The organism is Natronorubrum sediminis (genome assembly GCF_900108095.1).
Taxonomy (GTDB): Archaea; Halobacteriota; Halobacteria; order Halobacteriales; family Natrialbaceae; genus Natronorubrum; species Natronorubrum sediminis.
In genome coordinates this window covers 393786-451456 of the sequence record NZ_FNWL01000002.1, presented here as the reverse complement: position 1 = coordinate 451456, position 57671 = coordinate 393786, and the positions used below count along the sequence as shown (strand labels likewise).

The window sequence follows — 57671 nt, the reverse complement described above, 5'->3', positions numbered from 1 at the left end:
CGGGTTCGCCGGGGATGTGACAGACGGTGTAGGAGTACACCGTCCCGACGCCGTTACTCGCCTCGAACGGCGGATCGGTGGCCCCACAGCCCGTACAGACCGCACGCGGGTAGAGCTGTGCAGTTGCACACTCCTCACAGCGCTGGTACAGCAACTCGCCCTCGAGCGTGGCTTCCCAGAACGCCTCGTTCGCACCGCTCGGGACTGGGACCGGCCCTTCCCACGACTCCCGGCGATCCTCGACGACGGGGGATTCGGACCCGCTCATGCTTCCCTCCGGAGGACGACGGTGCTACTCGAGGAGAGGATGCCGCCGGTGCCGTGTGCGACGGCGACCTCCGCTCCGTCGACCTGTCGATCACCCGTGTAGTCGCCCCGAAGTTGGCGGACGGCTTCGATGAGCACGAACACCCCGAAGTGACCCGGATGGCAGTACGAAAGCCCGCCACCCTGGGTGTTCATCGGCAACTCGCCTCCCGGAGCTGTGGTTCCGCCCTCGACGAACGACCCGCCTTCTCCCTTCTCGCAGAAACCGAGGTCCTCGAGCGTCACGAGGGCGGTGTAGGTGAACGAATCGTAGAGTTGGGCGACGTCTACGTCGTCGGGGGTGATTCCGGCCTGTTCGAACGCCTTCGGTCCCGTGACGGCCGCGCCAGTGGTCGTCATGTCGGGCATCTCGCTGATGTCCTGTCGGTGCGTGCTCGTCGAGGCGACGCCGGAGACGGCGATTTCGGGGACCCCGAGTTCTCGAGCTTTCTCCTCGGAAACCAACACGACCGCGCCACCGCCGTCGGAGACGAGACAGCAGTCGAGGAGGTTGAACGGCTCCGCGATCTGGCGCGACTCGAGGACGTCGTCGACCGTGATCGAGTCCTGATGTTCGGCTTTCGGGTTCATCGACGCCCACTCGCGCGTGGCGACGGCGATTTCGGCCAGTTGCTCCTCTGTCGTCCCGTACTCGTGCATGTGCCGACGGGCGGCCATCGCGTACGCCCCGGGCGGGCGAAAGAGTCCCGTCGGTCGAACGAATCCGTCGACGGGGTGCGTAATCTCGAGCGACTGATCCCGGCCGGGCCCGGTCTTGCGCGTCGAGCCGTAGGCGATCACGACCACGTCCGCTCTCCCGCGAGCCATCGCGTCGCCGATGTGACCACAGAAGCTCTCGAACGACGAGCCGCCGATTTCGGTGCCCTCGAGCACGGACGGCTCCTCGAGGTCGAGGTACTCAGAGAGGACCAGCGCGGGCATGTAGTCGTTCCCGCCGGCGACGGCGACGCCGTCGACGTCCTCGAGTGCTAGCCCGGCGTCCTCGAGTGCGCGAACGGTCGCGATGCCCGCGTTGTCGAGCCAGTTTCGGTCGGGTGTTTCGCCGAGGTCGCTCTCGGCGACGCCGGCGACGATCGGTTCAGCCACAGTCGTGCCTCCTGACAGCGAGTGCAGTCATGGACGGCGTTTTTCTGACGGTCGCCAAATAGATTGTGGTGGTGTACCACGATGGCCGGTAACAACGGACATTGACGCGACGAAGCGACGGAGCCACAGTCGGCCGTTTCGACCAGTCAGTTGCGTGTGTGCGAGGCGTTGTCTGCTTGAATCAACGAAGGTTGTTCGGCGGAAAAGATTATGTAAATGGATACTGTTACCACAAACCGTACTATGTCCGAGCCAGATCCCGAAGAGATCCGATCACAGCTCGTCGACGCGTTCGACGGTGCAGACTACCCCGTCTCGAACCCGATGGAGTTCCTCCCGGCGTTGCCCAACGGCCCGGCAACGACGTTCGAGTCGGGTGACTTCTCGATGTCGATTATGGAACTCCAGAACGCGTCCGACGGCGGCGACTCCGATCGATACCCCTACCACGGCCCCGAGGAAGTCGCCGACGACATCGTCGACGGCCTTCAAAACGCCGGCGAACTCCCGAGTTGACCACTCGAGTGGCTGGAGAGTGTGTCGGTTCTCGTGTCGCGTTTTGTTCGTCCCCATCTCGTGAGAAGTTTTAACATAATCTGTGGAGATAGTCGAGTTGCTGCCAAGAGTGAATACACGATGATGCTCAGCGACGAACAACGGATGGTTCGAGACTCGATTCGGGAGTTCATGGACGAAGAGATCGCACCGGATTTGCCAGAGGCCGATCGCGACCCCCTCTCGAAAGCCGACGCGATCGACTACATGCAAAAGATGGCCGAAATAGACGTGGGGCCGTACGCCGAGGAACGCTTCGACGACCCGCTGACGAGTACCATCGTCAGCGAGGAGGTGTCTCGCGTGTGGCCGAGCCTGCAGGTGACGATGGGGATGTCGCTACCGGTGACGATGTTCGAGATCTTCTCCGAGCGAACGCGCGAAGCCTACGCCGAGGAGTGGGAGACCGACCGACTCGTCGGCTGTTTCGCGATCACGGAACCGGCGGGCGGGTCGGATACCAAGGTGCCGAACACGACCGCGACCAAAGACGGCGACGAGTACGTCATCACCGGCGAGAAAACGTGGGTGTCGAACGCCCCGATCGCCGATATCGCGCTCGTCGTCGCCTGGGACGACGAACACGACCAACGGGACATGTTCCTCGTCGACCAGAAGACCGCCGGCTTCGAGACCAGACCGCTCGAGAAACTCGGCTGGAAGGGCTCACCGACGGGCCAACTCTTCTTCGACGAGTGTCGCATTCCACAGGAGAACAAACTCTCTCGAGCGGTGATGGAGGCGATGAGCGACGGTCGAATGGATCCGAGCGAGTCGTCGTTCGCGACGGGCGGTGGTGCCGGCGGAAACCCCTTGAACACGATGTTCGCCTCGATGCGAAACGGAATGGCCGCCATCTCCGTGGGCATCATGCAAGCCGCCTACGAGGCCGCACTCGAGTACGCCACCGATCGGGAAGTCTTCGAGAAACCTATCGGCCAACACCAACTCGTCCAGGAGAAACTCTACAACATCCGTGCCGGCCTCGAGACGGGGCGACTCCTGACGCGTCACACCGCCCAGATGATCGACGCTGGGGACCCGGACGCCCGGATGCTCTCCTCGCTCTCGAAGGGCTGGGTCTGTGAGAAATCGGTCGACGTAACCGACGACGCCATGCAAATCTACGGTGGCAACGGCCTCTCGACGGAGTACCCCCTCGAGCGCTACTACCGGGATGCGCGGACGATGACCATCCCGGACGGCACCACCGAAATTCAGAAACTGGTCGTCGGCTACGAACTGACCGACATGCAGGCGTACACCTGAATCCCTACCCACGAGACACTGCGTGTGAGAGTCGAGAGTCAGATTCGTCGAGAACGCGTTCACTCGCCGTTAACGCCATCGACCGCACCATTTACGAGCGTAACGTTGAATCACATTGAATGTGAACACCATTCACGTTAGTATCAACCGTGATAACCAACCACTAGATTTACGGCACTCGGATCGAATATTCTTGCCATGGATACGTGGGTGAATATAGTCAGACGGCCGACTATTGGATTGGGATCTAGCCGACACGGAAGACGAGACGCTCGACTCGAGTGGCTGTCTCGACGGACATCGGTTCCTCGACGACAGAAAATGCGAAGCCGACCGCCGTTGGAGGGCATCGTTGGCGTGAACGTCACGGGAAGTACCATGGAGTGTGTTGATACCCATGTCTAACGCAGAGTTCAAGATTATCGACGAGAAGATCGGTCTCTTCGGGGGCACGTTACTCCTCGTCGGCAACGTTATCGCGATGACGGCGTTCCTCTTACCGGCTCACTTGATCGCTGACGACGGCCTCGGACCGGAGGTCGCCATCGCCATGATGCTCGTCATCCTACCGGTGACCTTTAGCATCCTCAGCACGCTCCAAATCGGTGGTGCGATGCCCGCGGCAGGTGGGAGTTACGTCTACGGCTCGAGGCTGATCAGTCCGTTCTTCGGGTTCTTACTCCCGTGGATTGTCATCCCCTCGATCTGGCTCGGCCAACTGTACCTCGCGTTTGGGTTCGCCGAGTTCATGCGCTTTTTCCCGACGTTCGATTGGATTCCGATGTGGGCACTGATGTACGCCGTCATGATTCCGTTCATCATCCTGAACATCCTGGGGATCCGGATCGTGACGCAGGTTCAGATCGTCCTCGTCTCGATCATCATCGGCGGAATGTTGCTCTTCATCGTGCCGGGATCACTCTACATCGACACCGCGAACTACACGGGCATGTTCGAATCCGGAACGGGTGCGTTCTTCCTCGCGATCGTCTCGTTATCGATCGCGATGCACGGGTTCAATCTCGCGACCGACTTAGGTGAGGAACTCGAGGATCCGGTGAAGAACATTCCCAGGGTGTTGGGACTCAGCGCCGTGATCTCGATCGGGCTCATGGTGCTCCTCGTCGTCGTCGCCGTCGGCGTCGTTCCGCTCGACTTCTACATCGAGAATCGAGACGCGGGCGTCGCGTACGCGGCCTTCGAGTTCCTGCCGACCGGCGGTGCCTACTTCGTCGCCTTCGCCGCCGTCGTCGGGGCGTTTACCTCGCTCAACACGCTCTATACCGCGTACTCGAGACAGCTCATGCGAGCGGCTCGAGACGAGGCAATTCCGCTGTACTTCGCGAAACTCCACCCGAAGTACCAGACGCCACACCGAGCGATCTTGTTGCTCGCCGTCCCGGCGCTGCTTATGGTGCCGCCGATTAGCTCGACGACGCCCGTCATCATGGCGGCAATTCTCTCGATCACGTCGATGATTGGTGCGATCATCAGCGCGGTCGCGCTGTGGAACCTGCCGAAGCGCTTCGAGCGTCGCTACGAGTACTCGATCTACAAACTGCCACGACCAGTGCTGAAAGTCGTCGCCATCATGAGTGCGCTCGTGTCGTCGATCTTCCTGGCCGGCGTCTCGCTCGAACTCGGCTGGATCCTCGCGATTATCTTCGGCTGGATTATCCTCGCGTACCCGGCCTACCGATACCGGGTTCGCTCGCTGCAAGAGAAAAAAGACGTCGACCTCGTCAAACGGATGAAATCGCTGCACGATTACGAAGAACAGCGAGCCGAAGAGGGCTCTCGCGCCTCGGAGTCCGAGACCGAGGCAGAGACTGAAACGCCAGAGACGCAATCGAACACCTCATCGACCGCCGAAGACTGATGGACGCCACGGCACGCGAACGAACCGACTCCGCACTCGACCCGGCGCTCGAGCGTGGCCACGATCCGGCCTCGACACGCCTCCCGGTGGCCGATACAGGTGAGCAATAGTGCTCGATTCGATTCCCACCAAACGAGTGCCCGACCCCGACCTCGAGTCGGCGTCGCCATCGTTGCTCAAACGCCGAGCGATCGCGACGGGAATCGACCTCGCCGTGTGCTACTTCGTTATCGAGACGGCGATACTGGCCGTATTGTTGGTCGCGTTCACGGACGCCTTCCTCGCACTCGGAAACGGTGCGTTCCTCTTGAGCCTCGTCGGGCTCGTCCCGATCTACCTCGGCTATACGTTTTGCTTCGAGTGGCGCTACGGCCGAACGCCGGGCAAAAAGCGAATGGGGCTCCTCGTCGTCAGCGAAGACGGCGCTCACCTGTCCGTACACGACGCAGCAATTCGAAACGTCCTGCGATACGTCGACTGGCTCCCCGTCGGCTACGTTCTCGGCTGGTTCGTCGTTCGTCGCTCCCCGACCGGTCGTAGATTGGGTGATCGTCTCGCTGGCACGCTCGTCGTCCGACCGGTTACGACCGCGGAGTCGCTCTACGATCGCGACGCGCACGCACGAGCCGCTTCCGGCTCGAGCGAGCGTCAGTAGTTCGCTTGCTCTTGGACGTCATCGTATCGTGCTTCGTACTCGCCGACCGCCCACTCGTAGGCCTCTTCGGGATCTTCGTCGTCGACGAGCACTCGGTTGGTTAGCTCAGCAGGGATGTCGAACGTCCCGACGTGGAGCGTCTCCGGATTCGACGGCAGTTCCGGGCTCTCAAGTTCGGGAACGATCTCGTCCATGATGAACTCGTTTTTCTCGAGGAACGCGCCGTCTTCGACCTGGAAGATATCCGCCTCCTGGTACTCGTCTTCCTCGATGATCTCCTCGTAGGGCGGGATGAATCGCATCGGTTCCATCAGGGACACCTCGACGTGATTGTCTGCCCCGTACATGTACCGTTTGAACTCCTCGGCGGTCTCTGGGTTGCTCGAGCCGTCGATGATCGGCGTCCCATTGACGAGCACCCACCCTCGCGTTACCGGGTCGGCACCGTCTCGCGTCGGTATCAGTGCTTGCTCGGTCGCGAGCGCGAGGTCCTCCGCGCCCGCCTCGTACGCTGGACCACAGAGCCACGCGTTGTTCATGAAACACTGGCCGTATCTGCCGCCGATCCAGTCCTCGATGGTGTCTTCCCAGCCGATCGCCGACGCGTCCGGTGAGTACTCCGATAGCTCGAGCAAGACGTCTAACACCGGCATCACGTGTTCCTCGTCGAACCACAACTCGATCTCGCCGTCGCCGTTTTCCTGCCAGACGTCGCCGCCGGAGTTGTACAGCCAATTCGCGAAGTCCGAGCCGGATTTCCCGACTGGCTCTCCCGGGAGGCCGAAGCCGCGCATCTCTTCGAACTCGTCCGACTCGTCGATGGCCTGGGCGTTGTCGACGAGGTCGTCCCATGTCTCGGGCACCTCGAGATCCAGCGCCTCGTAGACGTCAGCTCGGTAGTTGAGACAGCCACCCACGTAGACGCCGTGGGGAATCGAGTGCGTCTCCTCGTCACGGTCGCCGGTCATCGGCTGGAGCGTGTACTTGAACAGTGCGTCACCCCACTCCTCCTCGAGGTCGTCGACCACGTCGTCGACCTGCCTGGTCAGCCCCTGGTTGATCAGGTCGCCGAACTCGGAGGTCGTTCCGTGGTAGAACTCGGGTGCGTCACCGGATTGCAACAGCGTCGCGAGTCGTTGTTCACCCGACCCGTGTAAGCCCGTGTACTCGATGTTGACCGGGACGTCCGAGTCTTCCTCGAATCCCGGGATGAGTTCTTCCTCCCAGTACGTTTCCCACTCGCCGCCAGTCAGATCGGTGAGGATGTGTAGTTCGTCGTCGTCTCCGCCGCCGAGACACCCCGCGAAGAGGCCGGCCGCCCCAACGCCAAGACCTGACAGTACCTGTCGCCTGTGTATACCACTACCTGGCATAGACCATGCTTGTTGTTAACAATCATTATAAAGATATCGTCTGTATTCACCGCGTTCGCCGACGAACGACGGAAAATCGAGCAGTGGTAATTACTCGATCCGAAGCCCGCTCTTCGGATCGAACGCCTTCATCGCGTTCGTGTCGAACTCGAGGCCGTATTGTTGCCCGTTGCCGCGGAACTTCGGCGGCGTCACGACGGTGAGCCGGCCGAGTGGCGTGTCGAAGAGGCTGTGGGTCTGATCGCCGAGCGTCTCGTCGAAGACGTGTTCGCCGGTGAGTCCGTCGTCGGGCTCCGAGGAAACCGAGATATCCTGTGGTCGAATACCGATTCGAATATTTCCGTCTTCGTACTGGGCCAACGCCTCCGAGGTGGCGATCTGATAGGCCGTATCCCCGATCGACAGATCCATCGTTCCGTTCTGTCGAGAGAGATCGGCGTCGAAGAACTCCATGTTCGGTCGGCCGATGAACTCCCCGACGAACGACGACTGTGGCTCGTCGTAGACCTCCCTCGGCGTCCCGACCTGCTCGAGTTCGCCGTCGTTCATCACGGCGATACGGTCGGACATCGTCATCGCCTCCTCCTGATCGTGGGTGACGTACATCGTCGGACAGCCGACCTTCTCGGTTACTTCGGCGAACAGCGGCCGCAATTCGTGTTTGAGCTTCGCGTCGAGGTCGCTCATCGGCTCGTCGAACAGGAACATCGCGGGCTCCCTGACGATGGAGCGCCCCAGCGCGACGCGCTGTTGTTGTCCCCCGGAGAGTTCGCTCGGGTGTTTCTCGAGTTGATCTTCGATCTGTAGCATCTCCGCAGCATCGCGAACCCGTTCGCTGCGCTGTTCCTTGCTCTGGCCCTCGAGTTTCAACGGATAGCCGATGTTCTCTTCGACCGTCATGTGTGGGTACAACGCAATATCTTGGAACAACAACGCGATTCCCCGCTGCTGGACGGGGTAGTCGGTAACGTCGTGTTCGCCGAACATGACCGTTCCTGAGGTCGTGCTCTCGAGGCCGGCGACGCAGCGTAGCGTCGTCGTCTTCCCACAGCCCGATGGGCCGACGAGAGTGATGAATTCGCCGTCCTCGATGGTGAGGCTAAAGTCGTCGACGGCGACGAGCGATCCGAATCGTTTCGTGAGGTTCTGAATGGTGATTGCTGCCATGGTTTTGGTGTGTTAGTGTGGTTGTGTCGATTGTGTCGTGTGATTGTCTGTTCAAACGCTGCTCAGAGTGCGCGAATCTTGAAGCCCTTCAGCAGGTACGACTGGAGGAAGAACGCGAACAGGAGTGCGGGCAGTGAGACGAGGAGGCTCACGGCCATGAACTCCGGCCAGCCGGTTTCCCACGAGGAGTGGAACAGTCGGAAGATCCCCGGCGGGAACGTCGTCGCCGAATCGTCGGGCATGAGGATGTACGCGAACGTGAAGTCGCCCCAGGCGATCGCGAACGCGAAGACCGAGTTGGCGATCATCGCCGGTTTCGTCTGCGGAACGATCACGTCGAGGAAGCCACGCCACCTCGGCGCGCCGGCGACCCACGCGGATTCCTCCATCGAGGCTGGGATGGTCTGGATGTATTTCCACATCAACCAGACGGCGAACGGCATCGACATCGCACTCAGTGCCAGGATGAGGCCGACGTACCTGTTGAGTAGTCCGAGCGTATCCCAGATGAGGTACAGCGGAATCGCGAGGACGATCGGACTGAACATGTAGCCGACCAGCAAGAATCGCGCCGTCTTGACCTTGTGTTTGTAGTTGAACCGGGCGAGGCCGTACCCCGCGATCAGGGAGACGACGATGACGGTCACGACGACACCGATCGTGACGATGACGCTGTTCAAGAGGTAGCGTCCGACCGTCGGGTTGAAGATCACGTCGAACTGCTGGACCGTGAAGATGTCCGGCGTGGGGAAAAACGTGATCCCCTCTTGGAGCCCGAGACGGGTCTTGAACGCGTTCTGGGCCATCCAATAAATCGGAAAGCCCAGAATCACGAAGAGGACGGTCATGCTGCCGTAGAGCCCGGTTCGGTAGATGAGGCTTCGGTAGGTGTGTGAGAGCCGGAACGAGCGGCCGAACGTCGGTTCGTCCGGCGTGTCGTCTCCGCCGGTCTGGGTACTCATGTTTGGACCTCCTGGCTCGGATTCATGTGTTTCAAGTAGAGGATCCCGCTCACGAGCAAGAACAGGAACATAACGATGGCGACGGCGTTGCCCATCCCGTACGCGCCGAGTTCGAACGTCTCCCTGTAGGCGAGAATCGGCATCGTCGTCGTCGCACTGCCCGGTCCGCCCTGGGTCAACTGGTAGATGATGTCGTACTTGTTGAACATGAACACCGCGCGCAGGAAGATCACGACCAAAATCGCCCCGTAGAGTCGAGGCAGCGTGATGTCGCGGAACATCTCCCAGGTCGTCGCCCCACAGACCTTCGCGGCCTCGTAGAACCGGTCTGGAATAGACTGCAGTTGTGCGAGCGTGAACAGCGTCACGAACGCCGAGAACTTCCAGCTACTGATGATGATGACCGCCGTCATCGAGAGGCTCGTGTTCCCAAGCAAGTAGTCGTCCCAGAGACCGAGTTGCGTCCCCGCCGCGTGGAGCACCCCGTCGTAGGGATCCAGCATGAACAAAAACACCATGGTGACGATAATCGTCGGGATCAGATACGACGTGAATACGAGCGTGCTCAGCAACCGACTGCCACGCGAGATCTTGTTCAAGACGAGTGCCATCCAGACGCCCACGATCAACTGGATCACCGTCGAACCGACCATGAACACGAATCCACGCCACATCGATCCCCAGAACCGATCGATCTGGAAGACCTCGATGTAATTGTCGAGCCCGACGAACTCCCACTGTGGATTCAAAAGCGGCAGGTTGTGCAACGATGCGACGAACGCGAAGCCGATCGGTATCAGTGCGACGAGCGTGTAGAGGACCAACACTGGCAGGATCGTCAACCAGCCCCAGAAGTCCTCCGAGGTAATTTCGAACCCGCCGATCGAAATCCCGTCGTCGTAAAAACGACGTGACTGGTCGACAGGCTCCATGTCGGTTGCCATGCCAACACTATACACAAGGTAATTGTTAACATTTTCGCCGAATCACATCTGTCTCGAGTTTTGTTCGCGCGCTGGAATCTGAGTCTATTGTGCTGGTCGTTGCAACAGCTACCACAGATAGCAGGCGCAAAAACGAGTACCGAGTCGAGACACCGTGTCAGATCCGGCTACGGCGTCGGCTTTACCGTCGCGTACGACCGCACGCCGTCTCGAGTAACGTGTTCGACGCGGCCGCGGCGCTCTAACGTCCCGAGTGCGCCGAGCGTGTCGAGGAGTTGGGCGGGATAGCGAACCTCCCCCATTCGGTGGCGCGTGATCTCCATCGGCGTGGCCGGCCCCACGGTCACGATCGCTTCGTGGGTCTCGGCCGTGAGCGACTCGAGTTCGTTACGCGTGAACTCGATCGTCTGATCGAAATCCGTGAACACGGGCCCGTGGCCGGGGAAGACGCTGTCGAACGAGTACGGTTCGAGCCGATCCAACGCGTCGTGGAACGCGTCGATCGCCTCGTAGGCGCCGTGGTCGATACCGACGTGGATCGCGCCGGAACGAAACGGCTCGATGAGCGCGTCGCCGCTGAACAGGATCCGCTGGTCACCGATCGTCGTCGCGAGACTCGCGTGATGGAGTTGATGTCCAGGCGTGTGAATCGCCTCGAACTGGAGACCCCCGACGGTAAACGCCTCGCCGAACTCGAAGCCGACTGCCGCCGTCGGGGCGAGGAGTCGACGATTTCGCCGTAACGAGTCTCGAGCGCGTTCGATCTCGCGTTCGATCGCCTCACCGCGGTAGCCGGCGGATTGTCCGATCTCACTGACGCCCGCGGCCAACTCGTCGCCATCGCGCTCGAGTCGCTCGAGGACGGGTTGGGGCGCGTAGATGGTCGCACCGGCCTCACGGAGCAGCGGCACCTGTCCGATATGGTCGCTGTGTGGATGCGTGACGATGACGGCTTCGACGTCAGAGGGGTCGTAGCCCTTCGTGTCGAGGGTCTCGCGGATCGTCTCGCTCGCTCGGTCGCTCGGATCACCCGCGTCGATCACGATTGGCGCGTCTGCCTCTATCAGGTACGCGGCGGCGTGTTTGGGCGGCCACTCGATGTCGAACTCGAGTCGGGTGATGGAGGCGACCGACGGCTCGGTCTGTTTGGTCGGCTTGGACATCGCTCAGATGAGTTCTCGAGCGATCGTGCGCTTTTGGATCTCGTCGGTTCCTTCGAAGATACGGAAGACACGAGCCGAGCGGTAGTTGCGTTCGATCGGGAGTTCCTTCATGAAGCCGGCACCACCGTGGATCTGCATCGCGATGTCGGCGGCGTCGTTGGCGAGTTGGGCTCCGCGAAGCTTCGCCATAGACTCCTCTTTGCGTGCGCGCTCGCCCTCGTCCATCTTCCAGGCGGCGTAGCGATAGAGCTGTCTGACCTGCTCGATGTCAGTCGCGAGTTCGGCGAGTTGGAAGGAGACGCCCTGTCGGTGTCCGATCGGTTTGTCGAAGGTCTCTCGCTCGCGGGCGTATTCGACGGACATGTCGAGGAGGAACTGCGCCGTGCCGACGGAGCCAGCGGCGATGTTAATTCGACCGCCGCCGATCCAGTCCATCGCCGACTGGAAGCCACGGTCGACCTCGCCGAGCACTTTGTCTTCGCCGACGCGACAGTCGTTGAAGTACAGTTCCGAGTGCGTTCCCGGGGTCATTCCCATCGCGCGGTGGATCGTGCCGACTTCGAAGCCGGGGTTGTCCGCGTCGACGAGGAAGCACGTAATGCCGCCGAGATCCCCATCTTCGCCGCTCGTTCGCGCGAAGACCATGACGAAGTCCGCGTACGGGCCGTTCGTGATGTAGCACTTTTGGCCGCTGATCACCCACTCGTCACCGTCTTTCTCAGCGGTCGTATCCATGTAGTGGGCGTCGCTGCCGTGGCCCGGCTCGGTGAGTGCGAAACAGGTCGTGATCTCGCCGTCCATCAGTGGCTTCAGGTACTCTTCGCGCTGGTCTTCGTCGCAGGCGAGGAGAATGGGCGTCGGTCCGCCCGCACCGCCGAAGATCGCACTGTGAAAGCCCGGCGGTCGGTTCGACATGTGCTCGCCGACGATCGCTCGAGTGAGGATATCGACGTCACCGCCACCCGCTTCCTCGGGCATTGTCATCCCGTAGAACCCAGCCTCGACCGATTTCTCCCGGATGGTTTCGACGATCTCTCGATATTCGGGTACCTGTCGATGATTCTCGTCGACGATGTGTTTCTCGTAATCCGGGCCGAGGAACTCCTCGTACTCGCTCTCGAGTGGGGAGACTTCCTGTTCGATGAAATCGTCGAGCGCTTGGGTAATCTGCACTGCCTCGGACGGTTCGCTAAAGTCCATATCCTATATGACAGAACCGACTACATAAGTGTTATCGTGGCTCACAGGCCGTCGTCACGCCAATTGGAGCCCGCTTTCGGGGTGTTTTGTGATTACGCTGTTCGACAGAACAGAACAATTATACTGCTCTCTCTGGAACTATTGGTATGACAATCCAGGGCACGGACGAGGTGGATCGGGTTCAAGCGGTCGTCAAGACGCTCGACATCCTCGAGGCACTCTGGCAGGCCGAAGGCGCGGGTGTTACCGAACTGACCGAGCGAACGGGGCTCCCCAAAAGCACGGTACACGCTCACTTGACGACACTCTCTTCGAAAGGGTACGTCGTTCAGGAAGGAACCGACTACCGTCTGAGCCTTCGATTCCTCTCGTTTGGCGAGCACGTCAAACACGCCGAACCACTCCACGCTGCGTCCGAAACCCCTCTCGAAGACCTCGCCGAGTGGACCGGTGAACGAGTGCTGTGTTCGACTGTACAAAACGGATTGGGGACGGTCATCCGCGCGTGTGATGGCGAACGGTCCGTTTCCTCGAGTATCACCGTCGGGACGCCGACGTACCTCCACTGTTCTGCGGGTGGAAAGGCGATGCTCGCCCACTTCGAGTCCCACCGTGTGAGTCGGATCGTCGAGGGGTGGGGCCTCCCCGCGTTCACCGAAGAGACCATCACGGACCGGGAGACCCTGGAAGCCGAACTCGAGACGATTCGTGAGGCCGGCATCGCGTACAGCCACGGCGAGTACTTGCCCGGTATTAGCGCCGTCGGTGCCCCGGTACTCTCGAACGAGGGGGAAGTCCACGGCGCGGTTACGGTCGCCGGCCCACAACACCGCCTCGAGAACGAGTGGGAACACGACGAACTGCACAACCAACTGCTCTCGGCGGCGAACACCGTCGAAGTCAACCTCTTGTTCTCGGAGTGAACCACCCAACGGCGAGAGCGCGCGAGTGTTCGGTTGGGTTGAACGGCTCATCGAACGCGCGAGAATAGAATTTGATCGAGCACGGCGGCCTATTGACGGTATTGGTCGAAATACTCCCGTTCGGCTGATACGAACACAGGACCCATTACAAATATAGGCCTGTAATTGTCTCGACGGTCTATCGGCACCCGCGTCAGTCGATAGTCTTACTGTGTCGACCGCCGAACCAGCGCGGATTGCAACCGACCGAGTATACCGAAATTTCCGCCCGTAACCACAACGTTTGTATCGGCGGCTTCTGTCTCGGTTGGTATGGGCGAGGACGCGAGCGGGCGACGACGAACGAAAGTCGAACGCATCATCGACGAGTACGGACTCGAGGAGTGGGGCGCTCGCCTCGAGGCGGAGTGGATCGGTGACGGAACGGAGCGAACGAGTCTGCGCGACCTGGCCGACCTGTTCAACCGGGCCGTTCTCAGGGCTGCTCTCATCGATGCGGGCGAATCCGTCACCGACGCCGACGTCGGTCACCTCTACGAGACGCTGACGGACGACAGCGTCCCTCGATCCGACACCGTCCGAAAGCGCCGTGACCTCGAACGGTCCGGAATCGACGTCGAGGCGCTCCAGTCACACTTCGTCACGCATCAGGCGGTCCACACCTACCTGACGTCCGTCCGCGACGCTGCCCTCCCCGACGAAGACCCGACCGACCGCCTCGAGCGAAAGCAGACCACGATCGAACGCCTCTCCGGCCGGACGCAGGTCGTCACGGACGCCACACTCGAAGAACTGGTGACCGCAGACCGGCTCACGGACCGCAGCTATGAGGTGTTCGTCAACGTCCGCGTCGTCTGTGAGAACTGCGGCTCAGACTATCCGATCGTCGACTTACTCGAGCGAGGCGGCTGCGATTGCGAGCAGGCGAGTAGCACCTGACCGGCACGAAACAGCCGCAATCGATGATGGCGATAATTCGACATCACTCGCCAGTCGATACTATTTTTTACTCCGACAGACAACGGACCCGTGTGTCACCACCTGAGTCAGTTACGTCGTCGATCACTGTTTCCGCCGAGCGCATCGGCGGGATCGATTCCACCGAAGTTACGCTGGAGCCCGGTGTAAACGTTCTGACTGGCCGGAACGCGACTAATCGAACGTCGTTTCTCCAGTCGATCATGGCCGCAATCGGTAGCGACCGCCCGTCGCTGAAAGGCGACGCTGAGTCGGGCCACGTCGAATTAGCTCTCGACGGCGAAACCTACACTCGCACGCTCGAGCGCCACGACGGTGCCGTCCGATTCGACGGCGATCCGTACCTCGAGGACCCCGAACTCGCCGATCTCTTCGCGTTCTTGCTCGAGTCCAACGAGGCTCGACAAACCGTTCGACGGGGCGACGACCTTCGTGAGTTGATCATGCGGCCGATCGACACGGACGAGATCGAAGCCGAAATATCGCGACTGGAGTCCAGAAAGCGAGAGATCGACGACCAACTCGCCGACCTCGACGATCTCAAGTCCGAACGGCCGGCTCTCGAGACGCGACGGCAGGCGATCGAAGACGACATCGAAGCCAAAACTGAGCGACTCGAGGAACTCGAATCGGAACTCGAGTCGTTCGACCTCGACATCGACGCGAGCCGAGAGCAACGCGCAGACATCGAGGAGACTGTCGCCGACCTCCAAGACGCACAGTCGACGCTCGACTCGATCGAGTACGAACTCGAGACCGAGCGCGAGAGCAAGGCCGAACTCGAGGCCGAACGCGAGGAGATCGACGACGAACTCGAGGCCGTCGACGACGATCTCGATTCACCGGAGCACCTCGAGGGCCGCGTTCAGGAGCTTCGAAACCGAAAACGCGCACTCGATACGACGCTGAACGAACTCCAGAGCGTCATCCGGTTCAACGAGGACCGACTCGATGAAGATGGACTCGACCTCGAGATCGAGCCAAACAGCGACGCCGGTGCAGGCTCCGATACAGACGGTGACGTCACCGACCAACTCCTCGAAGAGTCGAGCGACGTCGTCTGTTGGACCTGCGGATCGTCGGTCGAACGCGACCGCATCGAAACCACCGTCGAAAAGCTTCGATCGCTTCATCAGAGCAAACTCGGCGAGCGAAACGACCTCCAATCGCAGATCGACGAACTCTCGACGCGCCAGCGCGAACTTCGCGAGCGCCGAGAGAACCACCGAGAACTCGAGGACCGACGCTCCGCCGTCGAGGAGGAACTCGAGCGCCGCGAGTCGCGGATCGACGACCTCGAAACCCAACAGGCCGAACAGCGCGAGCGCGTCGAGGAACTCGAGGAGGAAGCGGAGACGCTCGAGACGGCAGATTACGGCGAAGTTATCGAAACCCACCGTGAGAGCACCCAACTCGAGATGGAAATCGAGTCCCTCGAATCGGAGTACGACGACGTCCACTCCCAGATCGACGAGATCGAAACGAAACTCGAGGAGCGAGCGGAATTCGAGGCCGAACGTGAGGATATCGACGACGAACTGACCGACCTTCGAACCCGCGTCGGCCGCCTCGAAGAAAACGCCGTCGACGCGTTCAACGAGCACATGGACTCGATTCTCTCGATCCTCGAGTACGGAAACATCGAGCGTATCTGGATCGAACGACGAGAGCGCTCGGTTCGCGAGGGTCGTCGAAAAGTAACGAAGACCGCCTTCGACCTCCACGTCGTCCGCGCGGCCGACGACGGGACGACCTACGAGGATCGCATCGATCACCTCTCGGAGAGCGAACGCGAGGTGACCGGATTGATCTTCGCCCTCGCGGGCTTCCTCGTCCACGAGGTCCACGAGGCCGTCCCAACTGTGCTCTTGGACTCACTCGAGGCGATCGATTCCGATCGCATCGCCGATCTCGTTGCGTACTTCGAAGATTACGCCGACTGTCTCGTCGTTGCTCTCCTTCACGAGGACGCACAGGCCCTCCCCGACTCACACACGTACGTCACCGAGATCTGAACGCGGCCTCGACTGTTGTCTGGCCTTCCCGTTCGTACACCAGCATCGAAGCGTACTTCGACGGATCGTCTCGAGGCCATTCACCGATTCACTAACTTATGATGGATTCATTATGTTTCTGAGGAAGAACCGTTCTCCTGATATGTGGTGTAAGGTCAGATAGAAATTACCCCTATATTGTGGTACGAGAGGTGTACAAGTTATAGATTTATTTGTGAAGTTTGGGTAGTAACCACACATTACCGCAGATTCTCGCCCAGTTTTGTAAACTTTCGGAATCCTCGTAAGTGGTCGTCAGCCATTAGCTATTACGCTCCATACATGGCAGAATTCAACTACAGTTGAGAAGGAGAGAAGTTAGTACTAGACTGACAAGGTGAGTAGCAAACGACTGTCGCCTTGTCGTGAGACTCACGACCGGAGTCTGTTCTCGAACAATGCTGGCAGGACAATTCATGGTTGTGCCGACCCAAGCACTACGTGGGATGGGAGTAGTGACACGGCTTCGAGTACTCGTACAAAACGAGGGTGAGCTCTACGAGTGTCGAAACTGCGGGACGAAATTCGACGCCGAGCCAGAGGCGTGCCCAGCGTGTGACTCGAGCGAAATCGCTCACTACGTGTTTTGATACGGTCCGTCGACGCGATAAATCACCGTTGGAGTCCGTTCGTTCTCGAGCGACCGTTCTTGTAGGTCGGTCACGAACGAGTGGATATGACGAGCGACGATCGATACAAACTCTACGGCGTCTACCTCTCGCCGTCGACCGTTGAGTCTCTCGCGCAAGCGCTCTACGACGACGCGGGCGTCGTCGACCTCGAGACGTACTTCGAGGAGAGTCAGGACGCCGTCCCCGTCGGCGATCCGGGTGCTGATGCGACCGACGAACTCCTTCAGGCCGTTCTCGAATCGTTCGCACCGTTGTACGATCGCGCGGCGTTCGACGCGGCACGCACCGTCGATCCGAACGCGTTTTCACTCGTTCACCTCGCGGCGAAACCCCGCCGCATTTCCGAGTTACGCGAGCGCTTTCAGGCCGCGGCGACGATCCAAGAGAGTGATCTTCGAACGGTGCAGACGGCAATCCTCGCCGCACACCTCGAGACCGATCCGAGCGAGTAGCCGTTCGGTCAATCCTCACCGGGGTTTCGGCGTTCGATCATCCCCAGACCGATCCAGGAGATGACGACGTCTCCATCTTGGGTTCGGCCCTCGAGGAAACTGTCCACGTAACCGCGTTTTGGGTCACTTTCGGAGACGCGTTTGTCGATAACTTCCGAGCGGATCGAGAGGGTGTCTCCCGGCCGCACTGGCTGTTTCCAGCGAAGTTCGTCGACACCCCGGGCACCCATCCCCGCTCGCTCCTGAAGCGGCCCGTCGACGAGCATCCGCATGCACATCGATGCCGTGTGCCATCCTGATGCGACCAGTTCGCCGAACGCGGACTCTTTCGCTGCCTCCTCGTCCGTGTGAAACACCTGTGGATCGTATCGCTCGGCGAAGTCGACGATCTCTTCTTTCGTAACGTGATACTCACCGAACTCGGTAGTGTCGCCAACCTCGATATCTTCGTAGTATTGCATCGCTCGCTACTGTGTTCGACACGACAATGAGCGTATGGGAAGGCGAAGCCGCTTGCAGACGATCACTCGAGCGCGACGATCGTCACCCAGTGGTCGGGATACGCGGCTTCGTGGTCGTTCGCGTCGCTGTTCGCCTCGATCCAATCGGCACACTCTCGCTCGAGGTGACAGCTATCGCAGTGCAGTTCGTATGCCATACGGGAACGTACGACAGTAACGACTGTAAGCGTTCGTTGTCCCGAAACGTGAGTTTCACACTGGCAATCACCGCGACGATATCGAATTTCCGAGGCGTCCTCACTCTCCGTCGAGCACACCCGCTCGCTCGAGTTCGTCTCGAACGATGGCGCGGATCTCGGCTTCGCTCCGAGTCGTTTCGGTCCGTGCCGTGGCAACCTCCTCGTTCAACGCTGCAAGGCGGTCGAAGACGTCCTCGAGTTGGTCGTAGGCGCTCTCGTGGTCCGTCTCGAACTGTTCGGGAGACAGCGTTGGCGTCTCCGGAGTCGCCTCACGGTCGACGGCGATTGGCGTCAGTCGTCGACTACGGGTTACGTTCTCGACGCTCTCGACGTTCTTCGCCAGGTGGGTCCCGAGGTGTTCCTGCGCGTAATTCGGGCCGTGAATCAACGCGATTGTCTCCGGGTCGACCGTCCGTGCGAACTCGAGTAGGCCGTGTTGGGCGGCGTGGCCGCTGAGGCCGCCGACGAGAGACACCCACTCCGCTGGAATCGTCGCTCTGGCCACCAGTTCACTCGAGTTCTCGGCGGAGACCCAGGAGACGTTCTCGGCGCTCGGCCACTCGGTTCCGAACGGATCCGCGTCGGCGGTGAACTGGACCGCTTCGCTACCGGCATCGACCTGGTTCTGGATGGTTCTCCCCGTCGTCCGCGTTGCCTGATAGCCGGTGAGCACGATCGTCGCCGAGTGGAATCTGGCCGCGATCTCGAGGAGGTATCTCGGCGAGTTGCCGCCGGTGAGCATCCCCGAGGGGGCGACGATGATCGGAACGTTTCCGCCAGCAGTTGGGTCAGCGTCCTCGAGAATCGCCCGTCGGTCCGCATCACTTTGAGGAAATTCGGTGTGTGGCGGAGAGAACGGCGTCGTATCCCCACTCTCCGTCGCGCGATTCGCGATCGACTCGTCTACGTAGTCGGTGTTTCTCACGTACTCGTGGTAGATTTCGGTGGCCTCCTCCGCCATGCCGTCGACGACGAGTCGCACGTCGTCGCGCAGGTCGCCCGCCAGCGTGTGCAACCGATCGGCGAACAGTAACTGAAGCGTCTGGGCCCGGCCGACGGCGAACGTCGGAATGAGGACCGGTTCGTGGTTGTTCAGCGCGCGCTCGACCGTTTCGTAGATCGTCGACTGCGCGTCTCGGAAGGCTGTATGGCTATGTGTCGCGCCGTAGGTCGACTCGAGCAACAATAGATCGGCCTGTGGCGGCGGCGCAAGATCCGGCAGGTGACTCGCCCTGTCGCCGATGTCACCCGAAAAAACGACGCGATAGCCACCGGTCTGAAGGGCGAGCCACGCCGAACCGAGGAGGTGAGCAGCGTTTCCGAACTGGAAGACGATCGGATCTTGCACGACGGAATCGGCGACGGCCTCGAGCGTTCCACCGCCGTAGTCGACGGCTTCGAACCGGTCGAATATTTCGTCGAGATCCCGGCGCGTGAACTCCTGATTCCGCTTCGTACGGGCGGTCTCACGTCTGTGGATTTTGAGTGAGTCCTCGAGAAGCGTCGTCGCGAGGTCGACCGTCGGCGGCGTTGCGACGACCGGCGCGTCGTCCGCGAGCAAGCCGCGGGCCTCGAGCACCGGTAGGCCACCGCAGTGGTCGATGTGCGCGTGAGTGAGAAAGACGGCGTCGACGGATTCTGGCTCGAGGCCTCGAAAATCGGGGAACGCGTCGCCACTCCCCTGATTCAATCCACAATCGACGAGGTAGGTCCCGGAAACGGTATCGACCTGATAGCAACTTCGGCCGACCTCGCGGTCGCCACCCCGCGGCGTTACGACCATCGGGGTGTCCGACGAAGGGTGGATATCAGCGTGCTCGAGCGGGTCGAACTCGGGACCCGCGTCGGCTGGAATCCACGGCATCTCCGAATTCAATTCTGACATACAGCTACTGTCGGGAACGCTTCATTTGGGGTTTCTGGTATCAGAATTATAATGGAAACTGAATTCCGAGTAAGTGATGCCTGCAAACGAATCGTGTATGGGAAGTGAGTACTCGAGTCCCCGTGGTGAGCTCGAATTTCAGTGCTACTTTAGACGAGACACCTCTGAGAGGCGACTATTGTTAACTATATCAGGCACTATTTGGACCGACGGGAATTTTTTCTACTAAAGGGCGACACTGGGTCGCTTCTAGCTAATATTTCGTGTTATTATCTCAGAGGCCACGGCTCGATATGTGTCCGATAGATCAGATAGCGAATCACTCTATCAGACGCTGACGAACGTGTATGAGAGACCTCGATCCATCTATAAGTTGACTATTCTCTCGCACTCGAGAAGCAGAATTGGATTAGAACTGGGTTCGCTCGGAGACGACGGCCTCGAGCAAACCTTCTTGTCCTCGAACTCGACAGTCATTATATGAAGACGCGGGACCTGGACCAGGTCGACTTCGAACTCAAAGAACGGGCAATCGACGAGGCACCCGTCGGTATCACGATCAGTGACCCGGACCAGCCGGATAATTCGCTCGTTTACGTGAACGAGTCCTTCGAACGGCTCACCGGATACGCGGCCGAAGACGTCCTCGGGAAAAACTGTCGATTCTTGCAGGGAGACGAGACCGATCCAGCGGCTGTGAGCGAACTCAAAGACGGAATCGAGAGTGCTGAAGCTGTCACCGTCGAACTGCTCAACTACCGCGAAGACGGCGACCCGTTCTGGAACGAAGTCACCGTCGCACCGCTTCGGGACGAAACCGGCGACGTCACGAACTACGTCGGCTTTCAGGTCGATATCACCCAGCGCAAGGAGGCCCAACTCGCGCTGGCGGCCGAGCGCGAACGCCTCGACCGCCTCGTCGATCGAATCAACGGCCTGCTCGCAGACGTCACCGAACTCCTGATGCACGGAGTCGACCGCGAAGAAACCGAGCAAGCCATCGTCGAGCGAATCGCCGCGACGGAGTCCTACGCCGCAACGTGGATCGGCGAACCGGACCTCGCGGCGAACACACTCGAGACCTCCACGCACGCCCACTTCGACGACTCCTTCGAGGACCTCAGTATCGATCTCGACGGAGACTCCCCGATAGCTCGAGCGTTCTCCCAGGAATCGGTCGTCCTCGGCTCTCTGGAAGACCAATCCGGGTTACGTCTCGAGCGCGACGCCGGACGGTTCGCTGCTATCCCCCTCGTGTACGGCGACGCAACCTACGGCGTGTTGGTCGTCGTCGGGACCGACACGGACGCCCTGGACGAGCGCGAACTGGTGGTTCTCGAGTCGGTGGGTCGAACCATCGCGACGGCGATCAACGCAGCCCAAAGCCGACGCGGACTGACAGCAGACGATCTCATCGAGCTCGAGTTCACGATCACCGACGAGTCGTTCTTCCCGGTCGCACTCGCTGACACCTGGAACGCTCCCCTCGAGCTTCGTGGCTCCGCAAAAGGCGGTGACGGTCACTTACACCTGTTCGTCGACACCTCCGAGGACGTCGCGGCGAGCACCGACGAATCGCCACCCACTACCGAGCATCTCGAGTCAGTGACGCGGATCGGCGGTGGTGAAACCCCACTGATCGAACTCGAACTCGCACCCGGATCGGTTATCGACCACCTCGCCGAACGCGGCGCGGAAGTACAGACGCTGACAGCCGAATCCGGTGTCGCTGAACTCGAGATTACCGTGCCCGCTGAAACCGGTGGTCGAGTGATCCTCGAACTGCTCGAGGATCGATACGACGGGCTCGAACTCGTGGCCTACCGGGAACGAACGCACCGACCGACGACTCGTGCTGCGTTCGAGTCGACGCTGGAGGACCGACTGACCGATCGACAGGCAACGGCGCTTTACAGCGCGTTTTACTCGGGATACTACGACGACCCTCGCACGACGACCGGTGACGAACTCGCGGCGTCGATGGGCGTCTCTCGACCGACATTTCACCAGCACCTCCGTGCAGCCGAACGAAAGCTTCTCACGGCCGTTTTGGGCTAAATTCTCTCCGATACTTACTGGTAAGGTATCGGTGATACGGGCCGAGGGTTGCTACAGGAACGTACGCACCCACCATGTCTACGCCATCGTCTCACCGCGCGACCGCGGAATCGATCCATCGACGCACCGGGCGAACGTTCCACCTCGCTACTCGGCTTCTTCCCGAGCGTGCACGCGACCCGACACACGTCATGTACGCATTCTTCCGCGTCGCAGACGAAATCGTCGACGATCCCGAACCGGAGTCGACGACGGCACAACGCCGCGAACTCGAGGCACTTCGCGCCGAAGCGCTCGGCGAACGCGATCCGACGAGCGACGTGATGAAGGGATTCGCCGCCGTCCGCAACGAACACGACCTCGATCATCGTGAGATCGAGATATTCCTCGACGCCATGGCGATGGACCTCGAGCGAGCCAGATACGACACGATCGACGACCTCGACGATTACCTTCGTGGCTCGTCGGTCGCAGTCGCGTACCTGTTGACCGACGTCTTCGCTGCCGACCTCGATCCCGCAGTCAGACCCCACGCAGCCGCGCTCGCCGAAGGATTCCAGTTGACCAACTTCCTTCGAGACGTTCGCGAGGACGTCCGGAAGTACGACAGAATCTACCTCCCTCGCGAGGTCCTCCACCGTCACGGCGTCACCGTCGACGATATCGAATCGCTTCGGTTCGACGACAGCGTCGCCGCGGTGATCGAAGACGAACTCGAACGCACCGAATCGCTCTACAGAAACGGCGTCGCCGGCATCCCCCACCTCCCAGAAGACGTTCAGTTCGGCGTCCTCCTCGCCGCCGTACTGTACGCCGAACACCACCGACTCATCCGCCAGAACGGATACGACACGCTCGCGAGTCGGCCCTCGCTCTCGAGACCTCGACGTCTCGCCGTCACCGCCCGAACGTGGTATCACTGGCGACGAACACGAGACCCGGAGGCCGTCTTCGAGGCCGTCAGCGCGATTTCGCCGGGCGAGCCTGACGCAGCCGATTCCGACTCGAGCAGCCAGGGTGAGACCACGCAAGTGACGAACGCGGGGTCGACGCAATCAGAATCGAATTTTCCCCGACCGATGCATTCGGCCCGCCGCACCGTCGGTCGCATTCGAACTTACTTCGGAACGAGGTCAGAATGACTACGGAGCCATGGTCGGCCCCACCGAACGCTCTCGAGGGGAACTCCGTCGTCATCGTCGGCAGCGGATTCGGTGGACTCTCGACGGCCGCCCATCTCGCAGCGGCGGGTGCGTCCGTCACCGTCCTCGAGAAGAACGACCAACTCGGCGGCCGCGCGAGCGTCCTCGAGCGCGCCGGCTTTCGATTCGATATGGGCCCGTCGTGGTACATGATGCCCGACGTCTTCGAGCGCTTCTTCGCCGCGTTCGAGCGTGACCCCTCCGATTTCTACACCCTCGAGCGACTCGATCCCCACTACCGGATTTTCTGGAAAGACGGCGACCGACTCGACGTAACACCAGACGTCGAGGCCACCAAAGCCGCGTTCGAATTCTACGAGGACGGTGCCGCTGACGCACTCGAAGACTACCTCGAGCGCTCGACGGAAACCTACGACATCGGGATGGAACACTTCGTCTACACGAATCGGCCCCTGTTTCGCGACTACGTCGATTGGAACGTCCTGAAAAACGCCCGCGGACTCGGCTTGCTCGGCTCGATGGACGATCACGTGTCGTCGTACTTCGACCACCCGAAACTCCAGCAGGTCGTCCAGTACTCACTCGTTTTTCTCGGCGGGTCGCCGTCGAACACCCCCGCACTCTACAACCTGATGAGCCACGTCGATTTCAACCTCGGCGTCTACTATCCACGAGGGGGAATCGCAGCCGTCGTCGACGGAATCGTCGATCTCTGCACCGAACTCGGCGTCGAATTCCGAACCGGATACGAGGTCCGAAAGATCGCGCCCCAACAAACTGGATTCCACCTCGAGACGTCAGCCGGGCCCGTCGACGCCGATTTCGTCGTCAGTAACGCAGACTACGCCCACACCGAACAGTCACTCCTCGAACCCGAATTCAGACAACACGACGAACCGTATTGGGACACCCGAACCTACGCACCATCGGCATTCTTGCTCTACCTCGGCATCACCGGCGACCTCGAGGACATCGCCCACCATACCCTCGTGCTTCCGACCGACTGGGACCCCCACTTCGAGACCATCTTCGACGAACCAAATTGGCCCGATAACCCTGCGTACTACCTCTGTGCACCGTCGGTCACCGACGACACCGTCGCTCCTGACGGCTGTAGCGCCCTCTTCGCGCTCGTCCCCATCGCCCCCGGCCTCGAGGACGACGAGGCGATCCGCGAGGCCTATCGAGACTCTCTCCTCGACGACATCGCGGCAAACACCGGCGTGGCCCTTCGGGACCGTCTCCTCGTCGAGGAATCGTTTTGCATCTCCGACTTCGCGACTCGGTACAACGCCCGCGAAGGGAGCGCGCTCGGTCTCGCTCACACGCTCCGCCAAACCGGGCCGTTCCGCCCGAGCCACCGTTCGTCCGCACTCGAGGGACTGTACTACACCGGCGCGTACACGACGCCCGGCATCGGCGTACCGATGTGTCTCATCAGCGGGCAGCATACCGCCGACGCGCTCATCGCCGACGTTGCCACCGAGACACCGACTGTATGACTTCTCGAGCGCTTCTGGTTCGATCACGACCACGTTTTTGGCCCTACCTCGCCGGTCCCGTACTCGTGGGTGCTGTCTATGCCGCCGAGTCGGTTGGTGCGCTGTTCACCCCGACCGTACTCGTCCTGTTTGGGTACTTCCTCCTCCCCGCGAATCTCTTCCTCTACGGTATCAACGACGTTTTTGACGCCGACGCCGACCGCGAAAATCCGAAAAAAGCCGACCGGGAATCACGCTACCGTGGCGACGCCGCGACTCGCTGGTCAGTCACCTTGTCGTTCGCACTTGGCCTCGCGCTGTTGGCGATCACCCCGACCGTCGCTGCCCCCTGGCTTCTCGGGTTCTTCGTTCTCGGGGCGGCCTACAGCGCGCCGCCGCTGCGCCTCAAAACCCGTCCACCTCTGGACTCGCTCTCGAATGGCCTCTACATCCTCCCCGGTGCGACAGCGTACGCCGCGGTCGCCGGAACGACACCGCCCGTCCTCGCACTCCTCGGCGGATGGCTCTGGGCGATGGGCATGCACACGTTCTCGGCCATCCCGGACATCGAACCCGACCGCCGCGCAGACATCGAAACCACCGCAACCCGTCTCGGTGGGCGCCTCGCGACGGTCTACTGCGGTTCGGTCTGGGCGCTCGCCGCGGGCGTATTCGCGCTCCTCGACTATCGGCTCGGGCTGTTGATGCTGGCGTATCCGATTTTGCTGGTCGGAATCGGACTTAGCGAGGTGGACCTCGAGCGAGCGTACTGGTGGTATCCGGCGGTGAACGCCAGTATTGGGATGGTGTTTACACTCGGCGGATTGTGGGTATTGCTTTGTGGTTAGGGTAACCAACAGAATCAAACAAATAAGATGTTTTCCAGCAAGAAGGCGATCAGAAGTTGTAGTGCCAACTAGGTCGAGTTATACACTGATCGAACAGCTAACGTGTGGGTAGATTGACTCTATCTTATAGTGTTTTCTACGGCTCGAACAGGTTCTTGTACACTCATATCTAAAAACACGAAATTTTATTTTTATTGGATTATAAATCAACATGATGTATCGATATACGCCAAATGAAATCGACCACAAACGGGCACATCATCAGGCAGTCATTCAAGGTGTCGACGACTTGGATGTCAAACGAATTGGGAACTTGGGGGAGCTTGCATTCGAACAGTTCTGTCGTGAATATCTGCCAGTCGAGATGTGGGAGTGGAAGAACGAAGAGGCAATTAGACGGTGCAACTCCGAAAGTTTCTCGGGGTATGACTTTGAGGTCTTCGGCTACAAGGTTGACGTCAAGTCGTCGCGAGACGTCTCTGCATTCCTCCCGGAGTCACTCGTGGAGCGTGATCCAGACGACGATATCGTCGTGATGGTCTGGCACCGAGACAACGAAGACAGTCTGATGCTGCTCGGGTGGGAGCGACTCGAGACACTAACGTCGAAGGTTGAGTCCGAAGCGGCTTACTCGGGAGAGTCGCCGGAGAAACTCGACCATTTAGCGGCCCGACCGATGAACGAACTGATCGACCTCGGTCCGAACACTGCCCACATGAATCAAAAGCCCGAGAATCCGTTTAAGCCGGGTGATCGTGTCGTGAAAGCTGGAACCGATGAGCCGTCGGTAGGCGTCGTTATCGAGGTGATGCCTCCCGAGAAGAATACCGGTGCGTACGGCCAAGAGATGGACGGAGAAGCCGTTAGCGTTGCGTTCCCGAGTTCGCTCGACGAGGGGCCGGCGGAGTGGCGAGAGTATCACCCCGCCATCCTCGCGTCGTACTGTGTCGATACCGATATCAAACTTTGGCGGTACAAACACGAGAATCTCGAGTTCGCTTCGAATCCCTACGTATCGGGTGACTGCGTGATCAAGACGAGCCACGACGATCCGAATACGGCCGTAGTGGTCGAGAGTGAAGCCAGTCAGAGTAGTGACAAAGTCACGGTCGCATATCTAGGCGACTTCGACGAGACGGACGTCTGGCCGTCGAAGTTGGCAGACCACTGTGCGGAGAACGGAATCAAGTGCTACACGTACGAGTGTTCGGAACTCGAGTTTGCCAAGTCAGCACAAACGTAGTGTTCGAAAGTTGGACTCACTTCAGACGGTCCACACCCTGATTCAAACCTCCCGTGTCAATTTTTGACGAAACAACGACGATCCGAGTAAGGAGTACGTTTGTCAGAAATGGGTTGGGGCAGATTTGAACTGTCAATAGGATTACATGCTCGACGCTTCGCGTCTGCGCGTGTAATCCATTGGAGTTCGTCTCGCTTCGCTCGACGAACTGCCGACTTCCATGCGTTCCGCCCTCGGGTCCTGCCTGCTCGCTTCGCTGCGCGGGCGGGCCTTCCGACTACAGGTGAAGGCAATTTAGAAATAGTTGCTGAGATCACTGGCGACTCGCTCGCACTCCCAGGCACGGAGCAACAACGCATGCCAGCAATTGACAATGCTATCGAGGCGTACTTCACGGAAAGAGAGACCGAACTCAGCGACTCATCGCTGCAGAATCACCACTATCAACTCAAAATGTTCCGCAAATGGGCTTGGGGTGCAGGAGACGTTAACAGCGTTGAAGAACTCGAACCACTCGACCTATCCCGGTTTCGACGATACCGAAGCAAGTCGATCAATACCAACACAATGTACAACCAACTCTGTGTGGTTCGACTCTTCCTCCGGTTTTGTTTCCGGATGGGCTGGGTTGATGAGTCACTCCCGGAGTCGATCGTACTGCCAACAAGAGATGGAGCGGCACGTGATAGTAAGATCGATCCAGATCGTGTTGCGGGACTCCTTGATGACTTAGAACGCTACCAGTATGCGTCAACCGGCCACGTTATTCTCTCGCTCTTATGGTCCTGTTCGCTTCGTATTGGCGGCTTGCGAGCACTGGATGTAAAAGACGTAGACCTAGATAACCGATGGGCAGATTTAGTATATCGCCCCGAAAGTGAGACTCCGCTCAAAAACAAACGTGGTTCGGAGCGCGAGATTAACTTACACGGATGGGTCTGCGATTTGCTTCGTGCTTGGATCAACGACCGTCGTCCCTCAGTAACTGATGAATTTGGGAGAGAACCTCTACTGGGGACTAAGCGGGGACGTATGTCTCGATCAGCAATTCGTGTTCGGGTATACAAACTGACTGCGTGTGGTGATTTAGGGCATGGGTGTGCCTGCGGATCAACGTATCCATCAGAGTGTGATGACTCAGTCGCGCCACACGATATCCGCCGTAGCAGTATTTCTGCGTGGCTCGATGAGGGCCACGATCCAAATTTACTATCTGGGAGGGTTGATACAAGTACTCGTACGATGGAAAAACACTACGATGTGAGATCCGAGCGTGAAAAAAGAGAACTCAGACGAGACGCGTTCGATCTCTAACCGTCGGCACTCCGCCGTCGATTATTAGATTGAACAGCATAGGGGGTCAGTAGGGTAGCTCAACCATAGACTTCCTTTCGATTCTTCTGTACTCCAAAACGCAACGATTGGGAGTCAGCACCTTGGTGCCCAAACAGCGTAAGCACGCACCCGATCCATCGTAGATCAATCATCCAGTACTTGCGCGAAGGAACCTCTGTCGCGGTCGTCAGCGAACGCATGGATGTAAGCGCAGGCGGTATCAATGCCTATTACTCACAACTCACTAATGAGGAATCAATGGAGAGACGAAGAGAATACCTACCTAGCGAGGGCGACAAGGGGTAGGTAACCACCTCAACTGGCTCATCGTCGGTCCAGTTCCGCCTCAATCGTCGCAGGGACGTAGCTAGTTTTCATATGGGGCTCTCATTCAAAACGACCTTTCACGAACATTCCGGACGACAGAAGCAGACGACTAGGCGACGTCGTAGCCAGCGTCCTCGATGGCAGCGTGGATTTCTTCGTCCTCTACACCACCTTCGGTGTCGAGTTCGACAGATTCGGCCTCGTGGTCAGCACTGACCTGGGCCACGCCATCAAGTGCTTGGAGCGCATCCTCGACGTTCTGTTCGCAGCCTTCGCAACTCATCCCAGTGACAGTGATCGTTCGTGCCATGTTGTACTAGTAGATCTGTTCTCTTATTGCAATTGTTGTTTTAATCATTCAGCTATCTCCGTGTGATGCTTTTGTATATAAACTGTTTTGCGGGGAAGACTAATTGTCTTCGAGGTCGAATTCTCTCGTATGAGGAACCCAGATGAGACCGACCTCGAAATACTACGGTTGCTGATCGATGACGCTCGGCGACCGTTCAGCGAAATAGCCGATCACGTCGGCCTGACCCCACCAGCGGTTTCCGATCGTGTCGCACGCTTAGAAGAATTAGGCGTTATTCGGAACTTCACGGTTGACGTGGATCGAACAACGCTTCAGAACCGAGTTCCGGTACTGATTCAACTGACAGTCAAACCGGAAGCCGTCGAACGCGTCTTCGACCGACTGTACGAGCTGGATGAAACCGAGCACGTCTTCCAATGTTTCGATGGCGGCATCGTTGCTCACGTGAACGCACCCGATCAAGATGCACACGCGTGGTTCCGAGATGCTCTGGAAATGGAAGACATCGACTCGTACGAGCTCACGCCCCTGTCCAGATACGAATGGAGTGTCGGGGTCACTCCCGCTGATTTCACCATCTCGTGTGCAGTGTGCGATAACACGGTGAAAAGCGACGGCGAGACAGCTCGAATCAACGGCGAGGTCAAAGTCTTCTGTTGTCCATCGTGTAAAAGCAAGCACGAACAGCGGTACGAATCATTGCAACAAGGGGCAAACTGATGTCGGAAACACGACTTTCGATTTGAAGATCTACCCCCTTTCAGATTCTAGTAATTATAACGACAAGTCGCATCAAACTGTAGCCCGTAGTATGAGATGAGGTGAAGAGACCATGTCAAACGACCATTCGAATATAGAACGAACCGACCTGTCCCTCTCGGGCATGTCGTGTACGACGTGCGCGTCTACAATAGCGGACAGTCTCGAAGATGTAGACGGGGTGCAGGACGCTTCGGTCAACTTCGCCACGGAGCGAGCGGACGTCAGCCATGACTCGGATGTCCCTGTTGAAGAACTCATCGAGGCCGTGGAAGCCGCTGGTTACGGTGTTCGTGACGAGTTACTGAACGACGAGATGGAAGGCGAAGAAGAGCTACAGGAGATGCGTCGGATGGCGATCCGGGCGTGGATTGTCACGTCTCCAATCGTCCTGCTCATGGTGTTCATGTGGACACCGCTGGAAGTTCTGACCGGCTTCCAGATCGACGTCGCTATGTTCGTCTTCGCTACGATCGTCGTCTTCTACTACGGTCGGACGACCCACGCGTCCGCGATTCGGGGTATCCAGAATGGGACGTTCAACATGGATTCGCTGATCTCGATCGGGACACTCGTCGCATGGGTAACCGGCGTGATGGTCTTCGTGACGCCGATCGAGAACTACGCCGGCGTCGGAGCGATGATCATGGCCTCGCACAACGTGGGAACGTACCTCGAACACCGAGCGAAAGGACGTGCGAGCTCGGCCATCGAGGGACTGATGTCCATGCAAGCAGAGACGGCAGCGGTCCAGAGAGATGGGGAAGAGATCGAACTCCCTATCGAAGACGTCGAGATTGGGGATGTAATGGTCGTTCGTCCAGGCGAGAAGGTCCCGCTCGACGGAACCGTCATCGAGGGACGAAGCAGCGTCGATGAATCGATGGTGACCGGCGAGTCTGATCCTGCAACCAAGGAGGAAGGCGACGAAGTGATCGGTGCGACGGTGAACCAGTCGGGGATGATCAAGGTGCGGGCCGAAAAGGTCGGCGACGACACGTTCCTCTCACAGGTCGTCGAACTCGTCGAAGAAGCCCAGGGAACCAAAGTCCCGATCCAGGCCTTTACCGACCGTGTCACGAACTACTTCGTCCCGACAGTACTGATACTCGCAGCGCTCTCGTTCGTATTGTGGTTCCTGTTCCCGGACGGAATGGGGGCCGTCGCGGGTATCGGTGCACCGTACCTCCCCTGGGTGGATCTCGCTCTCGATCCGTTGACGCTCGGGATCTTCGCGGCTGTTGCCGTTCTGGTGATCTCGTGTCCGTGTGCACTCGGACTGGCGACGCCAACGGCGCTGATGGCCGGCACTGGGAAGGCTGCCGAGAACGGCATCCTGTTCCGCGACGGTGAAGCCATCCAGACGATGAAGGATCTCGATGTCGTGGTGCTGGACAAGACGGGGACGATCACGGAGGGCAACCACTCAGTTACGGACGTCGTCGTGGGAGACCACCCTTCGGTCAGTGCTGACGGCGGACACTTGGAAGATCCCGGTCTGACCGAACGCGAAGTGGTCAGACTCGCTGCCTCGGCCGAACGAGGGAGCGAACACCCGATCGGGCAGGCTATCATCGAGTACGCCGAAGACCAGGAAATCGAACTGGCCGAGCCGGCGGCGTTCGATAACGTCGCCGGAAAAGGGATCCAAGCAGAGATCGACGGACGATCGGTCTACGTCGGAAACACGAAGTTCTTCGACGAAGTCGGCATTCCGCTTGCCTACGAGGACGAACTGCAGGCCTTAGAGCAGGAAGGGAAAACGACGGTGCTCGTCGGTATCGAAGACGAAAACGTCGGCGTCATCAGCACGGCCGACACGATCAAGGAGGAATCTCACGATGCGATTCAGGCGTTGCACGACCGTGGGCTCGAAACCTGGATGATCACCGGGGACAACGAGCGGACTGCCCGCGCGATCGCTGAAACGGTCGATATCGACCCCAGTCGAGTTATGGCTGGCGTCCTCCCGCAGGACAAGATCGACAAGGTCAGCGAATTGCAAGAGGAGGGATACAACGTTGCGATGGTCGGCGACGGGATCAACGATGCGCCCGCGCTGAAACAGGCGAACATCGGCGTCGCTATCGGCACGGGAACTGACATCGCCATCCAGTCGAGCGACGTTAGCCTCGTGCGGGGCTCGCTCGATGCGCTCGTTGACTCGTTCACGCTGTCGGAGCGGATCTTCTCGAAGATCAAGCAGAACCTCTTCTGGGCGTTCATCTACAACGCGGTGGCGATCCCGATCGCGTTCTTCGGGCTGCTCCACCCGGTGATCGCCGTCGCGGCGATGATTACGTCGAGCATCTCGGTCATCACGAACTCGACGCGGCTGGGGAATATCGAGCTGTAACTGACGGCTCACCCCACCCGTTCTCACAGTGAAACAGCACTACCAGACCCCAACTCATGACACTCGAAACAACACGCGTCGGAATCCACGGGTTAAATTGTCCGAACTGTGCTGCGAAGGTCGAACGAGCCGTTGCTGGGCTTTCCGGAGTTCACAGTGCAGCCGTCGAATTCGACATAGAGCAAGCAGTCTTCGAGTACAACCCACGCTCAGTCACGCTCAACCGAATCGTTCACACCGTCGAGCAGACTGGCTGTGACTCGAAGCGGTTCACCATCTCACTGGATGGTGATCGGATCCAACCGAACGGAAGGCAAGCAGCAGCTGACGATAGTGACGGTTCACACGATAGCTGCTGCGACGACGAGGAGACTCACATGGATGGCCACCAACAGAACCGGTCACCGTTCTAGGATCATGACAGCGAGACCCCTATCAAGCCGTTTCGGCGGGTCACAGGTGACGAAGAGCCACTCGCATTCGTCACTAATAGGGGTAACACCAATCACACCTCGGTTCAGCACGCCAATCTCCACAGCAGGAAGCGTTCAGGACGATCAAGCGAAGCTACTGATTCGCTTGCTCACAAGGGTAGCTAACTACGGTCTGATCGGTCGGTTCCAGATGTTTGCTGCGCGACTACCCGGCTACGAGAAGCCCACTACAGGAAAATGACGAGAAAACACACCGACATCCACGGGCTGAACTGCCCAAATTGCGCTCTAACGCTCGAACGGGCGATCGCTACGCTTCGTGGCGTCCGTGGCGCACGCGTCGAGTTCGAAACCGAAACAGTGAGCGTTGAGTACGATCCCGCCGCTGTCTCGCTCGAACGGATCGATTTGAGGATCAGAAGCGCTACGTGCGAGTCGGAGTGCTTCGATATGAGCGCACCGGACAGAGCGTTCGGCAAAATTGATCGAGAGTCAGGGATCGCTCAAACGCCATCCAATCACAGCGATGGATGCTGTCAGATCGTCGTGGACGGTGACTGGTGATGTTGCTGGCCACCGGTTTCATCAGCTTGGACGTGACGTTCGAACACGCCGGAGCGTGGGCTCTCGCGCTAATCATGATCGTTGTTGTCTCGTGGTTGTTTTACCGCTATTTCGCCCCAGAAAGCTGGCGCGAGTGGGCTGGAGCCGGTGTCGTACAGGCGTTTATCATCGCACTGTACGCCGAAATGTTCGGGTTCCCGCTGACTATTTATCTCCTGATTCGGTTCGGCGGCCTCGATCGGGAGTACGCCAGCGACAATCTCTGGTCTACACTGGTTGGTATCGGTGAGACCGGAATGTTCGTATCGATGCTGGTCGGCTACAGCGTGGCGCTCATCGGGATCTTGCTCTTTATTCAGGGATGGCGACAGGTCCATCGCGCCAGACAGGAAGACCATCTGGTTACCAGCGGACTCTACAGCTACGTCCGCCACCCGCAGTATACTGGGTTGTTCCTCGCACTCTTTGGCGAGGGTATCGTTCACTGGCCAACGATATTTTCGGTTGGGTTGTTCCCGATTATCGTCCTGACCTTCACGTGGCTCGCTCGCAAGGAAGAGCGAGACATGCTCGATCAGTTCGGTGAGGAGTACCGAACGTATCAGCAGGAAGTTCCACTGTTCGTTCCTCGATTGGGCCAGTGGCGACGCTTCGTACGTGAGTCTCGATCACCCTAGAGAGGTAAAAAGAACAACAGGAGACAATGATGATGAACGAAGTAACTCAGGAATCGGAGGCCGAATTCGGACGCAAAGTACTCAGTGCGAACGATATCACGAAGACGTACGGTTCACGGCTCCCGTTCACCAGGAGCGTTGAAGTGCTGACTGGTGCGTCGATCGACGTCTACCCGGGCGAAATCGTCGGGATCGTTGGCGGGAACGGGTCCGGGAAATCGACATTGATGAAGATCCTCGTCGGCGTTCTGGACCAGGACAGCGGTGACGTCACTCACAATGGGACGATCGGGTGGTGCCCACAGGAAACGCTCCTGTACGACCGCCTCACCGTCCGCGAGACGTTTCGTCTGTTCGGTACCGGCTACGGGTTGGATGAGGAGGAGATAACCGCGGCGATGAACCACCTTGCCGATCGGCTCGACTTCGACCGATATCTCGACTATCGCATCGATCGCCTGAGCGGCGGGAACCGCCAGAAGGTCAATCTCGGGATCGCACTCATGCACGACCCGGATGTGTTGTTGCTCGACGAGCCGTACACTGGCTTCGACTGGGAGACGTACCAGACGTTCTGGGACATGAGCGAAGAGCTCGTCGCCGAAGACACTTCGATCGTGATCATTTCTCACCTCCTGCAAGAGCGAGACCGCATCGATCGCGTCTATGAGCTGAAAGAAGGAGTGCTCTCGGAGGTCGAGAACTGATGGTGGAAAAGCTCACAATCGGGGTGTCGTCGCAGATACGCTCGTTCGTTCGTGATCCGGTCACGGTCGTCCTGGCCGTCGTCCTACCGGCGATCATCATCGAAGGGTGGGGACAGTCCATGTCGAACATGCCCGAGATGCCGACAGTCGAGTCGGTTCCGATCGAACTCGCGCGGATTCTCGGGGCGACGCTCGGCGTTGCGATGATCGCCGGGATCCTCGGCTTGGTGATGATCATCGGGGCCAGATCGGCGGATCGACGACTCGTTGTCGTCGGCTACTCCCCGAGTACCGTCCTCGTCTCTCGGCTCCTCACCATTGTCGGGATCACGGTTGTCATCGCAGTCATCAACTTCGGTGTACTCTTGGTCAACGTCTCGGCGGAAGCACCCATATTAGCCGTCAGCTTTCTTGCGCTATCCGGTGTTCTGTATGCGTGTATCGGTGTGTTGGTTGGGGCTCTTCTCCCCCGTCTGTTCGAAGGGTCGCTGGTAATCGCGTTGCTTGCGATGATGGACGCGTTCTTAAGCGGCGACAGTCCGCTTGCTGCCGACGTTCCGTGGTGGGTTGAGTACTTCCCGCTGTACCATCCGAAGACGTTGATCCAAGAGGCGATGCTTAACGGGACGTATGCAACGGGTGACCTTCTCTTCGTCCTCGGATACCTCGCCGTACTGATCGGACTCGCGCTTTTCGTGTTCCAGCGAACGATGGCCGTTGAAGGGAGGTGGCTGGGATGAGCAGTCGTCGCGCTACAACGATGTTCCGTATCAGCTTCCGGGAAACCGCTCGCAACTACGTACTCGTCGGGTTGCTGATCGTGCTCCCGATCGCATTCATCACCGTCGCGTTCGCCGTCACGCAAGACGCACAGATGCCGATCGAGCTCCCGATCAACGGGGAAACGCAAGTCGTCATGCGAGGCCTTCCGGAGGTTCACGGTGTTGCGATGACGCCGCTCACGAGCACCATCATCGCGGGGATCGTCGGATTGTTACTCATGCAAGATGCACGGAACGTCGATGGTCGGCTGGTGTTAGCGGGCTACCGGGCGCGTGAGGTGATCTTCGCTCGTCTCGGAACCCTCGGCGTACTAGTGGCACTGGTGACGGCGGTCACCGTGGGAGTCATGGCCTACGACGTGATGCCCGAACAACCGACGTTGTTCGTCCTCGCTATATTCGTGGTAACGCTACTGTACGGGCTCGTAGGGATGTTGCTCGGTGTCGTCTTCGATAGGGTGGCCGGCCTGTGGACGATCCTCGTCGTCTCGATGCTCGATATCGGCCTCTTTCAATCACCGCTCTTTCCGATGGGCGACGACGCGTGGTGGGTGAAAACCCTTCCCGGACACCATCCGATGGAAGTCGTCTTCGACGCAGGCCTCACTACACAGCCAGATACGCTCGTCCATCTGGGGTGGGCACTCGTGTATCTCTTTCTCGTTGGGGCGGCAGCAGTCCTACTCTTCTATCGGCTTACTGGAAGACAACGAACGTCCGCTCTTCAGGTGATTCGATGAAACAGACAGAAACAGTTGCGGTGATCGGCGGTGCAATGGCTGGACTCGCAGCCGCAGAGGGATTCCATGATTCGATTATCGCTCTCGTTCTAGACGCTCGCGGCGTTGCTCAAATTCTTCATCGGAAATGTCGCCGCGGGCGTATGCCGCTCGTAGCTCTTCGAGCGCTGGATCTGTCCCACGTGATTCTGACCGGCGAAAGACACTGTAGAGCAGATATCCAATTCCAAGAATCACGAGTAGTGGAATGACCGACATGATGACCCACATCCACGTGGTTCCGGTTCCATCCCACATCCCGCCGTTCCACATATGTCCCCCACCCCACAGGCCCATCATCGGCATCATGAGTGCCATCATCAGCATGGGAACGAGTACGATTGCAGCGACGACGATTACGATCGTTCGAACGAGGGAGTCTTCGGTTGCCATACCGACTAGTATAACCTCGTACGTATTTTATTCGTCGCAAATTCCATATCGTGGGAACTTGTGGCTTGATTCAGGTGACGAGGAGGCCTATTGTTACTGAAGGGACGTTTGAGGAACTGGTACGAACGACACGAACGAAATCACAACTGAATGTTGAACCAGTATCAATAAGTTCGATGGAAATGTCTGTTAGACAAGGAGAGTTCTAAGCATGATCTCATCCATCCTCTCGACCGTGGGGGACGCACTCTGGACGACTGGCTACTTCCTCTGGCAGTCGCTGTGGGCCCTTCTATTCGGGTTCATGTTATCCGGAGCGATACAGGCATTTGTCTCCAAGGAAGGGATGGTCAATTACATGGGCGATGGGAGTCCAAGATCGATTTTCTACGCATCGGCGTTCGGGTTTGCTTCGACATCTTGTTCGTTCGGGGATATCGCAGCGACGAAAACCCTCTTCAAGAAAGGTGCGCACATCATTCCCGCTGTCGCCTTCTTAATTGCCTCGACGAATTTCGTGATTGCACTCACGTTCCTCATCTGGGCGCTCCTCGGGTGGGAGTTCGCACTCGCACAGGCAGTCGGTGCGCCGATCATGATCGTAACTGCGGTGATACTCACGCATTTCCTGATTCCGTACGATAAGGCCGCCGAAGTGAGGGACCGCCTCGTGAGAGAGGAGCAACCCGTCGTCACTGACCCCGTTTGCAAGATGCGGATGAACCGTGAGAATGCCCTCGCCGTCGAATTTAAAAACGAAACCGTCCACTTCTGTTCGGACCAATGTAAATCGCTCTTCGAACAGAATCCAGACACGCACACGACGTCTTGGAGGGAGAAAATCACGTCGCTGAACGGCTGGGTGGAAGCCGCGAATCAAACCCGTAGAGACGTTAAAATGCTCGGAAACCCCCTCTTAGCAGGATTCTTCATCGCTGGATTTGCCGCGACAGTGATTCCCGATTGGGCGTGGGAGGCCTTCTTTGGAGCAGGTGGTGAGGGTTTCACGGAAGTGCTCTACAGTAGTGCGGTCGGACCGCTGGTATCGCTCGTAGCGTTCGTCGGCTCAATGGGTAATATCCCGCTCGCTGCGGTACTGTGGGGGTCAGGATTCCTCTTCGCTGGCGTCATCGCGTATATTTATGCGGATCTGATCGTTCCACAGCTCATCCACATCTACCGACAAATCTTTGGATCGAAAATCGGCAATCGCTTGACGCTCATCCTATACGTTTCGATGGCGACGGCTGGATTCACGGTGTACTACCTGTTCGCAACGCTCGATCTGATACCGGAGGCAGCTGTTGCTGACCCCGGTGCTGGTATCGCGGTGTTTGGTGTGGATCCGATACTCATTATGAACGCACTCTTCATTCTGATCGGGCTCGCGTTCGTCGGTCTGGTCGTCCGGGGTCGCAAAGCGGCACCCGGTGATCGAGACGTCGAAGATCCAGTTACGGGGACGGAACTCACTGTGAAGAACGCGGATTACTGTACCGTGTATGACGAGTCGATCTACTACTTCGAGAGCGACCAGTCACGGGAACAGTTCTTGCAATCTCCAGAGGCCTATCTCTAAATCCTCTATCGGTGGCCCTCACATACTATCGTTGAACTCGACATATCGAAACTACTCTGGAAAAGGAGGTTAGTCAAGAACAGTTAACGAGATCCCATCTGAGTATTTGGAAGATTATCAATAATAACAGTCGCCGTGCCGTGTATCACGAGTTTTCCTGCTTCGTTTTCGATACGAGTCGTGAGCCGATACTCGTCGCCTTCGAGGGTTTCGACGATCTCGCAGCTGGCAGTCAGCGTCTCACCGATACTGACGGGACGATTGTATTCGAGGTTCTGCGAAAGGTAGATCGTTACCCCCGGGAAGCAAGCGAGAGCAGAACTGATCAACCCCGAGACGAGCGTTCCGTGGGCAATACGGCTACCGAAGCGTGTTTTCTCGCTAAACTCCTCGTTGAGGTGGAGGGCGTTCGTGTCGCTGGTCGCTTCGGCGAAGCTGCGAACGTCGTCGTCGGTGATAGCCTTGGTGAACGTGACGCGATCGCCAACGCCTAACGATCCTGGGTCGTCGATGTCGATCTCGAAATCGCCTCTCGCTCGACCCGACGAGAGACGGGGAACCGTCACACCGTCGATTTCGCTGAGGTGGGGATGTTGTTCGTCGAGATAGCGACTTGGGGATTGTTCGAACAGGTTTCTACAAGCCTGCGAACAGAAGTAGTAGGTCTCCTCATTGTGAGTGACCGTGGCTTCTGTATCGGTGCTGGGAACTTCCATACTGCAGACGGGATCAACTGGCATGATGGTACCTAGGTTGTGAGAGTTGGTTCAGGCGCTATCAGCAGCCCGACCGGACAGAATGGTATCGTCTGATGACCACGTAACGGAGGATAAGATCCCTGCGTTCAGCGGATCGTAGATGACTACCTCTCCAACGGCCCTCTCAAACGCCCTATATCGTGTGAGTGTAGCAGTGAGTTCTGGTGGTTCTGATCCAGTAGTCATACTGGATATGTGGTTTCTTATCCCGATATAGCCCGGGGACACTTCCTATGCGAGGGGGACACTATCCACAACAAACCATTCGAGTATAGAAAGAGCTCAAATAATTGAACGTAGGATCAGTGGTACCCGAGCGTATCACTCTCTTACGTAGATGAGGAGGTCGTCTTGTTGAAGTTCGAAATCAGGTTCAGGAGCGAGATGCAACTCATTATTTCGAGTGACACCAACGACACGGTCATTTTCGATCGCTGAGAGTTCCCCAGTCGGATCAGTCATACGGGTGATCAGAATATCATCTTCGGTTGCGCTAATGGGTTCGTCAAGGACAGCGGCGGCAAGCAACCGACCAGCGATGTCTGGTAACTCAAGTACGTAATCAGCACCTGCTCGTTTAACTCTCTCAACTGCTTCACTCTCAGTTACCCGTACAAATATATTGGTCGTAGAATGGGAGTCACGAGCAAGTAGTGTACTCAACACTGCTTGACGGTCTTCTGGGAGGGAAATGATTACAGCATCTGCTTTCTCTATCTCCGCATCCTGAAGTGTCTTCTTCTCAGTTGCGTCACCGACGATATCTACGTGTTCGCCCGCTTCAATGTCTACGACGCTCGGCGTTGCACCCCACGTTTCCAGCGCCGACCGAACGGTACTACCGACCGTTCCGTGACCGAGAATGACAATACGATCGGACGGCGTTCCCGTCCTCATCGCATAGCGTGAGGCGAGCGCTTGCCCGATGACGTGTCGTGGTTGGAGGACGTATTCGACGCCCGCTGAGTGAAGATACTCCCGGAATGTCGCGTCCTCCAGTGTTGCGGTTATCGGGACTGTTGGAGCCACGTCGCGGACGGCGAGTGCAGCGTTCAGTGTCAATTGATCGTCGCCAGCGACGACCGCTGCCTGTGCCTCCTCGATAGATGCTTTCCGAAGGTCCGATTCGGCTTCCGGATCGCCGTGTAACACGGTGTGTCCGATGTCGCGGAGTTCTGCGGCACGATCGCGGTCCGCTTCAATGATTACGTAGGGATGTTGATGGCCGTGTGATTCGATCTCGATAATGAACGTGTGGACGAGCGGTGTGTGGCCGGAGATAACGACGTGATCTTCGAGCGGTTCCACCGTATCGATCCGCCGACGTTTGATAAACTGTCTGAACCAGGGGACGACGAACAGCGGGAGGAGAAGAAAAAGGAGCAGAATGCCGGTGAACTGCATTAGAATCGTAAACAGATTCATGACCGTCGTCTCCCACGGTGCGTCCTGACCGTATCCGGTCGTCGTCAACGACTGGACAACTGTCTGGAGAGCGCCAGCGAGTGACAGGCTGCGGTCCTCGTACGTGGCCATCCCGTACCAGTAAATCCCGGTGTAGACGCTCACAATCCCAGCCACGATGACGACGTACAGTGCAACACGCTGCCCGATGCTCAACTTCGTTATCCGACGTACTATCTCAGTAGGCCAGCGATCGAGGCTCATTCTTGTTCACCGATGCTTGTTGTCCCCAAATATTCGGGTCGCTCATCCGCGGGTAGCCGACAGACGTTCCTCATTCGTGTCTTCCACCTTCGTCCCTCATTTCGAGCATATTCAAGTGCATGATGTGCAGATGCGTCCCGACGCCGTACAGAAGCAACCCGAGTCCGACGAACAGTGCAGGCATCACGATCACGTCGTACACCGGTATCAAGGACGGAACCACGAGCACCAGTAATCCGACAAAGAAAGTACAGACAATGATGCTAAACCCGACCTGAAGGTACCGGTAGCACGTCTCCGCATCCGGTAACAGTTCGATTTTGTACGTTTTCGTCATACCCATTTTACTATCAATCGCGCAATCAGATCTTCGAAATAGATCTCAGGGAGCTCATTCATTTCGGGTAGAATCCGTAACTCGGCTTTTCAGATTCAATTGTGTACAGTGAATCGGTCCCTGTGAATTATAGTACCGATGACCGTACTGCGATGTATGTTGGACGGAAAAGTAGCAATCATTACAGGCGGATCGACGGGTATCGGCAAGGCGATCGCAGCGAAGTACATTGAGGAAGGGGCCGAGGTAGTCATCGCTAGTCGAGGTAAAGAACAAGGGCTGGCAGCTGCCGAGGAGCTCGGTTGCGAGTTCGGTCAATGCGATGTAACCGAATACGATGAGGTTGAGGCGCTCGTCGATGGTGTCGCTGATGAGTACGGCGGACTTGACGTCATAGTAAACTGTGCCGGGATTGGAAGCACGACCTCTCTTGGGGAAATGGCGCTTGAAGAGTGGAACAAAGTCATTGCTGTCAATCTCCACGGCGTGATGCACGGATCGAAGGCCGCACTGCCGTACCTTCTAGAATCCGAAGGCTGCATCATCAATATTGGATCGATATACGGCCTCCGTGGGGGGAAGGGAGCCGCAGCCTACTCCGCTGCCAAAGGCGCTATTGTCAACTTCACTCAACAGGTCGCCGTCGATTATGCAGACAGAGGCGTTCGCGTCAACGAGATTTGTCCTGGCTTCGTGAAAACGCCGATGACCGATGACGTCCTTGAAGACGAGCGCTTCTACGAGTTCATCCGAACCAGAACCCCGATGGGACGAGCCGCAGAACCCGAGGAAGTCGCACCACTTGCGGCGTTTCTTGCATCGGATGGGGCATCCTACATCACCGGAGCAAACATTCCCGTTGACGGTGGTTGGACTGCCTTCTGACAGGGAAACATGGGTGTGAGGGCCTGTTTACGAAGAGGAATAACAGTAGTTGGTAACACGGTTTCTTTATTCAGAGTACCTCGTGAAACTCACGGTCAATACAGGCGAACCTCTTTTCGCCTCGGGTGCGCTTGGCGCTCCGCTCGACGAAAACCCGTTCATGCCAAAAAGCCGGTCTCGCTTCGCTCGACCGGCGAATCGCGCTCACTACCGGGTCCTTCGGACCGCTCGTTCGCGCGAATGCTCGTGTTCGATTCGCACACGTAGTTACCGAACTTCCCGATTCATTTTCAGGCGTAATTCTGGATAAAGAAACCGTGCTACTATCTACTGATAAGATGTCCTCAGCCAAAAGGCATGTACGTGGCTCAATTTTGCCAGTTTGATCTATTGCTGAGATCTCTGGAATCGGTCGCATGCTCGTTGCGTTCGTCTTTCTCCTTTCCTCGTACAGTGTAGACGCATTGAGGGAGGGGTGTCGTGTTCGTGAGAAGTACTATGTTATCAAATTCACACAGACAGATCAGCTCGTCGCAAGAGTTGTGCGTTGATGGCGACGATGACCGTACTCGCCGACATCAGGACGGCACCAACTGCTGGTGAAAGCAATATTCCGATTGGGGCTAGTACGCCAGCTGCGAGCGGCAGCGCGAAGACGTTGTAGCCGGCCGCCCACACGAGGTTCTCCTGCATCTTTCTGTAGCTCTTCCGGCTCAAACGGACGAGATGTGCGACGTCACGTGGATCGTTCTCCACGAGCACGACGTCGGCGGACTCCACGGCGACGTCTGTCCCACTCCCGATTGCGATGCCCACATCAGACCGAGTCAGCGCGGGTGCGTCGTTCACTCCGTCGCCAACCATCGCTACCAGTTTACCCTGGTTCTGGAGTTCGATAATCTTCTTGTCCTTGTCTTCCGGGAGTACTTCGGCGAAGTACGTATCAATATCGAGTTCATCGGAGACGGCGCTTGCGACGTCCTCGGAGTCACCAGTGAGCATTGCAACCTCGACGCCCATCTCGTGGAGTGCTTCGATCGCCTCAAAGCTCTCGTCCCGGATCACGTCTGCGAGCGCGACTGCGCCTACCGCCTCGCCGTTTCGAAGCAGGTAGACGACACCCTGACCGCGGTCACCAGCTTCGTCCGCGAACGCTTCGAGTTCGGCGTTGAGCTCAATGTCCAGATGGCGGAGCAAGTTCGGGCCACCGACATAGACCGTCTCGCCATCTCGTACGCCGTCCTCACCCGCGCCGGGAGTCGCCGCCGCTTCAATTTCTACGGTCGCGCGAACCCCGCGGCCTTGGAGCGCCTCAAACTCGCGCACACTTGGTATCGAGAGTCCTCGTTCATCGGCCTCCTCACGAATCGCCTCCGCAATCATGTGCTCGGAGTCGCCTTCCGCGGCAGCCATCACAGCTAGCAGTTCGTCCTCATCCCAGCCTTCGGACGTGGTGATATTGACGACCCCTTGTTCGCCTTCTGTAAGCGTCCCCGTCTTATCGAAGACAATTGTATCGAGGTTGCGCGCTTCCTCCATGGCAATCCGATCGCGCACGAGCATTCCGTTTTGCGCCGCCATCGACGTGTTGATTGCGACGACCAGCGGCACGGCCAATCCAAGCGCGTGCGGACAGGCAATGACGAGTACGGTAACGACTCGCTCGACGACCGGCAACCCGAAGCCGACCGCCACTGTCCACGCGACGGCTGTAACAGCCGCCACCGCAATTGCTGCGTAGAACAGCCATCCAGCTGCGCGGTCAGCGAGTACCTGGGTTCGAGAGCGGCTCTGTTGGGCCTCCTCGACCAGTCGCATAATTCCGGAAAGCGTCGTCTCCTCGCCAGTTGCACTCACGCGCACCCGAAGGCTGCCGTCGCGGTTGGTCGTGCCGCCGATCACCTCGTCACCCGGCTCTTTCTTTACCGGACGCGATTCGCCGGTGATCATCGCCTCGTTGACGTTCGATTCACCGTCTTCGACAACACCGTCAGCGGGGACGTTTGCCCCGGGTCGAACGAGTACGAGGTCGTCTTCCGCGAGGTCGTCAATGCGGACTTCTTCGGTCTCGCCGTCTTCGGTTACGCGTTCGGCCGTATCCGGCATCAGCTCTGCTAGCTCGTCGAGCGCGCCCGAGGCTCGCCGGACACTACGCATCTCGATCCAGTGGCCGAGCAGGAAGATGACGATCAGCGTGACGAGTTCCCAGAAGAACGGTTCACCGATCCCGAAACCGATCGCAGCGACGCTGTAGACGAACGCGACGGTAATGGCGAGCGAGATCAGTAACATCATCCCCGGCTCGCGGTTTCGCACTTCAACCGCCCCCATTCGCAGGAACGGGATCCCACCGTAGATGAAGACAATCGTGCCGAGAACCGGCCCGACGAACTCACTCCCGGGGAACGTCACGGCTGCATAGCCGAACCACTCCTGAAGCATCGGGCTGTAGTAAAGAACCGGAAGCGAGAGGACGAGACAGACGAAAAAGCGCTGCTTGAACATCTCCTCGTGATCGGCGTGATCGACGTGCGCCTCGTGGTCGTGACCGTCGTGGTCGTCATGCGAGTGATCGGGATCTTGGTGCACGCGTCCCTCGTGACTCTCTTCCCGATGCTCATGTCGGACCGTCGGCTCGTCGGACCGTTCAGCGGTTAATCCGCAGACGCGACAGCACGGACAATCGCGGTCAGTTGGTTTTTCAGTTCGTTGTTGCTCGTCGTGAGCATGATTCGAATCAGGTGTATCCGCCGGATCGTATTGTGACATATATCGCTTCTCAGTGGCAACCGTTTCCGAAGTAGGTCGAGTTCCTCACCAAAGATGCAAGCACGAGGACCAACCGACCGAATCGGTGACAGCCATCGTGTTGTTGTTCACCAAACAGGTCCCTAATTGTTGTGATTCGTTCTACTCGATAATACAATAATGAACGAAATAGGCCGACGATCTGTTGTCAGTCAACAGCCCCACTCGTTTTGCCACTCCTCCATTAGGTTGATTTCTGCTTGCTGGCCATCGATAATATCCTCTGCCAGACCAGCAATGCGCTCGGATTCACCTTCGTCCATGACGTGTTCGGACATTGCGACGGCACCTTCGTGGTGGCGAATCATGTGTTCGGCGAACAGGCAATCGAACTCCTCGTTTTCGGCGCGGCGGAGTTCTCGCCCGTCGTCGTGGGTCATCATGTGTTCTCGTGGCATCATCTCCTCCATCTCGTCGGGACCCATTCCGTCGCCCATCTCATCGTCGTCGTGCATGCCATCATCCATGTCGTCGTGCATCTCGTCATCGCCGTCGTTCATTCCATCCCCCATTCCGTCGCTGTGCATCATCTCCCCCATCTCGTGGGGCATCATGCTTCCTACCTCGTCACAACCGGCGACGTCGGCATCGTCGAGCAATTCACACATGAGATCGATCTCCGCTTCTTGTTCCTCGATGATCTCTGTCCGGAGATCGAGTAATTCCTCCCGGTCGGTTCTCTCGGGGATGAGTTCGGCCATTTGGATCGCACCCTCATGATGCGGAATCATCATCCGTACGAACATGATGTCCACTTCGTTGAAATCCGAATCCTCATCAGAGCCAGTATCGTTATTTTCGTTCTCGTGGTCTTGTGTTTCGGTGGTTGTGTATCCCGCAACTCCAACTGTACTTGACGCTCCAATTGCGTAGAGGACCTGACGTCGTGTTTGATTAACCATAGTCTGTCTCACCCAAATCGATATTATCGTGTGTTTGATGGACCCACTGCCGAGCCAATTCCGACCTGGCTGTGAACTATGGAGGGAATCATGGCGCGAGCGTTCATCGTCGTGAGGCCGGCAACGTCCCGACAGAGACGGATACAACGAGCCATCTCTTCATCCGGTTCGATATACTCGTCCGCACGCCAGTTACACGCTTGAGTCGCATCAAAGCAGTTATCGATACAATCATCCATCCAGCCTTCCTCGTTTACGTGATCGTTCTCGATTAACGCCATCAGGGGCGACTCCACCCGATAGCTGTATAAAAAGATGACTGGAATACGCAACCTGCGGTGGAAACCGGACTTCCTCTCTCAGCCAAGAGTATGTCTGCCTGTCTAACTTGTTCTTCGTACCGGTTTCACAGGACCACCTGGCTCATACTGGTCGGTTATTACTCCTCGACTGGCGTTTTCACAATAGTAACTGGACGTTCTGCCATATTGGCAACACGCTCAGCAACGCTGCCAAGCAATCGTCTGTATTCACCGGATCGATTTTTCGACCCGACGACAGTGAGTCCGATGTCGGCTTCATCCATGTACTGTAGGATCTCTTCGTGAGGAACGCCGTGTCGAATAATGGAGTTCGTTTCGACATTCGACGTTTCTGCGCGCTCAGTGAGATCTTCAACTGCGTCTCGACCTGCCTGTTCGAGTGCGCTCTCTAATCCTTCAAATTCGTGGACGTACTCGTCTCCAGGGTACGAGCTATACGCTTCAGCATCAACAACATAGAGAACGTGTAACTCGGCATCGTATCGTTGTGCGGCATCAATCGCATGGTCGATTGCTTGATCAATACCTGGGCTCATGTCTGTCGGCAACAGCAGTCGATCGTACATATGTAGTTCAGGTTACAACCATGGCATTCAAATACTAAGTACCTTTGCTGAATTCGCCACTACTGCACCCGCACATAACGGATGGTTCTAATTGCTTGCAGTATTGGAATACAGAAGGTTGTGGTATGAACTCATCTCTGATATCGCACAATATGAGGGACTATGCCGTTCTTTAACAGAGAGTCTGTATACATACGCTACCCAAAGACAGTGATATTGATACACTCTCGGTGGCCCAATCGTTTCAAATGCTATTCAGATTGTGAACGAGTCCAGTTCTGTGGACTTGCCGGATAAGTGACTAGCGTCGTGTCTATTAGGACACTTCGGATTCCAAACGAGGTGCACCACTAAACGCGTCGTGAGGCATTGAGAGGCGTACTTTGATCCCAACCACACCCCTCGTACCGAGTGAGCGTGTTGTGAATTCTCACGTAGAGAAAACGCAAGGTGTCTCTTGGGGGAGGACTCGCTGATTTACCTGAGACGATCCTGCAGCGACAGCTTGACTGTTAGCGCTGGGGGTGTAGCTTTAACACACTAACGTAACACTATACTTAGTTCAACACGTAACACTAAACAGAAGATGCCCAGAACGAAGGTCCAAGTCACCGAATCCGAGGTTACTGACCGGGACGGCAATACGCGCGAAACCAAACAGTATCGAGTCACCATCCCGAAAGACACTGCCGAGTTCTTCAGCTTAGAACAAGGCGACGAACTCGAATGGGAGATGGGACGAGCGCGAAACAAGATGGAAGTCACCGTTCACCGCAACGATGACTGACGGGCAGAAACCACTAGTCGCAGACGGGTACACTCGACTGTCCCAGGACAGCGACCGCAGCATTCCACGTCAGAAAGAAAAGATTCGAGAGTACATCAACAAGCTGAACAACCGTGACGACCACCCGCCAGTCGTTCTGAACAGGATTTTCGATGATGGTCGATGGTCCAGCGGATTCAGCACCGCTGATCGAGGCGAATACGGACAAATTGTTGAACGAATCAAAAACAGCGAAGCAGATTTGATCGTTGCCGACGGAAAGCGCCGGTTTGCACGCGACTTTGACGACACAATGGATCTGATCCTGTCGTGTCGCAGCACTGGTGTGGAACTTCACGACACGGCAACCGGCGCGTTAGATCTTGACGATCCGATGAACGTTGCTATCGAACTCTTACAGGCAGCGACCGAACACAAAGCGATGCGACGGTACATCGAGAAAAGCATCGAAGAAACCAATCGTCGCACAGATGCCGGATACTATCACGGGGAGCCTCCAGCCGCACTTAGGTTCGATGAGAACAAGCAGTTTCTCGTTGCGGATGAGAGGAAGATTGACGATGTCCTCCGCGTCTACGAGTTACGAGACGCAGGCGAAACGTACCGATCGATTGCTGAAGAGGTCCCGTGGAGTCCGCCGACTATCGGTAAACTCATCAATCGACGTGAGCAGTACGAGGCAGTTGCGGATGGGGCAAAACTCGGGTTTGAGTTGACCATCGTTGGGCCAGAGATCACATGACTACCGCGAGTAGTGTGTGCGACGCTATCTATATTATTAACGAGAATATTGAATGAACTGGGGATCGGGTACAGCTTTCTGTGGGAAATAGTGGATTCCGACCGCTTCTGTTTAGCACTTCTCTCACAAGGGGTTGCTAATCCTGACTGGCCAACTTACTCTTCGGTGTCGGAAGCTGCCGGGAGACGGTAAAGCTCCCTACGCTCCGGATCGTTGAGGATACGGGCAACGGTCCTCGGTGCACACCCGATCCGTTTCGCTGCGAAGCGCTGACTGACCTCTCCCTCCACGACGTCGAGCAGGTGCTTGCGCACTCGGTTCCAGTCATCGGACGGGCACAGGTTACCAGCCATCGAGACCTCAGTCCCAATCGGTGTACGACCCTCCCAGTCCTCCCGCAGCACCTCGATGTCAGGGATGTCCCTCGGATCAAGCGAGGCTGCTGCGATCTCTCCGAGCAGGTCGATGAGATCCGGGTCATTGACCGACCCGCCGGGCGAAAGGAGCACATCGGACCCGACGGCAGTGACGGCCGACTCGGCATTGAGCAGGGCGCGGAGGAACGACGACAGGTCACCCAAGTCCTCGCAATAGGCTAACCAGTCTGTCAGTACGACTTTATCGCGCGCGTCAGAGGACTGGACGACATGAAGGAGTTTTGCGCGAGTGGCATCTCTGTCGCTCCCGCACACGACCGCGCGACCGTTCTCACCAAAAGCGGTGACATCATGCTCATTGATCGAGTCGGCGACACCCGAGTCGATGCCACCCTCCCAGTCAACGCCGAAGGCCGAGACCGCCGCCTCGGTCACCGCCACCGGATCATCGACCCCAGCTGCGATGATGTGTGACCCGCGGTCACTGTCGGTGTCTGTCTCTTCGGTCCCGTCGGTGTCGGTATCAGGATTACCGAAACTATCAATCGACGCGAACTCGTCGGGATTGATATTCCTGTCCTTGACTCCCATATATCAGAGTTCCGACTTCACCTGCATAAGCTTTTGTGGGGGATATGGCGGGATCTGTGGACACGATAAAAACCCCAGCACATCCAAGAACATGCAAGACAGATTCCCCCGCAGATAGACCGACGACCCGACGAAAACCCCCGCAGAACGCAAACACCGGCCCGACACAACCACCCGCACAAGCGGGTTAAACGGTGATTCCTACGTCTTAGGGATGCTAAAACGCTAAGAAGCTCGGGGATGCAATCTAAGGGCGTAATCCCCCTCGCTTAGGGTTCTATAGTCGGTCAGAATTTCCGCAGATGTGTACTACTATAGACTGTATCGGGGGGATCTACCCGGGGGTGGTGTGGTGTGGAAGCGTCCAGGCGCGTGGTGGTCACTCATGCGCCGCTCGGCTTGTTGTGTTTGTGTCTTGTCATAGGCTGGTGTGCACACCAAATCCGAGCGCTAGACAACAGGTAGCCGTGCAGCAAGCCACTCGAACTCCCACAACAGATAGGCGACTATCTGCCTACAAGCAGATTACCAAGACCATCGACACAGAGACCATTGAGGAACAACGAAGCAGCCAGCACGCCCTGTCGGAGCTCGCCTCACCCGCTCCCTACAACGACCCTGGCGAGACTGTCAACCTCATCGATCTGTCACTCTTCCAGTGAGGGTGGTCCAAGGTGGTCAGGCCACTCAAAACCTGATTGGATCACGAAAACTGCCATACGGAAAGGGGATTGTCTCGGGAGGTCCTAATGGTCCATGCAGTCTCAGGGTTATTGTGGGAGACGGGGAGGGTAATCAATCAATGGTAATGGGGAATAAGAGGAGACATCTCTCTCAATAAGACCTCCCTCGATACGTGGACCACTTAGGTCACGCAAAACTGGCTGCTGGTTATACTCCGCCCCATTACTGTTTACGGACGTCCCAGGATGGTCCAAGCAGTATCATTGTGGTCGGACCGCGTTGGGGATCGCCCCAATCGTCGGGGGCAAAGGAATCACCCTCAATGAGTCAGTTCAATGGATTATGGAAACCCGCTAGGTGTCTCTTGTCGCTGACGAGTGGTAGGACGAACTTATTTAAAAGTTTGTGTTATGGGGGTGTAGAACGGCCCAAAACGGGTTGTGAAGGGGTATCTTAAACCTTAGCCCAGGAGATTTATAAGTTGCGCAGTCCTTGATTATGATAAGGAAGTACCCCCGGTCGCCGGCCTGGGTCGTTCGCCGGCTGCAATACGATCCCCGCATCCGTAGCTCACTATCCCTGGATGCATAGCAAAAACCCGTGCGCCGCTCACACCGGCGCACGGGATGGGAACCCTCTCATCAGCAGAGGTTGCCCATGTTCAAGTACGAGCTCCGCCCTGACAAAAGAGGCTGGACTGACCAGCAGGACAACACGAAAACAATTAGCTACGACGGCTATCTCGACACAACGAAAGGCACATACATCGACTGGGATCCCCCAGACAATTCTCTAGGAGACATACCGACCTGCTACTACGCAGCCCTGTCGCTCCGTCGTGGAGCCTCGCTCACCCCAATATTAAACTTCCTTAGCTTTGCTTATAGATCCTCGCCGTCGATATTACATTATTTCTGGAGGTCTTTCCAGAGTGATCTGCCCACGAATAGACTGACTGACGAAAGCGATACTCAGCTAAGAACCACGTCCAGTACGACTTGGTTCAGTTTCGATGAAGAAAACCTCAGCAAGACCGTAGGGGACTTACTGCCAGTAGCACGATTCGCATCTCAGGGACTCTATTCGCCAGATAACTCGCATCTTGCCCATGCTGACCGGGGAAGAGCATCCAGAGAATGTGTTTCTTCTTCTTTCTGTAAAGAACCAGTTCGATTACTTACTACGGTTCCCGTTCGGGAAGAAGGAGAAAAGAACCAGTCTGGTTCACACAGCATCCACTCGGAATCGACGAGGGGGTGGGCCGAATGAGTCGTCGTCCACAATTGAACCGGCAAGTCCCGGCGGAATCCGTGAGGAAGTTTAGTGGCTGGTGTGAGCACGAAGGTCACGTGAACGGTGGAGACAAAGGCAGGCACGCAGAAAAAGCGCTCATCGAGTACTTGCCACCAGATTATCGACCTGAGCGTTTCCGTGACGATTTGGACGAACTCGAAGCGGACCTCCGTGCCGATCTAGATGAGGTCGGACAGCTCAATGGTAGTTCTTCATTGAACGAGACGCCGACTTCGAGGACCAGTGATGAAACGTCCAAGGTCACTTATCGCATCGCCGAGGACGTTCAGGAATCACTCGAACAATATGTCTACGATCAAGAGGGGAAAGTTCGAGGAGTAATCGGTGAATACATAGCGACAGCATTGGACGAATACAGAGACGGCGGTCAAGTTGCTCGCGTTCGGCGTTATTACGAGCAGTTACGCGAAAGCGTGGACATGGTTTCTGAAGATCGGGTTGAAGCAGTCGTCGAAACATTGAGGAACAACATCGATGACCGCGATTTCTACAACATTAAGGAGATCAGATTAGCCGTCGATGAGGCTTTAGACGTCCATTCCGACGAAGTGAGAGAAGATTTTGCAGACCGTGTGATCGAACGGTTGGGATTTGTGGCTGTGGAAACGAGCGATGGCGTGTACGCAACCCCGGAGCGGGCAGAACAGATGGTTCAAGAGCACGAGGTTGATTCTGACCTTGATTGGCACTTAATGAATAAGGAGGATCGGGTTGAGTACCTCGTGGAAGCAGTAAAGGCACGATCCCAGCAAATAGCGGATGGAGCTGGTGTAGACTACAATCAGGTCCGGGATGAAATCTTCGAGGAACATCCCAGCAACGATTATTGTTACGAACTGATGGAATTAGCTGGTGAATATCCCGGCTTCGAATACGGTAAACACAACGGTAGGCTCATGCTCCGCTACACCGGTGAGAACAACGCGTTAACAGCAAAACCTGACAACGAGTGGCTCCATGATGCGTCGAATCTCGTACAAGAGTTCTGTGATGATAACGGGGTTGACCCAACACAGGTTAGCCAAGCAATTCTCGATAATCTAATTGTGCGAGCGAAATACCCTAAAGAGTACGACGAAATCCGAGGTCCAAGCGATCAGGCTATAGAAGCAGTAACTGAGGACGATCGAAAACGTGTTCGAAATCGCCTCACTGACTCCGTTAATCACGATGGCGCTCAAATAGCAACTGTAGTGGAAGATGAAATCAGCCGACTCACTACGGAAGCGGAACCGGTTACAGACGGAGGTCAAAGAAGAAAAAATAGCAAACAATGATCGGTCACACCGCGACTATCATACCCACCCAAGCGTCACATTATGCTGCGCAAGGTACTCCGAATTCAAGCTCTTACCCGGAAGCCCGACATGCTCACCGACTCGCTCAATAATTGTCTGCTGCAACAGCTCACTTTGCGTCTCGAAGGCTGGATTCACTTGCAGTCGGTAGTCTCGATCGATCGTAAACAGCCCACGATCGAACGCAGCGTGATGGGTCTTACTTAGGGCAGCACGTTCGCCAAATCTGCTCTGTACTCCGGAAAGTCACTCCACGACAGGACATGCGCCACGTCCAGCAACCCGGGATGGTCAACACCCGAAATCGGGCATTCTCAATCATGCCGTGAAATCACCGTCGCCCGGAATTCAGGATCGACCGCACGAGCGTTAATTGTAGCCTCGTACGTCTCAGCACTCATCCCGTCGTCGGTCATTGCTGGTGTCCAGCTCGAATCACTCCACTCTACAACAGCGTCCTCGACGAACGACCGACCCTCGTCTGTCAACACGAACACGTCATCTCACTCCTCAATGAGTCCCATTCTCCGAACAAATTCACTCGCTGTCTCGCCATGTCCGTCTCTCCACGACTCCACCCTAACTCCGGATGCGTGTCCAACTGCTGCTCACTCACTTCTCTGAGAATCATCGGTCCAGCAAACAACGCGTACAGGAGACTTCGAAGTGGCACTGTCGAAACCCTCTTCTTTAGAAATGTATTTGCGAGAATCTACTCGTGAACGGACGAACGCGCCTTACTTCCGCTTGAGCGTTGAGTTGCCTGTCTCAGAATACGTGCTTTTATATTAGTCAATCCCCGTGTCGACAGTGCCGGACAGTATGTTCGGCAGTCTTCCCGAGGTAGAGAGTGTTCGCGGTGCACCTGTGGTGGGGTGCACCGCGCCTACAACAGAATCGTCGGTGGTATTTCTGCTAACTGCTGGTATTTTGAGGGAGACCGGCTTCCTCAGCGAATTTGACCGGTTTTATAGAGTGGAAGTGGTTATCTCCTCCACCCACGGGCACAGTGTGAACATCACTCCCGTTTGTAAGTGTGCTCGCCACCAAATATCATACGCATATCGATAAAGGTGTGTCTGACCGCACGACCTGGCTCGTCAACTCTGTCTTATCCCTCTAATTCTCCTACGGTTAGTTACCGGGACGTCCCCGGAGCAATGTAAGAAAAGAACCGTGTTGTCGAACAGCAGGATACCGCTGTAATGTTATTCTGTGAGCACCACCTCGGCTGCGTAGTCTAGGTGTGGGGCTCGACGGTCACGGTGATCGTCAACAGCACTGGACAGCGCCTGTCTACAAATCTCGTGAATAGTCGCTTCCACGTCGTCACTCACATCACACGTGACATGCTCGTCGAGGAACTGCGTCGCTACCCTCTCCGCTTCGATGTACATGGCTTCCTCTTCGTGTGCGGTCCACGCGGTACGTCCTGTCCATCCCGCGATCCCGTCGTAGATTCGTTCCCTGACGAGGTGTTCCGCCCCATTCTGCCACTCGGTGACGAGTTCTGCTGCAATCTCTTCCGCGTTTCGAACGAGAGAAGTGAACAGTTTGACCGGCCACCCGACCTCCTGGTTGACTTCAATCGCGTCCAGTGCTTCGCTGCAGAGACGGTCAGTAACCTGGTCCCGATCGAGTTCTGGTACATCAAGGTGAAGGGTTTCACCGTAATCTTTGACTGAAAGGTTCATTCCGCCGCCAACCTCAGTCCACGTTCTAACCACGATCCACTCCTCGTCAGTTCTAATGAGGTGATCGGTCACATTCCGATCCAAGTCGTATTCGCGGTTATGAGCACGAACGACAACGTCACAGCCCTGACCTTGGTCGTTGTGTTTGAGAGCCTCTCTGGCTTTGTCCTCTATTGTTTCGAAGCACGAGTTGTCCTCGTCGCTCAGTTCTATGCGTTCGTCAACCTCGGATTCGTTTTTTGCCGTCATTAGTATCACGTGCTTTCCGCTATCTGCACTGTGAACACGCGACGTCCGACGACGCGCTGGCTCCGCGTCGGCAATGGACTATGATACCAAGGATTTGGGTATCGGGTTAGTTTGCCAGAGAGGTCTATGCATCGTCAGAGTACAGATGCAAGGGATTCTCGGGCGTCGCCTACCTGATGATATTACTCTGTAACTTATAAACCCTCGTCCTATTGCATATGCTTGAAACGACACGCAGATAGTTAGAAACAAGCCGATCTATAATTTCACAATAAACTCCACTATATATTCAGCAACTGGTCTTCTAAAATGGTTCTTGACGTACACCTGGCCAATTTAGTCTGGAACGGTGGAGATAGTCGCTTTCTTGCGCCGGCAGACGTGGTGTGCACACCACACCCCTGATACCGAGTGAGCTAACACTACCCTCCGGTACCAGCAAAAGATATCGATAGCGGTGTGTCCCCCCGCGTCCACACCACTCCCGAGCCGCCGGGGGTGGATGAGTATCTAAGCTACTAAGTGACCGCCACTCAATGACCCACACGGACCGTCGTCGCGCGTGACGGTCCGGCGGCGTGGTGGCCGCCAGAACGTTTCCCCGACAGCGATGTCGCTGCGGTAGAGGTGTTTTCAGGGGCGCGGTGGCGCGCGCCCCGTTTTGCTATCAGTGACTTAGGTCATATACGCCTGTCTGTCTACACGACCTTGTTACGATCGTTGAGACCATGTTCACAAATTAACTCAGAAGTTAACTCAGAAGTTAACACGTTGACTGCGGTACGATTACGCTAGTGCACGCGGTCACACCATCGCGGCTCACCGGTTGTTGTCGATATGTGAGCAATCGTAAGCGGAGCCGGCAACACACCCCTCAGTGTGAGTACAGACGTGTGACCAATCGAAGAACCGGCAAAACAAATCGATAGGGGAGTGTGCACCCCCTCTCTTTTTTGGCCACACCGAGTATACCGAGTCATGAACAGGGACGATGTGACTATTGAGGCAGTGGAGGACGGGCACGTGACGGTGAGGATCCGCGGTTATCTGACGCTCGATGACGTCGCCGTTACAGAGATCACGCACTCACCGAGTGCAGAACGGGACGGAGCACTGGAGATCGATTTGAGGGTCGCTCCGATCGATCACTCCCCGCCGGTGGAGGTCGTTGAGGACTGGCCGAACGATATCGAGGAGGGGTGGCCCGACGAGGATGTCGAAGTCGAGTACAATCCGGACGACGACCCGGCGCGGTGGAAGGAACCGTACCCGGACGACGTCGAGGACGACGACAGCTAAGGCTGTCCGAAAATCTCCTATCACCGAACAAGCACGGGGGTTCGAAGCGTGGAACCGGGATGATATTTGAATTCTACACAGTTTATCGCCACTCTTGTGAGAATACCGGACACCGTGATGCTGGTTTATCCGAGTCCCCCGCGAGCACCTAATGTAATGAGAACTGCCCCGCACCGAAGTTCAGATCCACGCCATACCGAGCAGCGACGAGACAATCTGCTCACGTGCGCCGATCACACCACTCCACGAGGAGGCAAGCAATGAGTCGAGACAAAACCGCCCGGCAACTCCGCACAGACGCCTGCCTACAGGTCACCGGCGCGCTGGACGGTCGCCCCGACGGGCACGCCGCCGACATCAAGGACTGTCGAGGAGTGATACTTGACGCACTCCCCGCCGACACACATAGCGGCGAGGACTGGGTCGAAATGCAAGCAAACACCTTGTACGAGTTACTATACCGCTTAGATTTGCACGTTAAAGTAGGAGCGTCACGCGTAGGCGACGGCAAGGATTGATGATGCCGATTACGGACTTCTCCAAGGTTAGCGTGCAAATCTGAGTTATAACTAAACGCGATCATACGAACCTTCTGAGATATCCAACACAAATACCAGTTAAACAGCTTTAATAAGGAACCCAATCAGTCCTATCCATGGAACTTAGGAACGCCAGCGTTCACTGCTACAGGCGTTTCGCCGACCCATCCAATATCCGGCTAAACGAGAATCTCATTGCTGTGGTTGGCACAAATGAAGCAGGAAAAAGCTCTTTCCTCGATGCATTGGAAGAACTCAACAGCGACGAACCAATTTCAGAATACGATGCTACAAGGCACAAAGACTGCCAACCCGAACTCTCCGTTACGTTCAAACTTGATGAAGATGATCAAGCAAAACTCAGCAGTATTGAGGGAGCTGAGAACATTTCAGAGTGGACTCTCACAAAGGATGCAGATGGCGATCTAACCGTTGCTCTAGATACCACTCTACCTCACAACCTAGAGCCACGACGAAATGCAATAAAATCCTTAGAGAACATAGAAGGCATTGAACTGCTGGACGATAGAGGAGGGAGGAAGAAGAGAAAAAGAAGGTCAAGTAGGATAAAGAAGTTGCAAGAAGTGTTCAGGAGCGATGAAGACTATCTCGGGGACGACACGATAGAGACAATTTCTAAACTCGGATCAGACCTTGTCGAGGTAATCAAGCAATCAGACGAGAGCACAGAACACGATAATGAGATTATCAAAGTAGGACAAGAACTGAAGAAATTGGCAGAACATGAAAAGCAATGTCCTCCTCACCGTGCCAGAGAACTCTTGAAACAGGAAAGACCGCAATTCATCTCTTTTACCGAAGAGGACCGGCAATTGAAAAACCAGTACGACTTGGAAAAGCACAGCGGTAACTACCCAGATGCTTTAGAGAACCTGGCTGAATTAGCAGATCTTGATCTTGACGAATTGCTTGAAGCTGCGGAAAACGGTGATAGACCTCGTGTGTATACACTCACAACCGATGCAACTCGGAAGCTGGAATCTGAATTCTCTAAGTCATGGGTTCAAAAAGAGGTAGTTCCTGTAATAGATATTGACGACACAGTTCTGCACCTACATACTCAAACGCAAGATGAGCATCGGCATTCGCCAATTGAAGATCGGAGCGATGGGTTACGTTGGTTTATTGCGTTGTTGGCGTTTCTCAATACCAAGGATGCAGGTGAAGATCCGGTTCTTCTTGTTGATGAGGCTGAGCAACATCTGAGCTATGACGCTCAGGCAAGCCTTATTGAGGTTCTTGAATCGCAGGATCTTGCTAACACAGTGATCTATACTACGCATTCCGCAGGATGTCTTCCTTCCGATCTGGGTAGGGGGATTCGCCCCATTATCCCTGATGAGGATGAAGAAAAGAGCAATATCAAAAACGGGTTTTGGAGGGAAGGAGAGGGATTCTCTCCTCTGATGATGGCAATGGGGTTAAGTTCGTTTGCGTTCACAGTTTCTCGGAACGTGCTGATTGGGGAAGGCCCGTGTGAGTGTATCTTGCTTCCGTCGCTGATTAGAGGTGCTACAGGACGAACTGAATTAAAGTATCAAGTTGCGCCTGGTTTGTCTACAGCTGATTCGGATGATCTGGGCGACTTGTTATCTGAGAGCGGGCGTACCGCGTTTATTGTCGATGGAGATGAGGCAGGGAACGAGTATGAAGAGGGATTGATTGGACGTGGAGTGGATGAGGAACAGATATTTTCTTATAATGCTGGCCGGGATGAGCCGTTAGTTTTGGAGGATTTAGTTGATTTAGAAGTATATGTTGAGGCTGTTAATGAGGAGCTGGGGTACTGGCAGTCTGACAGCTTTCATGATATTGGTGAGGTGCTTA

The 57671-nt window shown here is 57.0% G+C and carries 50 protein-coding genes (2 of these 50 cut by a window edge); 29 read left to right on the top strand and 21 right to left on the bottom strand.

The window, feature by feature from the left end:
* Both BLW62_RS09485 and BLW62_RS09480 read right to left on the bottom strand, forming a co-directional pair.
* Positions 1-268 carry the 5' portion of a Zn-ribbon domain-containing OB-fold protein gene (locus tag BLW62_RS09485; protein WP_090506835.1) on the bottom strand. 173 nt of this gene lie to the left of the window's left edge, so the window shows 268 of its 441 coding nt (coding positions 1-268); it begins with the start codon at positions 266-268; its stop codon lies off the left edge, out of view.
* Positions 265-1413, bottom strand: a complete 1149-nt coding sequence (locus BLW62_RS09480; protein WP_090506834.1) for an acetyl-CoA acetyltransferase — start codon at positions 1411-1413, stop codon at positions 265-267. Before BLW62_RS09480 ends, BLW62_RS09485 begins: the two co-directional genes overlap by 4 nt.
* Positions 1414-1656: 243 nt before the next feature.
* Between BLW62_RS09480 and BLW62_RS09475 the strand changes: the two genes are divergently transcribed.
* The 4 genes from BLW62_RS09475 to BLW62_RS09460 all read left to right on the top strand — a co-directional run bounded on the left by BLW62_RS09475 (position 1657) and on the right by BLW62_RS09460 (position 5771).
* Positions 1657-1929 (top strand): MTH865 family protein, encoded by a 273-nt coding sequence (locus BLW62_RS09475; RefSeq protein ID WP_090506833.1) that lies wholly within the window; start codon positions 1657-1659, stop codon positions 1927-1929.
* Positions 1930-2049: 120 nt separating this feature from the next.
* A complete protein-coding gene (locus BLW62_RS09470; RefSeq protein ID WP_090506832.1) occupies positions 2050-3237 on the top strand; it encodes an acyl-CoA dehydrogenase family protein in 1188 nt (395 codons plus the stop codon).
* A gap of 397 nt (positions 3238-3634) precedes the next feature.
* Entirely contained in the window at positions 3635-5116 is a 1482-nt protein-coding gene (locus BLW62_RS09465) for an APC family permease (protein WP_090506831.1), read from the top strand.
* A gap of 109 nt (positions 5117-5225) precedes the next feature.
* Positions 5226-5771 carry an RDD family protein gene (locus tag BLW62_RS09460; RefSeq protein ID WP_090506830.1) on the top strand — a complete coding sequence of 182 codons (546 nt, stop codon included), beginning with the start codon at positions 5226-5228 and terminating at the stop codon, positions 5769-5771.
* On the opposite strand, the gene BLW62_RS09455 is transcribed toward BLW62_RS09460, so the two are convergent.
* The 6 genes from BLW62_RS09455 to BLW62_RS09430 all read right to left on the bottom strand — a co-directional run bounded on the left by BLW62_RS09455 (position 5765) and on the right by BLW62_RS09430 (position 12580).
* Entirely contained in the window at positions 5765-7144 is a 1380-nt protein-coding gene (locus BLW62_RS09455; RefSeq protein WP_090506829.1) for an ABC transporter substrate-binding protein, read from the bottom strand. The genes BLW62_RS09460 and BLW62_RS09455 overlap by 7 nt on opposite strands.
* Positions 7145-7234: 90 nt before the next feature.
* On the bottom strand, positions 7235-8311 hold the full coding sequence (locus tag BLW62_RS09450; RefSeq protein WP_090506828.1) for an ABC transporter ATP-binding protein: 1077 nt from the start codon (positions 8309-8311) through the stop codon (positions 7235-7237).
* 62 nt (positions 8312-8373) lie between these two features.
* Entirely contained in the window at positions 8374-9273 is a 900-nt protein-coding gene (locus BLW62_RS09445; RefSeq protein WP_090506827.1) for a carbohydrate ABC transporter permease, read from the bottom strand.
* Positions 9270-10217 (bottom strand): carbohydrate ABC transporter permease, encoded by a 948-nt coding sequence (locus tag BLW62_RS09440; RefSeq protein ID WP_090506826.1) that lies wholly within the window; start codon positions 10215-10217, stop codon positions 9270-9272. The genes BLW62_RS09445 and BLW62_RS09440 overlap by 4 nt, the downstream gene beginning before the upstream one ends.
* A gap of 167 nt (positions 10218-10384) precedes the next feature.
* The gene (locus tag BLW62_RS09435) at positions 10385-11380 is read right to left on the bottom strand and encodes an MBL fold metallo-hydrolase (RefSeq protein WP_090506825.1); all 996 of its coding nucleotides are present in this window, start codon (positions 11378-11380) and stop codon (positions 10385-10387) included.
* Between the two features lie 3 nt (positions 11381-11383).
* Positions 11384-12580, bottom strand: a complete 1197-nt coding sequence (locus BLW62_RS09430; RefSeq protein WP_090506824.1) for an acyl-CoA dehydrogenase family protein — start codon at positions 12578-12580, stop codon at positions 11384-11386.
* Between the two features lie 146 nt (positions 12581-12726).
* On the opposite strand from BLW62_RS09430, the gene BLW62_RS09425 reads away from it, so the two are divergent.
* The 4 genes from BLW62_RS09425 (at position 12727) to BLW62_RS09410 (ending at position 17619) form a co-directional block, all read left to right on the top strand.
* Positions 12727-13503 (top strand): IclR family transcriptional regulator, encoded by a 777-nt coding sequence (locus BLW62_RS09425; RefSeq protein ID WP_090506823.1) that lies wholly within the window; start codon positions 12727-12729, stop codon positions 13501-13503.
* 312 nt (positions 13504-13815) lie between these two features.
* The gene (gene rdfA / locus BLW62_RS09420) at positions 13816-14442 is read left to right on the top strand and encodes a rod-determining factor RdfA (protein WP_090506822.1); all 627 of its coding nucleotides are present in this window, start codon (positions 13816-13818) and stop codon (positions 14440-14442) included.
* 92 nt (positions 14443-14534) lie between these two features.
* Positions 14535-16496, top strand: coding sequence for an archaea-specific SMC-related protein (locus BLW62_RS09415; RefSeq protein ID WP_090506821.1), 1962 nt, complete (start codon positions 14535-14537; stop codon positions 16494-16496).
* Positions 16497-17211: 715 nt separating this feature from the next.
* Positions 17212-17619: a hypothetical protein gene (locus BLW62_RS09410; RefSeq protein ID WP_090506820.1), complete on the top strand. Its 408-nt coding sequence runs from the start codon at positions 17212-17214 to the stop codon at positions 17617-17619.
* 8 nt (positions 17620-17627) lie between these two features.
* Here BLW62_RS09410 and BLW62_RS09405 read toward each other — a convergent pair whose 3' ends face one another.
* The 3 genes from BLW62_RS09405 to BLW62_RS09400 all read right to left on the bottom strand — a co-directional run bounded on the left by BLW62_RS09405 (position 17628) and on the right by BLW62_RS09400 (position 20204).
* Positions 17628-18080 carry a MaoC family dehydratase gene (locus BLW62_RS09405; protein ID WP_090506819.1) on the bottom strand — a complete coding sequence of 151 codons (453 nt, stop codon included), beginning with the start codon at positions 18078-18080 and terminating at the stop codon, positions 17628-17630.
* A 62-nt stretch (positions 18081-18142) separates the two neighbouring features.
* A complete protein-coding gene (locus tag BLW62_RS19095; protein ID WP_281246641.1) occupies positions 18143-18277 on the bottom strand; it encodes a hypothetical protein in 135 nt (44 codons plus the stop codon).
* A gap of 100 nt (positions 18278-18377) precedes the next feature.
* Complete coding sequence (locus BLW62_RS09400) at positions 18378-20204, bottom strand: MBL fold metallo-hydrolase (RefSeq protein ID WP_217630533.1); 1827 nt, start codon at positions 20202-20204, stop codon at positions 18378-18380.
* Positions 20205-20684: 480 nt separating this feature from the next.
* Here BLW62_RS09400 and BLW62_RS09395 point away from each other — a divergent pair, with 480 nt between their 5' ends.
* The 6 genes from BLW62_RS09395 to BLW62_RS09370 all read left to right on the top strand — a co-directional run bounded on the left by BLW62_RS09395 (position 20685) and on the right by BLW62_RS09370 (position 28311).
* Positions 20685-22262: a bacterio-opsin activator domain-containing protein gene (locus BLW62_RS09395; RefSeq protein ID WP_090506818.1), complete on the top strand. Its 1578-nt coding sequence runs from the start codon at positions 20685-20687 to the stop codon at positions 22260-22262.
* 74 nt (positions 22263-22336) lie between these two features.
* A complete protein-coding gene (locus BLW62_RS09390; RefSeq protein WP_090506817.1) occupies positions 22337-23404 on the top strand; it encodes a phytoene/squalene synthase family protein in 1068 nt (355 codons plus the stop codon).
* Entirely contained in the window at positions 23401-24927 is a 1527-nt protein-coding gene (locus tag BLW62_RS09385) for a phytoene desaturase family protein (protein WP_090506816.1), read from the top strand. Before BLW62_RS09390 ends, BLW62_RS09385 begins: the two co-directional genes overlap by 4 nt.
* On the top strand, positions 24924-25754 hold the full coding sequence (locus BLW62_RS09380) for a prenyltransferase (protein ID WP_090506815.1): 831 nt from the start codon (positions 24924-24926) through the stop codon (positions 25752-25754). The genes BLW62_RS09385 and BLW62_RS09380 overlap by 4 nt, the downstream gene beginning before the upstream one ends.
* Positions 25755-25968: 214 nt before the next feature.
* Positions 25969-26997, top strand: a complete 1029-nt coding sequence (locus BLW62_RS09375; RefSeq protein ID WP_090507557.1) for a DUF7961 domain-containing protein — start codon at positions 25969-25971, stop codon at positions 26995-26997.
* 108 nt (positions 26998-27105) lie between these two features.
* The gene (locus tag BLW62_RS09370; protein WP_090506814.1) at positions 27106-28311 is read left to right on the top strand and encodes a tyrosine-type recombinase/integrase; all 1206 of its coding nucleotides are present in this window, start codon (positions 27106-27108) and stop codon (positions 28309-28311) included.
* A 457-nt stretch (positions 28312-28768) separates the two neighbouring features.
* Here the strand turns inward: BLW62_RS09370 and BLW62_RS09365 are convergent, their stop codons facing one another.
* Complete coding sequence (locus tag BLW62_RS09365) at positions 28769-28969, bottom strand: heavy-metal-associated domain-containing protein (protein ID WP_090506813.1); 201 nt, start codon at positions 28967-28969, stop codon at positions 28769-28771.
* A gap of 129 nt (positions 28970-29098) precedes the next feature.
* On the opposite strand from BLW62_RS09365, the gene BLW62_RS09360 reads away from it, so the two are divergent.
* From BLW62_RS09360 to BLW62_RS09325, 8 genes are all read left to right on the top strand, one after another.
* On the top strand, positions 29099-29692 hold the full coding sequence (locus BLW62_RS09360; protein ID WP_090506812.1) for a winged helix-turn-helix transcriptional regulator: 594 nt from the start codon (positions 29099-29101) through the stop codon (positions 29690-29692).
* Between the two features lie 112 nt (positions 29693-29804).
* A complete protein-coding gene (locus BLW62_RS09355; RefSeq protein WP_090506811.1) occupies positions 29805-32087 on the top strand; it encodes a heavy metal translocating P-type ATPase in 2283 nt (760 codons plus the stop codon).
* A gap of 56 nt (positions 32088-32143) precedes the next feature.
* Complete coding sequence (locus BLW62_RS09350) at positions 32144-32500, top strand: heavy-metal-associated domain-containing protein (RefSeq protein WP_090506810.1); 357 nt, start codon at positions 32144-32146, stop codon at positions 32498-32500.
* Between the two features lie 258 nt (positions 32501-32758).
* Positions 32759-33085 carry a heavy-metal-associated domain-containing protein gene (locus tag BLW62_RS19215; protein ID WP_090506809.1) on the top strand — a complete coding sequence of 109 codons (327 nt, stop codon included), beginning with the start codon at positions 32759-32761 and terminating at the stop codon, positions 33083-33085.
* Positions 33085-33762 (top strand): methyltransferase family protein, encoded by a 678-nt coding sequence (locus BLW62_RS09340; protein WP_217630531.1) that lies wholly within the window; start codon positions 33085-33087, stop codon positions 33760-33762. The genes BLW62_RS19215 and BLW62_RS09340 overlap by 1 nt, the downstream gene beginning before the upstream one ends.
* Before the next feature lie 32 nt (positions 33763-33794).
* Positions 33795-34469, top strand: coding sequence for an ABC transporter ATP-binding protein (locus BLW62_RS09335; protein WP_090507554.1), 675 nt, complete (start codon positions 33795-33797; stop codon positions 34467-34469).
* Positions 34469-35209, top strand: a complete 741-nt coding sequence (locus BLW62_RS09330; RefSeq protein ID WP_217630530.1) for an ABC transporter permease — start codon at positions 34469-34471, stop codon at positions 35207-35209. Before BLW62_RS09335 ends, BLW62_RS09330 begins: the two co-directional genes overlap by 1 nt.
* Complete coding sequence (locus BLW62_RS09325; RefSeq protein ID WP_090506808.1) at positions 35206-35991, top strand: ABC transporter permease; 786 nt, start codon at positions 35206-35208, stop codon at positions 35989-35991. Before BLW62_RS09330 ends, BLW62_RS09325 begins: the two co-directional genes overlap by 4 nt.
* 75 nt (positions 35992-36066) lie before the next feature.
* Here BLW62_RS09325 and BLW62_RS09320 read toward each other — a convergent pair whose 3' ends face one another.
* A complete protein-coding gene (locus BLW62_RS09320; RefSeq protein WP_090506807.1) occupies positions 36067-36423 on the bottom strand; it encodes an SHOCT domain-containing protein in 357 nt (118 codons plus the stop codon).
* Positions 36424-36634: 211 nt separating this feature from the next.
* Between BLW62_RS09320 and BLW62_RS09315 the strand changes: the two genes are divergently transcribed.
* Positions 36635-38002 carry a permease gene (locus tag BLW62_RS09315; protein WP_090506806.1) on the top strand — a complete coding sequence of 456 codons (1368 nt, stop codon included), beginning with the start codon at positions 36635-36637 and terminating at the stop codon, positions 38000-38002.
* An 83-nt stretch (positions 38003-38085) separates the two neighbouring features.
* Here the strand turns inward: BLW62_RS09315 and BLW62_RS18890 are convergent, their stop codons facing one another.
* The 3 genes from BLW62_RS18890 to BLW62_RS09300 form a co-directional block, all read right to left on the bottom strand.
* Positions 38086-38742, bottom strand: a complete 657-nt coding sequence (locus BLW62_RS18890; protein WP_090506805.1) for a MaoC/PaaZ C-terminal domain-containing protein — start codon at positions 38740-38742, stop codon at positions 38086-38088.
* Between the two features lie 339 nt (positions 38743-39081).
* A complete protein-coding gene (locus BLW62_RS09305; RefSeq protein WP_090506804.1) occupies positions 39082-40428 on the bottom strand; it encodes a potassium channel family protein in 1347 nt (448 codons plus the stop codon).
* Between the two features lie 70 nt (positions 40429-40498).
* Positions 40499-40765: a hypothetical protein gene (locus BLW62_RS09300; RefSeq protein WP_090506803.1), complete on the bottom strand. Its 267-nt coding sequence runs from the start codon at positions 40763-40765 to the stop codon at positions 40499-40501.
* Between the two features lie 138 nt (positions 40766-40903).
* On the opposite strand from BLW62_RS09300, the gene BLW62_RS09295 reads away from it, so the two are divergent.
* On the top strand, positions 40904-41650 hold the full coding sequence (locus BLW62_RS09295; protein ID WP_245726701.1) for a meso-2,3-butanediol dehydrogenase: 747 nt from the start codon (positions 40904-40906) through the stop codon (positions 41648-41650).
* Between the two features lie 510 nt (positions 41651-42160).
* Here BLW62_RS09295 and BLW62_RS09290 read toward each other — a convergent pair.
* From BLW62_RS09290 to BLW62_RS09275, 3 genes are all read right to left on the bottom strand, one after another.
* Entirely contained in the window at positions 42161-44419 is a 2259-nt protein-coding gene (locus BLW62_RS09290; protein WP_090506801.1) for a heavy metal translocating P-type ATPase, read from the bottom strand.
* Positions 44420-44610: 191 nt separating this feature from the next.
* A complete protein-coding gene (locus BLW62_RS09285) occupies positions 44611-45213 on the bottom strand; it encodes a DUF305 domain-containing protein (protein ID WP_281246654.1) in 603 nt (200 codons plus the stop codon).
* Positions 45214-45799: 586 nt separating this feature from the next.
* Positions 45800-46249 carry a universal stress protein gene (locus tag BLW62_RS09275; protein ID WP_090506798.1) on the bottom strand — a complete coding sequence of 150 codons (450 nt, stop codon included), beginning with the start codon at positions 46247-46249 and terminating at the stop codon, positions 45800-45802.
* Between the two features lie 586 nt (positions 46250-46835).
* On the opposite strand from BLW62_RS09275, the gene BLW62_RS09270 reads away from it, so the two are divergent.
* Together BLW62_RS09270 and BLW62_RS09265 are read left to right on the top strand one after the other, a co-directional pair.
* Positions 46836-47036: an AbrB/MazE/SpoVT family DNA-binding domain-containing protein gene (locus tag BLW62_RS09270; protein ID WP_090506797.1), complete on the top strand. Its 201-nt coding sequence runs from the start codon at positions 46836-46838 to the stop codon at positions 47034-47036.
* Complete coding sequence (locus tag BLW62_RS09265; protein WP_090506796.1) at positions 47029-47778, top strand: recombinase family protein; 750 nt, start codon at positions 47029-47031, stop codon at positions 47776-47778. Before BLW62_RS09270 ends, BLW62_RS09265 begins: the two co-directional genes overlap by 8 nt.
* Before the next feature lie 155 nt (positions 47779-47933).
* Here BLW62_RS09265 and BLW62_RS18990 read toward each other — a convergent pair whose 3' ends face one another.
* A complete protein-coding gene (locus BLW62_RS18990; protein WP_090506795.1) occupies positions 47934-48746 on the bottom strand; it encodes a hypothetical protein in 813 nt (270 codons plus the stop codon).
* A gap of 2033 nt (positions 48747-50779) precedes the next feature.
* Here BLW62_RS18990 and BLW62_RS09250 point away from each other — a divergent pair.
* Complete coding sequence (locus BLW62_RS09250) at positions 50780-52021, top strand: hypothetical protein (protein WP_139305396.1); 1242 nt, start codon at positions 50780-50782, stop codon at positions 52019-52021.
* Between the two features lie 1229 nt (positions 52022-53250).
* On the opposite strand, the gene BLW62_RS09240 is transcribed toward BLW62_RS09250, so the two are convergent.
* On the bottom strand, positions 53251-53985 hold the full coding sequence (locus BLW62_RS09240; RefSeq protein ID WP_090506792.1) for a hypothetical protein: 735 nt from the start codon (positions 53983-53985) through the stop codon (positions 53251-53253).
* Between the two features lie 978 nt (positions 53986-54963).
* On the opposite strand from BLW62_RS09240, the gene BLW62_RS09235 reads away from it, so the two are divergent.
* Positions 54964-55284 (top strand): hypothetical protein, encoded by a 321-nt coding sequence (locus BLW62_RS09235; protein ID WP_139305395.1) that lies wholly within the window; start codon positions 54964-54966, stop codon positions 55282-55284.
* A gap of 655 nt (positions 55285-55939) precedes the next feature.
* Positions 55940-57671: the 5' portion of an AAA family ATPase gene (locus BLW62_RS09225; protein ID WP_090506789.1), read on the top strand. It continues 206 nt past the right edge of the window; 1732 of the gene's 1938 nt are visible here — the first part of the coding sequence; the start codon lies at positions 55940-55942; its stop codon lies off the right edge, out of view.

What these genes read in the sequence shown, in the direction of transcription:
- BLW62_RS09355 (WP_090506811.1), top strand. Translation starts at nt 29,805, where the DNA reads ATGTCAAACGACCATTCGAATATAGAACGAACCGACCTGTCCCTCTCG.
- BLW62_RS09375 (WP_090507557.1), top strand. Translation starts at nt 25,969, where the DNA reads ATGTATCGATATACGCCAAATGAAATCGACCACAAACGGGCACATCAT.
- BLW62_RS09410 (WP_090506820.1), top strand. Translation starts at nt 17,212, where the DNA reads ATGACGAGCGACGATCGATACAAACTCTACGGCGTCTACCTCTCGCCG.
- BLW62_RS09290 (WP_090506801.1), bottom strand. Translation starts at nt 44,419, where the DNA reads ATGTCACAATACGATCCGGCGGATACACCTGATTCGAATCATGCTCAC.
- BLW62_RS09435 (WP_090506825.1), bottom strand. Translation starts at nt 11,380, where the DNA reads ATGTCCAAGCCGACCAAACAGACCGAGCCGTCGGTCGCCTCCATCACC.
- BLW62_RS19095 (WP_281246641.1), bottom strand. Translation starts at nt 18,277, where the DNA reads ATGGCATACGAACTGCACTGCGATAGCTGTCACCTCGAGCGAGAGTGT.
- BLW62_RS09455 (WP_090506829.1), bottom strand. Translation starts at nt 7,144, where the DNA reads ATGCCAGGTAGTGGTATACACAGGCGACAGGTACTGTCAGGTCTTGGC.
- BLW62_RS09270 (WP_090506797.1), top strand. Translation starts at nt 46,836, where the DNA reads ATGCCCAGAACGAAGGTCCAAGTCACCGAATCCGAGGTTACTGACCGG.
- BLW62_RS09445 (WP_090506827.1), bottom strand. Translation starts at nt 9,273, where the DNA reads ATGAGTACCCAGACCGGCGGAGACGACACGCCGGACGAACCGACGTTC.
- BLW62_RS09275 (WP_090506798.1), bottom strand. Translation starts at nt 46,249, where the DNA reads ATGTACGATCGACTGCTGTTGCCGACAGACATGAGCCCAGGTATTGAT.
- BLW62_RS09365 (WP_090506813.1), bottom strand. Translation starts at nt 28,969, where the DNA reads ATGGCACGAACGATCACTGTCACTGGGATGAGTTGCGAAGGCTGCGAA.
- BLW62_RS09315 (WP_090506806.1), top strand. Translation starts at nt 36,635, where the DNA reads ATGATCTCATCCATCCTCTCGACCGTGGGGGACGCACTCTGGACGACT.
- BLW62_RS09340 (WP_217630531.1), top strand. Translation starts at nt 33,085, where the DNA reads ATGTTGCTGGCCACCGGTTTCATCAGCTTGGACGTGACGTTCGAACAC.
- BLW62_RS09430 (WP_090506824.1), bottom strand. Translation starts at nt 12,580, where the DNA reads ATGGACTTTAGCGAACCGTCCGAGGCAGTGCAGATTACCCAAGCGCTC.
- rdfA (WP_090506822.1), top strand. Translation starts at nt 13,816, where the DNA reads ATGGGCGAGGACGCGAGCGGGCGACGACGAACGAAAGTCGAACGCATC.
- BLW62_RS09370 (WP_090506814.1), top strand. Translation starts at nt 27,106, where the DNA reads ATGGGTTGGGGCAGATTTGAACTGTCAATAGGATTACATGCTCGACGC.
- BLW62_RS09470 (WP_090506832.1), top strand. Translation starts at nt 2,050, where the DNA reads ATGATGCTCAGCGACGAACAACGGATGGTTCGAGACTCGATTCGGGAG.
- BLW62_RS09465 (WP_090506831.1), top strand. Translation starts at nt 3,635, where the DNA reads ATGTCTAACGCAGAGTTCAAGATTATCGACGAGAAGATCGGTCTCTTC.
- BLW62_RS09265 (WP_090506796.1), top strand. Translation starts at nt 47,029, where the DNA reads ATGACTGACGGGCAGAAACCACTAGTCGCAGACGGGTACACTCGACTG.
- BLW62_RS09325 (WP_090506808.1), top strand. Translation starts at nt 35,206, where the DNA reads ATGAGCAGTCGTCGCGCTACAACGATGTTCCGTATCAGCTTCCGGGAA.
- BLW62_RS09240 (WP_090506792.1), bottom strand. Translation starts at nt 53,985, where the DNA reads ATGACGGCAAAAAACGAATCCGAGGTTGACGAACGCATAGAACTGAGC.
- BLW62_RS09450 (WP_090506828.1), bottom strand. Translation starts at nt 8,311, where the DNA reads ATGGCAGCAATCACCATTCAGAACCTCACGAAACGATTCGGATCGCTC.
- BLW62_RS09295 (WP_245726701.1), top strand. Translation starts at nt 40,904, where the DNA reads ATGACCGTACTGCGATGTATGTTGGACGGAAAAGTAGCAATCATTACA.
- BLW62_RS09305 (WP_090506804.1), bottom strand. Translation starts at nt 40,428, where the DNA reads ATGAGCCTCGATCGCTGGCCTACTGAGATAGTACGTCGGATAACGAAG.
- BLW62_RS09350 (WP_090506810.1), top strand. Translation starts at nt 32,144, where the DNA reads ATGACACTCGAAACAACACGCGTCGGAATCCACGGGTTAAATTGTCCG.
- BLW62_RS19215 (WP_090506809.1), top strand. Translation starts at nt 32,759, where the DNA reads ATGACGAGAAAACACACCGACATCCACGGGCTGAACTGCCCAAATTGC.
- BLW62_RS09235 (WP_139305395.1), top strand. Translation starts at nt 54,964, where the DNA reads ATGAACAGGGACGATGTGACTATTGAGGCAGTGGAGGACGGGCACGTG.
- BLW62_RS09380 (WP_090506815.1), top strand. Translation starts at nt 24,924, where the DNA reads ATGACTTCTCGAGCGCTTCTGGTTCGATCACGACCACGTTTTTGGCCC.
- BLW62_RS18990 (WP_090506795.1), bottom strand. Translation starts at nt 48,746, where the DNA reads ATGGGAGTCAAGGACAGGAATATCAATCCCGACGAGTTCGCGTCGATT.
- BLW62_RS18890 (WP_090506805.1), bottom strand. Translation starts at nt 38,742, where the DNA reads ATGCCAGTTGATCCCGTCTGCAGTATGGAAGTTCCCAGCACCGATACA.
- BLW62_RS09475 (WP_090506833.1), top strand. Translation starts at nt 1,657, where the DNA reads ATGTCCGAGCCAGATCCCGAAGAGATCCGATCACAGCTCGTCGACGCG.
- BLW62_RS09400 (WP_217630533.1), bottom strand. Translation starts at nt 20,204, where the DNA reads ATGTCAGAATTGAATTCGGAGATGCCGTGGATTCCAGCCGACGCGGGT.
- BLW62_RS09385 (WP_090506816.1), top strand. Translation starts at nt 23,401, where the DNA reads ATGACTACGGAGCCATGGTCGGCCCCACCGAACGCTCTCGAGGGGAAC.
- BLW62_RS09330 (WP_217630530.1), top strand. Translation starts at nt 34,469, where the DNA reads ATGGTGGAAAAGCTCACAATCGGGGTGTCGTCGCAGATACGCTCGTTC.
- BLW62_RS09425 (WP_090506823.1), top strand. Translation starts at nt 12,727, where the DNA reads ATGACAATCCAGGGCACGGACGAGGTGGATCGGGTTCAAGCGGTCGTC.
- BLW62_RS09405 (WP_090506819.1), bottom strand. Translation starts at nt 18,080, where the DNA reads ATGCAATACTACGAAGATATCGAGGTTGGCGACACTACCGAGTTCGGT.
- BLW62_RS09395 (WP_090506818.1), top strand. Translation starts at nt 20,685, where the DNA reads ATGAAGACGCGGGACCTGGACCAGGTCGACTTCGAACTCAAAGAACGG.
- BLW62_RS09300 (WP_090506803.1), bottom strand. Translation starts at nt 40,765, where the DNA reads ATGACGAAAACGTACAAAATCGAACTGTTACCGGATGCGGAGACGTGC.
- BLW62_RS09335 (WP_090507554.1), top strand. Translation starts at nt 33,795, where the DNA reads ATGAACGAAGTAACTCAGGAATCGGAGGCCGAATTCGGACGCAAAGTA.
- BLW62_RS09390 (WP_090506817.1), top strand. Translation starts at nt 22,337, where the DNA reads ATGTCTACGCCATCGTCTCACCGCGCGACCGCGGAATCGATCCATCGA.
- BLW62_RS09360 (WP_090506812.1), top strand. Translation starts at nt 29,099, where the DNA reads ATGAGGAACCCAGATGAGACCGACCTCGAAATACTACGGTTGCTGATC.
- BLW62_RS09320 (WP_090506807.1), bottom strand. Translation starts at nt 36,423, where the DNA reads ATGGCAACCGAAGACTCCCTCGTTCGAACGATCGTAATCGTCGTCGCT.
- BLW62_RS09440 (WP_090506826.1), bottom strand. Translation starts at nt 10,217, where the DNA reads ATGGCAACCGACATGGAGCCTGTCGACCAGTCACGTCGTTTTTACGAC.